The sequence below is a fragment of the Polynucleobacter sp. MWH-Jannik1A5 genome (genome assembly GCF_018881795.1).
Taxonomy (GTDB): Bacteria; Pseudomonadota; Gammaproteobacteria; order Burkholderiales; family Burkholderiaceae; genus Polynucleobacter.
In genome coordinates, this window is the sequence record NZ_JACVPQ010000001.1 from 1,332,005 (window position 1) to 1,389,675 (window position 57,671).

Sequence of the window (57,671 nt, forward strand, 5' to 3'; positions counted from 1 at the left end):
TGGTATGCCATGTTTGTTCCTGCTAAAACACCACAGCCAATTATCGATATCTTGTACAAAGCAACAGTCAAGGTCTTGGCTGAGCCAGCTGTAAAAGATAAGCTCATTGCTCAAGGCGCTGAGGCAGTGGGTAGTACACCTGCTCAATTGGGAGCGATCGTCAAAACTGAATTGGTGAAGTGGAAAAAAGTAACTAAGGATGCAGCGATTAAAGCTGAGTAAGAGTTCGCCCTAAAGATGTACAGTAAATAAAAAAGATAAGAATATTAATGATGACGCCAGTAGAAGTAATTGTTGAACGTGGACGTGTAGCCCAGAAGATATATGAGGGCTACACGCAAGCCCAGGTGAACTTGGTAGTTGAGGCGGTAGCCTGGGCGATTCTTGAGCCAAAGCGTAATCAAGAGTTGGCGGAGCTTGCTGTTCAGGATACTGGCTTAGGGGATGTGGCTGATAAGTTCAAAAAGAACTTCAGAAAAACTTTAGGTTTAGTACGTGACCTAAGTTATGCAAAAACAGTTGGGATTATTTCAGAGGATTTAAAGACAGGGCTGACTGAATATGCTCGCCCGGTGGGTGTGGTCGCAGCGATTACGCCATCAACCAATCCTGGTGCAACCCCTATTAATAAGATCTTAAATGCTTTGAAGTGTCGCAATGCGGTTGTAGTAGCGCCATCACCAAAAGGCTACTCGACTTGCGCTCGTTTGCTAGAGTTTGTGCATCAACAATTGGATCTCGTTAAAGCGCCGAGAGATTTAGTGCAGATGTTGCCATCTCCGATTACCAAAGATTCCACCAATGAATTAATGCGTTTGGCGGATTTAGTTGTGGCAACCGGTTCACAGGCTAATATTCGCGCTGCGTATACCTGTGGCACTCCTGCATTTGGTGTTGGGGCTGGAAATGTTCTGGTCATTATTGATGAACATGCCGATCTTACGGGTGCTGCTAATAAAATACTGCAGTCCAAAACATTTGATAACGCCACAAGTTGTTCCAGTGAGAATGGAGCGGTAATTTGTTCTCAGGTTTATGACAAAGCTATTGGTGCGCTTGAGGCTGCAGGTGGATTGATGTTGGATGCTGCTGATAAAAAGCGTCTTGAGGATGTCATGTTTCAGAATGGCAAACTTACTTCAACACTGACTGCGCAAAATCCAGCAGTGATTGCTGAGCGTGCGCAATTGCAAAATCCAAAAGCAAAAGCTGCCAAATTCTTTATGGTGGAAGAGCAGGGATATGGACCGTCAGTTCCGTTTTCTGGTGAAAAATTAAGCCCAGTCTTGACAGTTTGGAAGGCTGCCAATTTTGAAGCAGCTAAAGAGTTGATTTCCAATGTATATGCTTACCAAGGAGCTGGACATTCTGTTGGTTTGCATACTGCACAAAGCGGAGAAACTTTGGAGTCTCGGGCTGCAGCGCTTGCACAGCAATTGCCGGTAGCTAGAATCATTGTTAACCAGGCTCATGCGATTGCTACTGGCGGTAGCTTTGAGAATGGCCTACCGTTCTCTTTATCCATGGGTTGCGGAACATGGGGTAAGAATAATTTCTCAGAGAATATGAACTATCGCCACTATCTCAATATTACGAGAGTGGTGAGACCTATTCCTGAGCATGTGCCTAAGGTTGAAGATTTGCTGAAAGAGTATTTCAGTCGCTATCCTCAGGCTTAACTCCATGATGACTGCTTTATGCAAGAGTTTAGGTGAGGTACTGTCGCATTGGGAGGCGGCACAGCCTGAAAAACCATTTCTATTTGCCCCTGAAATTAATGCTGCTCTGACTTATGGGCAGCTCGCCAAAGAAGCACGTCATTTTGCAACCTGGTTGGAGCAAGAGGGCATTAGTGCGCAAGGCCATGTTGGTCTCTTTATGCAAAATGGACGCCAAACTAGTACGATTTTTTTGGCAACCATGGCCTGTGGGCGAGTCATTACCCCCTTAAATCTATTGGCGCCCACTGATCAACTAGCCTGGGTGTTAGATCACAGTGATATTGAAGTTTTGTTTTACTCGCCTGATAAGAAACAGGGACTATTTTTAGCTCTTGAGAAGACTAAAAGAAAATTCAAGGCCATTGAGCTTGATCCAGATGCGGCTGAGGGACCCTTCATGCAGTGCGCGCTCGGGACATTGCCTTCAGTTGAGTCTTCGCAACCAGCGCTCTTGATGTATACCTCAGGCACAACAGGAACGCCTAAAGGGGTGTTGCTTACGCATGCCAATTTATTACATGCTGCGCGCTCTATGGCAGCATGGCACTCATTAACACAGTCAGATATTGTGCTGAGCTCACTACCGATTTACCACATCAATGGACAAGTTATCTCAACAATTACACCATTTGTATCTGGTGGGTCTGTAGTTGCGCCACATGCTTTTTCTGTTTCAAGTTGGTGGAGCTTGGCGATTCAATATCGCTGCACCTGGATCAATATGGTTCCAACCATCATTGCGTATTTGATTAATGCCGCCAAGAGTGGTGGTGCATTACCCGGTCGCGAGGACTTGAAGTCGATTCGATTTGGTCGCTCTGCCTCTGCCCCTCTGCCGCCCGAGCATCATCGTGAATTTGAAGCACTCTTTGGGATCACCGTCATTGAAGGCATGGGAATGACTGAGTCGGCCTCAATGGTCTTTTGCAATCCGCATGATGAAAGCAGGCGCTATGGTAGTCCGGGTCAACCTTGTGGTGTAGAAGCCAAAGTGATTGATCCTGAAGGTAATCCTCTTGGTAATAACACTGTAGGTGAAATTTGTTTACGTGGTGGGAATGTTCTCAATGCTTATTACAAAGCGGAGACAGAGACGGCTAAAGCCTTTGATGGCGAGGGATGGTTAAAGACTGGCGATCTGGGTATGCGTGATGATGACGGTTTTTATTTCATCACCGGGCGCTTGAAAGAGTTGATCATCAAGGGTGGTGAAAATATTGCCCCGCGTGAAATCGATGAAGCAGTCTTAAAGCATCCCGCAGTATTAGATGCGGCTGCAGTCGGTATTCCAGATAGCAACTACGGGCAAGAAATTATGGTGTGTATCGTTCTTAAGCCAGATACCACATGTTCTGAAGATGAAATGCGCGCATTTTGCTTAAAAGAATTGGGGAAATTTCGAACACCCAAAATCATTCTTTTCATGGATGATCTGCCGCGTGGACCGTCTGGCAAAGTGCAGCGCTTGAAGCTGTTGGATCTACAAAAAGCCCACTAATTCCTCTCGGTCTTTGCGGTAAAGCGTCTGATCATTACTGAGCTGATGATTCCAGAAAGTATTGCCCACTCTAGTGGAATAGTAATGGTACCAATGCCGGTAATTAACATTGGAATCCACTCTCTCGCTCCCATATTAAATTCATGGCGAATCTGCTTTAGATCAATTAAGTTCCAGGCAACCACCAGTAATAGTGAAGCGATGACTACGTAGGGGATATGTTTTGCTAGTGGTGAGACAAAGGCAAGTAGGATAAAAAGAAAAACCGCAGCGCATATTGCTGCGAGAGGCGTTTTTGCTCCAGAGGCAAGGTTGACGCCAGTCCGATTAAATGAGCCACTGGCTGGGTAGGCAGAGAAGAATGATCCGCATACATTGGCTAACCCTTGCCCAATAAACTCTTGGTTGGCATTGAACTGATCTTTTGTCTTTAATGCAATCGCACGTGCAATAGCCATTGCTTCGGTAGATGCCAACAGCGTCATGATGAGGGCAGCACTAAATAACTTTTGCAAAGTGCCACCAGTTAAATCTGGGCTAGAAATTGGCGGAAATGCCCCTGGTATTTCTTGAACTTTTCTGAAAGCAGCAACACCAGGTATCAATGTTTCTAATAAAGCCGCTGCAATACTGCCCAGTACAACAGCCACCAGCATGGCGGGTAGATAGCGATTAAGCGGCTTCCAAAGTCGAATAGCGATTAAGGTGAAGAGTACTAGTGCGGGAGCTGCCATTTGCCATTGATTGCTAATGAGTGCTGATGCTACAGCGCTGATTGTTTCTGGTACTCCTGTACCTCTTGGGATACTGATACCAAGTAGGGTACCAAGCTGACTATTGATAATCAAGATCGCAGCGCCGACGGTGAAACCAACAATCACAGAGTGTGGAATCTGCTCTACCCATTTGCCTGCTTTAGCAAAACCCAGTACAAGCTGCAGTGCACCCACTAGAAAGCTGAGCGTTAAAACATAAGCAACATACTGGCTAGATTCCGGGAGTGCCAGTGGAGAAATTAAAGCCATCGTGGTTAGGGAAATAGCATTAGCGGGACCGGTAACCATTAAGCGGCTTGAGCCAAATAGCGCTGCTATCAAGCAGGGGATCATCGCTGCGTATAGGCCATAGTGTGGCGGCATACCCGCTAGTAATGCAAATGCAATACCCTGAGGCATAACAACAATAGCGCCAGTTAGACCAGCAAAAACATCTGCGCGTATCGTGCCTGGTGTTCGATATTCAGGAAGCCACTTACTAAAAGGTAATTGCCAGCGCATTACGACTAAATTCGCCCTAAGATCAAATCAGCGGCCCTCTCTGCAAGCATTACCGCAGGCCAGTTGGTGTTGCCGGAAGGTAAGGTTGGCATGGCTGAACAATCAACAACTCTGAGGCCTTGTACGCCCCTCACTTTTAATGAAGCATCAAGCACTGCCATCGGATCACTGTCTGGACCCATTTGGCAGGTTCCAGTTGGATGAAAGATCGTTGCGCCATTATTTCGGCAAAACTCTAAAATTTCTTCATCGGATTGTGGGTTATTCGGCTTTACCTCTCTGGTAATCAGAGAGCGAAGCGGTTCAGTTTGCGCAATTTTCCTGGCGTACTTAACGGCGGCAATGCTGATGTCGCGATCATAAGGTGTCGACATATAGTTCGCAAACATTTTGGGGGGTACAAGTGGGTCTACTGACTGAATGCGCACATGACCTCGAGACTCGGGTCTGAGTTGGCAAACCGACATGGTAAATCCAGAGAAGGGATGAACCTTGCCACCAGCCATCTCTGCAGAAAGTGTTGCTAAGTGAAACTGAATGTCAGGTGTTTTGGAGTCTTTCATTACACGAGTAAAAAGACCTCCTTGATTAATGCCGATCGATAGTGGTCCACCGCGGAATAGTAGCCAATCTAAGCCCATCTTTAGTTGACCAAACCAGGATGAGAGTTGGTCATTAGTTGAGATAGGTTGGTTTAATTCATAAATCAGGCGGTGCTGTAAATGGTCTTGCAGATTTTCTCCAACCCCTGGCAAATCCTGCACTACAGGGATATTGAATTCTTGCAACAGTTTTGCTGGGCCAACCCCTGAGAGTTGCAAAATTTGCGGACTCTGAATCGCACCCGCACTCAGAATGACTTCTTTATTAGCGCGTACTATGCTTTTTTTGCCGTTACGGAATATTTCAATACCTACAGCTTTTTTGTTCTCAAAAATAACCCTGCAAGCCTGACTATCTGTCAGAATTTCTAGATTCTTACGATTCTTGATGGGCTTTAAATATGCAACAGCCGTACTGCAACGAAAACCTTTGTGGGTGGTGAGTTGGTAGTAGCCAACTCCTTCTTGCGTTAGATTGTTGAAGTCGTCTGTTTCAGGAACACCCAGCGTATTAGCAGTCTTTTTAAATGCTTCAACTAAGGGATGTTTTTTTGGAATCGATGATGCCTTTAAGGGACCTGTTTGTGAATGCAGTGGTTCGCTTAAACGATCATTGCCTTCTGCCTTTTTGAAGTAGGGTAATACATCATCCCAGCCCCAACCAGGGTTTCCGAGATCACGCCAAGTGTCGTAATCCTCTTTTTGTCCGCGAATAAAAATGAGACCATTAATTGAGCTGGAGCCGCCTAGCGTCTTGCCTCTGGGCCAATAAATCTGTCGATTGTTTACACCAGGGTCAGGCTCGGTCTGAAATTTCCAGTTGAGCTTAGGGTCCCACATCGTTTTTGCATAACCAATCGGCAGATGAATCCAAGGAGAACGATCCTTGGGCCCGGCTTCAATCAGGCAAACAGAATTCTTGGGATCCGCTGAGAGGCGGTTGGCCAAAACGCAACCAGATGAACCTCCTCCTACGACGATGTAATCGAACGATGTATTTGCCATACTGATTAGTGTTTTCTCAATCCCAAAATTTCTCGCGCTTGAGCTGGGGTCGCTACTGTTCGGTTGTAAGCAGGCGCCATCTGCGCAAGACGCGCCACTAATTCAGCATTATCTTTGGCAGCCCGAGTTTTATCAAAACGCGTATTGTCTTCAAGACCAGTTCTAACGTGACCACCCAATTCAAGAGTCCATTCATTTACTGGTAATTGATGACGTGCAATACCGGCAGCAGTCCATGTTGCATCAGGCATTACCGCCTTTAACTCTGAAATGAGGAATTCAAGAATCGTGCGCCTTGCTGGCATGGCATTGGGGATACCCATAACAAATTGGACATGGGCTGGTGCTTTAAGAAGGCCACGCTCAATCAAATTAGCTGCGTTATAAAGCATAGCAAGATCAAAAATCTCAATTTCTGGCTTGATTTCAAACTTTAGCATCTCGCTTGCAAGGCCATCGACAAATTCAGGAGGATTTTCATAAATGCCTGTTGGGAAATTCACTGAGCCAGTGGCTAGAGAGGCCATATCAGGTTTATGAAACAACATTCCACCGCGAGCTGCTTGATCACGTCCGCGGCCACCAGTGGAAAATTGAATAATCATTCCTGGGCAATGTTTCTGTATTCCTTCTTGAACAGCTGCATATAAGTCAGGATTTGAGCTTGGAGTCTCATCTGCATTTCGAACATGTATGTGCGCAAGCGTCGCTCCCGCTTCAAACGCTTTATGTGTTTCTTCAATCTGCTCGCTGGTAGTCACTGGTAAACCTGGGCAATCTTTTTTACGGGGTATTGCTCCAGTCATTGCAACTGTAATGATTACGGGAGTGGTCATATTCTTTCCAAGAAATTAATTGCTGGTATCAGACAGGCTAGTTTGAATATCATTTGCAGCACGCTTTAAAGGCTTAACATAAAAATCGATCGATTTTTCTTGCATGCGAGGTGCAGGACCATGCGCAGTAATCGTGGCAAAAGTTTTATATTTTGAGTTGATGACTGGTACGGCGATCCCAATAAATCCCTCCAGGAAGGCTGATTCATCAAGGGCGTAGCCATCATTGCGAATTTTTTCAAGCTCGTCAAATAGCTTGTTGTAGGTGGTAATTGTTCTAGGTGTATATGTTTCAAATGGTTCATTGCCTAACGAACGTCGAACCTGCAACTCAGTCATGCCCGAGAGAAATAATTTTCCGCTGGCGGTGCAATGCAGAGGTACGCGCATGCCGAGATCTACGTGCAGCCGAATAGGTGCACTTGTCTCGACTCGATCGAGATACATCACTTTATTGCCATCCAAGATATTGAAGTTGCAGGTTTCGCCAATTTCTTCAACAAGACGTTTCATCACTGCTACGCGCTGTGATCGGATAGAGTCGACGGAAAGAATATTCATTCCCATGATTCTGAGTTTTGCGCTTGGTTGAAAACGTCTGCCATTGGGGTCGCGCTCAATAAATCCTTGGGCAACCAATGTATTGAGTAATCTAAATGCCGTAGGTTTTGCTAAGCCAGTTCCCGTAGAAATGGTCTCTAGAGTGAGAGGAAATTCCGATTGGGCAATCGTCTCCAGAATGAGCAGTACCTTTTCCGCCATGCTGGATTTGGCGGATTCTTCCAATATTTCCGCTGGAGGGGTGATGCGGGAGAGCTTTTGTGGCATTTATTGAGGATTTTTTGAAGATATTTGCGTTTTTAAGTGTTTACCCTTAAAGCATTTCACCTGATGATACTTTAAATTTCATTAGAGAAAATATTAACTAAAAAAACGAGACAGTGCAAACAAAAAAGAAAGTCGCCCCAAAAGCGAAAGTAAAGACTAAGCCTTCTAAAAAAGTTCCAGTTAAAAAAGCTGCAGCTAAGGTGAAGGTGCCACCTGAATTCACGATGAAGCAGGTGAAGGAAATTGTTGCCCTCATTAAAGATGCGGGCACGTTCACTACGTTCGGTTACAAGACAGAAGAATTTGAGATCGAGATTTCAGTGGGAGCACAAACCACATTCGCTCAAAGCGCTTCTATTGCTCCACAGGTAGTGGCGCCTACGTCCGCTATTGCTTCAGCTTCGGCTGCGCCCATATCCTCATTAACACTCTCATCATCAGAACGTGCCATTACAAGCCCGATGATTGGTACCTTTTATCGCAAGCCAAGCCCTAACTCTGATCCATTCGTTGAAGTGGGGGATAGGGTTACACCGACCACAGATGTATGCATCGTCGAGGTAATGAAGTTGCTGAATACCATTCCAGCTGAATGTACTGGTAAGGTGTCCCGTATCTTGGTGGAAGATGGCGCAACAATTGAGGTAGGGCAGCCCCTTATGGTGATTGAGCTTGCTTAATGGCTACTAAAAAACCATTCGAAATGATCGACGTCACTCTGCGCGATGCGCATCAGTGCCTTTGGTCTACTCGTATGACTACTCCCCATATGTATCCAGCACTAGCTGATATAGATCAAGCCGGCTATGGCTATATCAATATTTTAGGTGGCGCTGTATTTGATGTGATGGTGCGCTTTTTGCGAGAGGATCCTTGGAAGCGCATGGCATTTTTAAGTGAGCAACTCAGCACCCCAACAGACGCATTAACGCGTGGTCAAAGTATTTATACATTTGAATTATTTCCAGACGATGTTGTGGAACTCAATGTAGAGTTGTTGGCTCAATCCGGCGTCAGAGTATTGACTGTTTATGATGCTCTGAACGATAACCGCAATATCGAATCTTCTGTAAAAGCAGGCAAGAAACACGGTATGCTAATTAATGCCATGTTGACTTATGCTTTGAGTCCTGTTCATGACGATGCTTACTTTATTGCCCGTACACGCGAGTTGGTGAAGTTAGGGGCTGACTTTATTTCTGTAAAAGATCCAACTGGCCTGCTTACCCCAGAGCGAGCCGCCACTCTTTTCCCTGCTGTAGTTTCTGCAGCAGCAGGTATCCCCATTAAACTGCATTCGCATTGCCAATCTGGTTTAGCGCCATTGGTTTACGAAGAAGCCATCAAGGCAGGGTTTGCTTATGGCTACGTAGCAACAGATTGTCTGGCTAATGGCGCATCGCTACCATCCGTCTTAGATGTCTATGCGAGCGCCCAAAAATATGGCCGCGCTCCTAAGATGAATCATTCTGCTTTGCAAAAGGTTGATGAATACTTTGACTGGATTTGCGCCCGAGATAATTTTGCTCGTGGAGAAAAGGCGAATTATGACCCAGCTCTATATGAGCACCAAATCCCTGGTGGAATGATTTCTAATCTACGTGCTCAATTAGCTACGATGGGCATCTCTCATAGAGAAGCAGAGATTCTGGAAGAGACCGCAAGAGTTCGCGAAGACTTAGGTTATCCCATATTAGTAAGCCCATTTGCACAGTACATCGTTACTCAAGCAGTGCTGAATGTGATGCAAGGCGAGCGCTATAAGACTATCCCAGATGAGATCAAGCTGTATCTCAAGGGGCATTATGGAAAATTGGCTGGCACACCTAGTGCTCAAGTTATGGAACGTGCGAACGTAGACTATGACGCATCTCGTCGGCCTGGTGAGTTAATTGAGCCAGCGTTACCAGGCTTAAGAAAAAAATGGGGCCGCTCAATTAGCAGGGAGGAATTGAGTCTTCATGCTTTCTATCCAGAGCATCTTGCCTTGGGTTTGAAGGACGGCGCCCAAGAGGCTGTAAAGCAGGGACCTGCTTTACAGCCCTTTACTGAGTTGGTGAAGTATTTAGTTATGAAAAAAGAATATAGAAAAATTAGAACCAGATTGGGCGGTATAGAGTTAAGCTTCAGCAGTTAGTTTTTTTGGCCTTTGCTTTTTGTATTTGGTGCAAGAAATTTCAATTTTAAGGAGATCGTAATGAAACAATTTAGCGCATCACGCCGTATCTTTTCAGTGCTCGCTGTCGCCATGTTATCGGGTGCTCCAATGCTGTCAATGGCGCAAAACGCCACAAAGTTTAATGATTATGGGTGGCCGGAAGGTGCTGAGGAGAAAGTATCAGCCAAGTCCGTAGCCTGGCTTAAGGAAAAAGGCTGGTGGCCAGTGCAAATTGCATTTCAACCACCATGGTCTGGTCAAAATACGGTCAACTTAGTAATGGACAAGAAGGGTCTTTTATCTAAGCGCGGTATTGAAGCTAAATTACAAGCATTCCCATCGGGACCAGCGATTAATGAAGTTATCATCTCCGGTCGATTCCAGTTCGGTAATGGTGGTAACTTCCCATTCACCTCTTTGATCGATAAAAACATTCCCGTGAAGACGATCGCGGTGATTAATACCAACTTGATGCATGCTGTTTTAGTGCCATTGGATTCCAAGATTAAATCCTTTAAGGACTTCAAGGGCTCAAATCCACCGGCAACTATTGGTATCGTGACTGGCTCCTCTGCTGAGTTCTATATCCAAGCTGCAGCTAAAGCCAATGGCATTGAGATTGGTAAAGACATCATTCTGAAAAATATGCCTCCAGGTGAGCAAATGGCTATGCCAAAGGGTATTGATGCGGTAGTTCCTTGGGATCCAACTCCAACCATCATGTCCAAAGAGCGTAAGAACGCCAGAATTATCAGCGATAGCTATCCGTACAACATTTATGCTGGTACTTTCTACGTGCGTCAAGAAGTTATTGATAATGCACCGGACGTAGTACAAGCATTCACAGATGCGATTGCTGAGGCAACACTTTGGATTAGAAAGAATCCAGATGCTGCAGTTGATGTCATGCAAGAAGATCCAAACTTGAAGAACTACTCAAAAGAAATCTTGCGTCAGCAAATCACTGCTTACAACTTGCTCTATAAGCCTAATTACATTTACCCAATTCCAGTATTCTGGGGTCGTGCAAATGAGCCTATTTACACATGGCTTTACGAGAACAAGCGTATTCAGAATAAGTTAACCGGTATCGACTTTGCTCGTGCGGTGGATACACGCTTTATGGATAAAACGTTCGAGAAGTTGGGTTGGGCAACCACTACAAGACCACCATTTTTACCAGCAAGCTGGTCTGCGCCAATGGATAAAACACCGTATCCAACTTATATGAATCCATTGAATACCACTACACCACAGCCTTTCCCAGAAAAGGGCGATCTCGTTAGAGACTGGTCCTTCGATGGTAAGACTTATAAGAAATAAGAGATATGCCAATAATTAACTTTTTCAAGCAATTTCGTCGTTTAGCCTTATTGATTATTTTGCTTGCCGCCTGGGAATATGCCAGTCGGTTTATTCTGGATAAAACAGAATCTACCTTGTTGCCACCTCCCTCGGGAGTGGCACAAGGCGGTTTTGAGTTAATGCAGTCTGGAGAAATCTGGAAGCATTTATTCGATAGCTTATCTAGAGAATTTGTAGCGTTTTGTTATGCCTCTGTCGCTATTCCCTTGGGAATAGTGATGGGGTGTTTTAAATGGGTGAATGAGCAGGTGGATCCAATCGTAGAAATATTGCGACCTATTCCTCCAATTGCCTGGATCCCGCTCAGTATTTTGTGGTTTGGTGTGGGTAATACCCAAAACCAATTCATTATTTTCTTGGGAATCTTCTTCCCAATTTTATTGAACACGATTGATGCTGTAAAAAATGTGGAGCCGAACTTGATTCGTGCAGCTCGCTGTTTGGGCGCTGGTTCTTGGGGTGTGATTACTCGTGTAGTTCTGCGTGCAGCCCTTCCTCAGATAGTGACCGGTATTCGTATTGGTTTGGGAGTGGGTTGGATGGCTTTGGTGGCAGCTGAATTAGTTGGCGCTAACTCTGGTCTAGGATTCCTAATTAATGACGCACGTACTGTTCTACGTACAGATTACATTTTGGTTGGTATGTTGGCCATTGGCGTAATTGGATTATGTCTCGATAGGCTTATTAGATACACGGCTCAGAAACTCATGCCGTGGTCAAGAGCGCTTAATGCTTAAACAGTTTGTTAATCGACTAATCATTTAAATGAATAATTCAATGCCAGCACTTAAAGTAGAACACGTAAGAAAAATTTATCCTTCAATGCATGCCAAGGGTCAAGAAGTCTTGGCAATTGAGGATATTTCGTTAGAGGTTCGTAAGAATGAGTTTTGCTCAATCTTGGGTCATAGCGGCTGTGGAAAGACAACACTTCTCAACTTGATTGCTGGATTTGAGACGCCAACTGCTGGTCATATTGAATGTGCTGGCAAGGTAGTGAACGGCCCTGGTGCAGATCGCTCAATGGTGTTTCAGGACTATGCATTATTTCCCTGGTTAACTGTGTACGACAACATTGCTTTTGGTTTAAAAATCAAAGGTATTAATGCGGGCGAGATTAAACAGATCGTGACGCGCTTTGCTGCGCTGGTAGGCTTAAGTCAATTTACTAATCACTATCCTCACCAGCTCTCAGGCGGCATGCGTCAACGAGTATCCATTGCTAGGGCCCTGGTTGTAGATCCCACTGTTCTGTTAATGGACGAGCCATTTGCTGCTTTGGATGCACAAAATCGCGCCATGATGCAGGCTGAAATGATTCGAATTTTGAATGAAGAAAGCAAAACGGTTGTGTTGGTAACGCACAGCATTGAAGAGGCGATTAATCTATCGGATGTCATCGTCGTGATGACGCGTCGTCCTGGAAGGGTAAAGGAGATTATTCGAGTTCCAGAGCCACGCAGAATGGTTGAAGATACCCCTGCGTATCTGGAAATCCGTCGCCAAATCCGCGATCTCATCGCCGGCGAGCACGATGTTAGCGAGGCTGTTTGACTTTTGAAAACCTAGCCGTAATTTGTTTATTAACATTTGCGGCAATTTTTGGTGGTTTTATTCGAAGGTTAAGTGGTTTTGGCGGGGCGCTCATCATGACGCCCATCCTCATGTGGATATTTCCAATCCCATTTTTGATTCCGATTGTGATGTGCTCTGAAGTGTTTGGCGGAGCTTTGCTTTCCCGTCATTGGAAGTTACATCAGGAGGATCGATCTAGACTTTGGTCGATGTTGTTCTTTTCGGTGATCTTTCTTCCGCTGGGCATTTGGCTTGGCGGACTAATACCACTCACGATATTGAAAACGGCTACTAGCGTAGTCATTCTATTTTTTGCTAGCTACCTACTTCTCAAGCCGCATGTTCGATTAGCAAGCTCAAATCTTTTAGATAGTTTGGCGGGAAGTCTTTCAGGGTTATTGTTGGGTTCTTGCGGAATAGGTGGACCACCTGCTGCCTTGTATCTCAACTCCACCAATCAAGCATTTGATAGAACGCGGGCTCTGTTGTCTCAATTTGTTTCTGGCATTTCATTATTTGCGATTGTTGCAGCAAGCCTGATGGGTGGCGGAATTGATTGGCTCGTCTATCTTCTTCTTGCCATTCCAGCCTATTGGGTGGGAATGAGGGCTGCTAAAGGGGTTTTAGAGGCTCACGCAGTATCGGATGGTGCATTGAAAAGACTTTGTCTATTGCTGCTGATTGTGAATGCAGGCTTTAATCTATTGTTTTTGGTTATATTTAAATAGATATAAGTAAATGAAATATATATTCTTCTCAGATATATAAAAAAACTCTATTCTCTAAGCTCATTAGATGCATATGCCAGCTTAGATTAAGAGAAGGAGTTCAAAATGGGTTACACAACAGATAATAAGCAAGATGCTGTGGTTGAATCAGTTTTGCTAACTACAGAACAAACATTTATCGCCTCAAAGGGTATTGACCGCTCTGATAGCAGTCAAGCCAGCGAAGTGGTTTACTTTCAAATAGAAGATTAATCTTTTTAAAAAATATACACTCTTCTTGGGTGTAGGCCACAAAAAATAAAAACCGCCACTGAGGCGGTTTTTTTATATCTACTTTTAAATCAAGACATCATGAGAAAGAGGTTTCAAATTCCTCAGTTTTAATGGCGTTCATTAAAAAGAGAATTTGTCTTTGAAAGCTTTTTCTCTCATCAACCTTGTCGTGAGGCAGGCGATCATGCTCGCGTAGCAAGCTAATAATAGCTGGGTTGTAATGCTCTCTGACCGGGGACATCTTGGCTCCTTGAAACCGTATTCGTTAGAAACACTGTAACAAGGACGCTATATATTGACAAGTAATATATAGCGATAACTAAACTACTTTTGTGTATATAAAGCCTAGCGCTTACTTTTCTACGAAGGCGCGTTCAAATACGTAGTCACCAAGCTGGCCAAGACTTGGGGAGACCTTAAAGCCTTTGCCATCGAGCATTTCAGCGGTTTCTTTCAGCATGGAAGGGCTACCGCAGATCATGGCTCTATCTACTGCTGGGTCTAATGGAGGAAGGCCAATATCTTTAAATAACTGCCCAGATTCAATGGCGGTAGTGAGGCGGCCAGTATGTTTAAAAGCTTCTCTAGTTACTGTTGGGTAGTAGATCAGTTTTTCGCGAATGATTTCACCAATATATTCATCTTGAGTGAGTTCATTCTTGATGTAATCGCCATAAGCCAGTTCGCTGACAAGACGTACACCATGGATCAAAACTACCTTCTCAAACTTCTCATAGGTGTCGGGGTCGCGAATGATGCTCATGAATGGCGCAAGACCAGTGCCTGTGCTGAAGAGGTATAGATGTTTACCTGGGTTTAAATCGTCGATAACCAATGTGCCAACCGATTTTTCGCTGACGAGAATGGGATCTCCCACTTGTATCTTTTGTAGGCGTGAGGTGAGCGGCCCGTCTTGAACCTTGATGCTTAAAAATTCTAGGTGCTCTTCATAGTTTGGGCTAGCAACACTGTAGGCTCTCACCAAAGGTTTGCCTTCTACCTCGAGGCCGATCATCAAAAAATGACCGCTCCGAAAGCGCAGACCTTTATTGCGGGTAGTGGTAAAGCTAAAGAGTGTGTCGTTCCAGTGGTGAACGGTCAGAACGGTTTCAGTGTTGTAGGCTGCCATAAAAGCTTAATTTTGATTGTCTAAAACCTTAATTATCCTCAATCTTGAAGTGATTCAGGGAGTATCGCGGCTCTAAAGTCCAATTAACTTCTCATAAGTTATCTACTTTTGCTTATAAGAGCCCTGGTTTGGGCCTTTGGGAGGGGTAACTCGCTATCATCTAGGGGCAAGCAGCGCCAATACCGGTCGACCTTTAATCACACTATATTTTCTTATGGCAATACTGACTGTTAACGCAGGTTCTTCATCTCTCAAGTTTTCAATCTATCCGACTAAGCAAGGATCGGTGCTGCCATCCATCCTCTCTGGTAGTTTTGAGGGGCTAGAGCCGGGTGGGAAAACAGAACTTCGCTACGCCTATCAGGGGGTAGAGCATGCCGAGCATTTTGAGGATGTGGGTCAGGATCCATTTATTGCAGCATTAATGCACCTCAAAGAGTTATTACTTGAAATCAAAGGGTTGCCACCAATTAGAGCAGTCTCCCATCGAATTGTTCATGGAGGCTCAGAGTTTTTTCGACCGACTGTCTCTACTGATGCGATTCTGGAAAAATTATCCGCCATGAGTGCGCTGGCGCCATTGCATCAACCACACAGCTTAGATGGTGTGAAAGCTTTTTCTCAAGTATTTCCTGGCATCCCTCAAGTGCTTTGTTTTGATACTGCCTTTCACAAAACCATGAGTCACCTGGAAACATCATTGGCTTTGCCTAAAGAGATTACCGATCAAGGTGTGCGACGCTATGGTTTTCATGGCATTTCTTATCAGTACATTATTGGTGAGTTAAATGAGAACTCCAATAGAGCAAAAGATAAAGTGCTCATGGCTCATCTAGGTAACGGTGCTAGCTTATGTGCTGCGATTGATGGAAAAAGTGTTGCTACAACCATGGGCTTCTCCGCCCTAGACGGTCTCATGATGGGTACTCGTAGCGGCTCTCTGGATGCAGGTGTGCTGATGTATTTGGTAGAGCGTGGTTATACCCATGATCAGTTGCAAGACCTGCTCTACAGAAAGAGCGGCCTGCTCGGGGTGTCCACTATTTCTGCGGATATGCGCAAACTGAGGAATGACCCCAGCCCCTTAGCTAAAGAGGCGATTGAACTTTTTATCTACAAAATTATGCGTGAGGGCGGGGCTATGATTGCTTGCCTTGGCGGTCTCGATCTAATTTCTTTTAGTGGCGGTATTGGTGAGCATGATCCTATTCTTAGGTCTGCAGTCTGTAAAAAATTCTCTTGGCTAGGCATCGAGTTAGATGAAAAGTTGAATCAAGAGGCCATCAAAGGACTAACTTTAAAAATTAGCACACCGCAAAGTCGTGTCGAGATTTGGGTTGTTCCAACTGACGAAGGGGTAATGACTGCGCAAGAGGCTCTTAACTTACTGCGTTCTTAGAGTTGGGATTCAGCTCATCAGCAATCGGAGATTGTGAATTGGTCAATAAAAAAGCGGGGTAAAAACCCCGCTTTTTCTTTGCGGAAGAGCTTACTCTTCTTCGCGACGCAAATGTGGGAACAGAATCACATCGCGAATATTTGGTGCATCAGTTAGCAACATCACTAGGCGATCAATGCCGATACCGCAACCGCCAGTTGGAGGCATACCGTACTCGAGTGCGCGTATGAAGTCATGATCAAAGTACATAGCTTCTTCGTCGCCAGCTTCTTTTTGCTCTACTTGTTTGCGGAAGCGATTTGCTTGATCTTCGGCATCGTTTAACTCAGAGAAGCCATTGGCAATTTCACGACCAGTGATAAAGAGCTCGAAACGCTCCGTAATGCCTGGGCGAGTATCGGATTCTCTGGCGAGAGGGCTTACTTCAATTGGGTAATCAATGATGTAAGTTGGCTCCCAAAGATGCTCTTCGGCAACCAATTCGAAAAGAGCTAATTGAAGGGCGCCTATTCCGGCATTCTTGAGGGTGGGGGCATCTGGATTCTCGCCACCTTTTTTCAATTCAGTGCGAATGAAATTGATGTCTTCAAGTTGGGCTGCTTCATAGCTCTTGCCGGATTGACCGCAGTACTTAAGGATTGCTTCAGTAATGGTTAGACGTTGGAATGGCTTGCTCAGATCAAGCTCGCGACCTTGATGTGTCAATACGGCAGTGCCTTGGGCATCAATTGCGGCAGCACGAATTAATCCTTCGGTGAAGTCCATGAGCCAACGGTAATCTGTGTAGGCTGCATAGAATTCCATCATGGTGAATTCTGGGTTATGACGTGGGCTGACACCTTCGTTGCGGAAGTTGCGGTTGATTTCAAAGACGCGCTCAAAGCCACCAACCACTAGACGCTTGAGGTAAAGTTCAGGCGCAATACGCAAGAACATTTGCATGTCGAGCGCGTTATGGTGGGTAATAAAAGGCTTTGCTGCTGCACCACCAGGAATAGGGTGGAGCATCGGAGTTTCAACTTCCATGAAGTCGGCATCTAGCATATGGCGACGTAATGAAGCGATCGCGTTACTACGTGCTTTAAATGTATTACGGCTCTCAGGATTAACAATCAAGTCTACATAGCGTTGACGATATTTAGTCTCCAGATCTGATAAGCCATGGAACTTATCTGGCAATGGGCGCAAGGATTTGCTGAGAAGACGTAAGTTGCTGCACTCAACTGATAGTTCGCCCTTATTGGTCTTAAAGAGGTTGCCTTCAGCAGAAATAAAGTCGCCCATGTCCCAATGCTTGAAGGCGCCATGAACATCAGCCCCGCTGAGCTCATCATTGATATAGAACTGAATTTGACCGCTGCGATCTTGGATGGTTGCAAAACTCGCTTTACCCATCACACGCTTTAGAACCATACGTCCAGCAACTTTGACATGAACCTTCTTCGCTGCTAACTCTTCTTTAGTGAGGCTGTCATAGTGCGCATGTAAGTCAGACGCCAAATGCGTAGGAACAAAGTCATTTGGGAAAGCAACGCCACCTGCGCGAAGTTTGGCGAGTTTTTCACGACGCTCCGCAATGATGTGATTCTCATCAACTACTTCAGTAGCTGCGGCATTGTCTAAGTTGGTTTTATCGTTCATGTTTATCGCGGTGCAGTAATGGGTATGAGGTTATTACACGCCTTGTTTCAGGCTGGCTTCAATAAAGGCATCGAGATCGCCATCCAATACCTTCTGGGTATTCGAAATCTCAACGTTAGTGCGTAAATCTTTTATGCGGCTTTGATCCAAAACATAGGAGCGGATTTGGTGACCCCAACCTACATCGGTTTTGCTAGCTTCTAATTTATCTTGTTCGGCGCGACGCTTTTGCATCTCATGCTCATAAAGGCGAGACTTCAGCATCGTCATAGCCTCAGCACGATTGCGGTGTTGGCTGCGGTCATTCTGACACTGCACCACAATCCCAGTCGGAATATGAGTTAAACGTACTGCGGAGTCAGTTTTATTAATGTGTTGTCCACCAGCACCAGAGGCGCGGTAGGTGTCTGTACGAATATCAGCAGGGTTTACATCAATCTCAATAGAGTCATCAATTTCTGGATAGACATAGATGGAGGCAAACGAGGTGTGACGACCATTGGATGAGTCAAATGGTGACTTACGCACTAAGCGATGTACACCAGTTTCAGAGCGCAGATGGCCATAAGCATATTCGCCGTCGACTTTAATTGTTGCGCTCTTAATGCCAGCAACATCGCCATCAGATTCTTCGAGGATTTCAGTTTTATAGCCTTTGCGTTCGCAATACTTGAGGTATTGGCGGTAGAGCATGCTAGCCCAGTCACAGGCTTCTGTGCCACCTGCACCTGCTTGAATATCGATAAAGCAATTGCAAGAATCCATCTCATTGTGGAACATGCGACGGAACTCAAGATCGCCAATAATCTTGCTGTAGCCTTCAACATCTTGCTCAATGGCGGCGATCGTTTCAAAATCGCTTTCCTCTTTAGCCATGTCAAATAGCTCAAGAGCGCTAGTAATATTGGTATTGAGATCGGTAAGAGTGGCAACTACGCCGTCGAGCAATTTCTTTTCTTTGCCCAGCGCTTGCGCTTTCTTTTGATCATCCCAAATCGTGGGATCTTCCAGTATTGAATTAACTTCGGTAAGGCGACGTGACTTTACGTCGAAGTCAAAGATACCCCCGAAGAGCTTGCTCACGGGTGAGCAGATCGGACAAGGTATTCGAAATAATATTTAGTTGTTCAGCTTCCATCCCCTAATTATAAGGGGGTTATTGCTGCAGACCCTCAGGTGCTAGGGGCCTCATCATGGGCTTCAATCATCAGCTGAATACGGGCTTGACCTTGATAGCGGTCAGTGACCAATCGATAGGCTAGTCTGGCTTTGGCCGGCAGGCTTTGCGTGCGGTTAAACCAAACTGCTGTTAATGGTTTGGAGCTTGCTCCAGCCCCCAGGGGCTTCACCATTAAGCGAAGATGTTTTTCTTTCATGAGGCTTTGCTGGGTAATCTCAAATTCTCCATAGAAAACAGGCTGAGGGAAGCCTTGACCCCAGATTTCTTCCGCTAAAAGGTCGCCAATTTCGGGGGTAAATTCAGAAGGCTCCAAGCCACCATCATGTGCATGGCGGCGCTCTAGCAATTCATCTGTGAGCAGTTCTGATGCAACTTGCTGAAAGCAAGTATCGAATTTCTCAAAATCTTCTTTGCGAATAGTTAATCCGGCAGCCATTGCATGACCACCAAATTTCAAAATCAGTCCAGGTTCGCGTTTAGAAACTAAATCTAACGCATCTCTTAAATGAAAGCCTGTCAGCGAACGACCTGATCCACGCAATTCTTCTCCGGTATTGCCATCCGCTGGTGCAAACACAATTGCAGGACGATTAAAACGTTCTTTCAGGCGTGAAGCAACAATACCTACAACGCCTTGATGCCATTCTGGATTCCACAAGCAAATACTATTGCGCTCAGACATAGTTCCAGAAAGCTGATCTTCAGCCAGATGGGAGAGTGCGGTTTCTTGCATGCCTGATTCAATCACGCGGCGTTCGCGATTGATGCGATCAAGCTCGTGTGCTAGCGTCATTGCTTCATCGGCGTTATCGGTGAGAAGTAAGCGGATACCTAAGGTCATATCCGCCAGACGACCAGCCGCATTGAGTCTGGGGCCGATGGCAAAGCCTAAGTCAAAGGTATTGGCCTTGCGTGGATCACGTGTAGCCGCCTGAAATAGCGCTTGAATTCCTGGCTGTGATATTCCTGCGCGTATGCGCTTTAAGCCGTTCGAAACCAAGACTCGATTATTGCGATCGAGCTGCGCAACGTCAGCAACGGTTCCTAAAGCAACTAGATCTAAAAGATTCTCTACCTTGGGCTGAGTTTCGTTTGTAAATTTACCGCGTTTGCGCAGTTCGGCGCGCAACGCAACCAGTAAATAAAACATGACACCAACACCGGCGAGTGCTTTACTGGGAAAAGTGCAGCCTGGTTGATTCGGATTGACGATTGCCAGCGCTTTTGGCAAACGATCTCCGGGGAGGTGGTGGTCAGTCACAATTACTTCCATGCCAAGTTCGCGAGCGCGATCAACACCTGCTTCGCTAGCGATGCCGTTATCTACAGTGATGAGATATTTGGGTTTAGGTTCTTGTTGCGCGGCTAACTCTACTACCTCGGGCGTCAGACCGTAACCCATCGTAAAGCGATTGGGTACTAGAAATTGAATTGGAGTGTGTGGTCCGCCCAGCATCCGTAGACCTCTAAGACCAACCGCACAAGCCGTGGCCCCGTCGCAGTCATAGTCGGCGACGATGAGCATAGACTCCCTTTTTTCAAGGATGTCTGCAAGCAAGGAAGCAGTGTTAATGCAATTCTTGAGTTCAACTGGTGAAATCAACTGCTTTAAGTCCAGCGAGAGTTCTTCAGGAGACTGTAGGCCGCGTGCAGCATAGAGCCTGGCTAGCAAAGGATGCAAGCCACTCTGTGCTAACCAAGTAGCAGTACGTTCTGAAAATGGGCGTTGAGAAAATAGACTCATACGAAACTCATGCGTTAATCATCACTGAGTGATTTCTTTCCAAGTCAGAGGTTCTGACTTTTTCCAGAAGGCCCAAGATTTTTTATAAAGATCTTTGACTGTAAGAATGCGCTCACGAACTTTTCCTTTTGGAAAATCAATAATTGCGACTTCATCAATTTGTTTATTTATTAGTGCCGCACTGAGTTGTGGCCATGCCAATTGAGGTTGTTCGAGCCACGCAAAGGCGCCGGCTAGATTATTTGTATTCAAAGTCGCTTCATAGGGAAGGCCTAGAAGCCTTGCTAAGCCAGCCATCATGGGATGCTGACCAATCAAACATCGTGATTGTTTTAGGGCTTCAGGCACTCGAACATCATTGAGTTTGCCAATGCCGCTAATCCAAATTGAGTTAATGCTGGGCATGCCGCGTTGTTCGCGTTCTTCATTTACTGGACCAATATGCCAGAGCATCTGAATTTCATTTTGGAGTTTACGCCAACGCTTAGCGATACCTTCTTCGTGACTATCACGTGGCATCCACCAATCAATATTGCGGCCATGCGCTTGATCTACGCTATAACTTTGAAGACTTGAAAAAGGCCCGGCAGGAATAAACCAGTAGTGTTGATTTTGGAAAAGGACTGAGTTCTGAAAATCCTCTTCTATAAAGGGAAGGACTGCTGTTAATAGTTGGGCAGATTCTTCAGTCGTGAGATCAATCTGGTTTTGTCCCATCAAAATAAGATGGTCTCGTGTGGCATGCAGATGAACTGGCTGTAGGCAGGCAATCACTTCAGATGGATTAACTGCTTGGCTGGATTGCCCAAGTAGCAATACCGGGGCAAGAGGCATCGCTTCCCCAAGCAAAAAGCGCTCATGGGGCAGCCCTTGTATAGGGGCATCCTTGCTTTCAAGCTCATCTAAGACATCTTCCCCTGAAAGCATCAGGGTAAAGCGGCGAAGTTGGCCTGGGGTAGGGGTGGAATTAGCAGTCATTCCCCTGATTTTAGGTGGCATTTGAGTATTCCATCAGTTTGCCCGCGCGATTCACTAAACTGTGGATATGTTGAGACTTCCTATTGAGCTAGAAATTGGCCTGCGCTATACCCGATCTAAGCGTCGCAAGACGGTTGGGAAACGTGATGGCTTCCTTTCATTTATCTCCGGAATTTCTACCGCCGGCATCGCTTTAGGGGTTGCTTCACTGATCGTAGTTCTTTCTGTCATGAATGGCTTTCAGAAGGAAGTGCGCGATCGCATGTTATCGGTTCTATCCCACGTAGAAATTACTGCACCTGAAGGCTTGGCAAATTGGGAGCCTCTGGCGCTCAAAGTGGCAGCGCAACCTCATGTTATTGGTGTGGCGCCTATGGTGAGTTCACAGGGCTTACTAAGTCGCGAGAGCATGATGCGCGGTGTAGCGATTCGCGGCATCTTACCAAGCGAAGAGGGCAAAGTATCTGACTTACCAAAACAATTTGTTGCAGGCAGCATTGATGATTTAAAGCCAGGAAGTTTTGGCGTTGCCTTGGGTGCTCAGCTGGCAGCGATTGTGGGTGCTCGCGTAGGCGATCGTATTAATTTAATTGTTCCTGAGAGTGATTTAACGCCAGCGGGTGCTATGCCTCGCATGCGCACTCTTCAAGTAGTGGGTATTGTGGATAGCGGTCATTATGAATACGACAGCTCCTTAGCTATCATGCATTGGAGGGATGCTGCTGCTCTATTGCGTTTACGTGATCCTTCTGGTTTGCGCGTTAAGGTAGATGATATGCAGCGTGCTCCAGCAATTGCGAATGAGTTGGCAGCTATCGTGCCCCAAGCGCTGTGGGTGACTGATTGGTCAAGATCTAATCGCAATTGGTTCGCTGCGGTTCAAACAGAAAAGAAAATGATGTTCATCATCCTGACTTTAATTATTGCTGTTGCTGCATTTAATTTGGTATCTACCTTGGTGATGACGGTAAATGAGAAGCAGGCAGACATTGCCATTCTGAGAACAATGGGTGCTAGCCCTGGACTGATTCAGAGAATATTTTTAATTCAGGGATTATCAATTGGTCTACTAGGCTCTTTAGCAGGGGTTGGTTTAGGTTTATTAATTGCACTCAATATTGATGTCATTGTTCCGGTTATTGAAGCAATCTTCCGTGTGCAATTCTTGCCGCGTGAGGTGTATTTCATTAGTGAGCTACCTTCTGATGTCAGAGCCAGCGATGTATTAACGGTTGGTTTGATGGCTTTTGGCCTGTCTGTATTGGCGACGCTATATCCAAGCCGTAGAGCAGCTAAGGTTCAGCCAGCGGAGGCTTTGCGTTATGAGTAATTTAGAAAGTCTCGTTCTCAAAGCCAGGGACTTAGCTAAGACTTACGGTCAAGGACCTACTGCAGTTGAGGTTCTCAAGGCGATTGATTTAGATGTGGCCCCCTCGGAAAAGGTTGCCATTGTTGGCTCCTCGGGTTCTGGCAAGAGTACTTTGCTGCATCTCTTGGGTGGCTTAGATAGCCCAAGTTCGGGCTCAGTCATGTTGGCTGGCTCCAATTTAAATAATCTGTCTGTTAAGAGATTGGATCAGCTGCGCAATCATAGTTTGGGATTCATTTACCAGTTCCATCATCTCTTAGATGAATTTAGTGCTGCGGAGAACGTGGCTTTACCTCTGCGCATCCGCGGCTTCGGCAATGATGAGTCTATGGATCGCGCCAGTAAGATGCTTAAAGCAGTTGGTTTAGCGGCTCGTGAGTTACATACTCCAGGGGAGTTGTCTGGTGGAGAGCGTCAGCGTGTTGCTGTTGCTCGTGCCTTAGTTGGTAATCCTGCTTGTGTATTGGCGGACGAGCCGACGGGTAACCTAGATACCGAGACCGCTGATGGTGTATTTGATTTGATGCTAAATATTGCTCGCGACCAAGGCACTGCCTTTGTAATCGTGACTCATGATCCAATACGCGCTAAACGTTGTGATCGGATTTTGCATTTAGAGCGTGGAGTATTAAAGCCATTCTCAGTGTGAGTAGATATCCCATGTGGATCGATACCCATTGCCATTTGGATGCCCCTGAATTTGCGGGTACATTACCTGCGGTGATTCAGAGTGCTCAAGAAAAAAGCGTTAAAGCAATTCTTCTGCCGGCTGTAAAGGTTTCTGACTGCGCTCATGTAAAAGAATTAGCTCACCAATACAGCCAAGAGATACCTGGTTTGGTTTACACGCTAGGGGTTCATCCCTTGTATACCAATCAAGCACAAGAGGGCGATATCGAAATTCTAGAAAAAAGAATAATTGAATCACTTTCTGACCCGCGCTTTGTGGGTGTGGGTGAGATTGGTTTGGATTATTTTGTTGAGGGCTTGGATCCCTATAAACAAGAGTTCTTTTTCAATGCACAGTTGGATTTAGCGCAAAAGTATCAACTGCCTGTCATTCTGCATGTGCGTCGCTCTCAAGATGCGATTCTGAAATCCCTGCGTCGTCGCAATATATCTGGTGGCATAGCCCACGCCTTTAATGGCAGTTTTCAACAAGCCGAACAATTTATTGAACTTGGGTTTAAGTTGGGCTTCGGTGGTGCGGCAACTTATGAACGAGCGTTGCAAATTCGCAGGCTCCTAAAAGATCTCCCATTGAATACCATTGTTACTGAAACAGATTCTCCTGACATTCCACCTGCATGGCTCAGAGAAGAAGGTATTGCCTTTAATGAACCTGCTTTTGTAGGGAGAATTGCAAAAGCATTAGCATCCATTCGAGGAGTAGGCGATGCTGAGTTTTCTTCTGTGGTTTGGAATAGTGCTATGCAAGTGTTGCCACGTTGGGCCACCCTCTGCGCTGGCATCCCCAGCCTCCATTTAGCTTCCTAATTATTTGCGTTTAGTTATTACGGCGTTTATCGCCGGGGGATCGCTCCTTTTCTTTTTGCCGCAAGTACCGAAATATTGGTTGCATACAAGCATTGCTGCGGGTATTACAAGTTTGCTTGTGAGTATTTTGGCATCACAAAATTCTCATCTAAAGAAAATAGCAGTGATTAGTTTGTTATTTACGATGGGCTTTGCCTGGAATGCTCAATATGCTGAAAGCCGCTTAAAGAATATTCTTGCAATAGAGTTTGAGGGTAAGGAATTAAACCTTCAGGGTAGGGTAGCAGCCTTGCCGCAAAGTAATTCATCGGGAGCTAAGTTTACTTTTGAAGTTAATGAAGTAAGTTTAGGCAAAGAGAAGCTAGAGCGCTTTCCAAAACGCATTTATTTGAGTTGGCAACCTGCATGGAGAAATCCCCAAGCAGTTCCAGAAATTATTCCAGGACAACGTTGGATGTTTAAGGCTAAGCTCAAGCGTCCCTATGGCTCGCTTAATCCCTATACCTTTGATTTTGAACGCTGGTCCTTTCATCAAGACTTTGGGGCGAGTGGCTCCATAAGGCTGGGAAAGTTATTGGTTGATCAAGATATTTCCTGGGCTGAAATTGAGTTGCGTATGGAGCTGATGCGTTGGAATCTACGTCAAAAAATACGGCCTATGTTGCCAAGTGATGCTAGATACGTTGGAGTATTGATTGCTTTGGTGATGGGTGATCAAAATGCAATTAACCAAGACGACTGGCAAGTTTTTAATGCAACTGGAATTGGGCATCTCATTTCGATATCAGGGTTACATGTCACTATGTTGGCTGGTGTTGGCGCTTCATTTGCTGCCTTCATTTGGCGTCGACGTACTTGGCCTTTGATTGCACCAGTCAGCAAGGTTGCAGCAGTCTCTGGATTTATCACGGCATTTGTTTATGCATGGTTAGCAGGCTTTCAGATTCCGGCACAAAGAACGATGTATATGGTTGGCGTAGTGGCATTTGCGTTATGGACCGGTAGAAATCCTCGATCGTTTGATATCTGGTGGTGGGCCCTCGCCTTTGTATTACTGGTTGATCCTATGGCGCCTTATACCCCTGGGTTCTGGTTGTCTTTTGGTGCGGTGGCTGCCATCTTGTATGCGATGGGTGATTCATCTGGTTTGCTGGGGGTTCCAACCGGCAAAGAATTGGAGGTGCATTGGCAACAACGTATGTTGCAAGCCCTAAAGGAAGCGTGTCGCGTGCAGGCTGTTGTCACTCTTTCGCTTCTACCATTTACTTTGTATTGGTTTTATCAAGTCTCTATTGTTTCGCCATTAGCAAATGCATTTGCTATTCCATTGGTCAGTTATATCGTTACGCCACTAGCAATTCTCGGAGCCATGCTCCCAGAATTGATTGGGCGTTGGTTGATATGGCCCGCCCATGCTGCTATGGAATATTTGGCAGTTGTGCTTGAATGGATGGCGGGCTGGAGTTGGTCTGTGGTCTGGTCAAAGCAGCCGGAATGGTGGGCGCTATTGATCTCTGGATTAGGAATTGTTTATGCGATCCGTCCAGGTGATATTTTGGATGCATGGAAGTGGAGGGTGCTGGGCATTGCCTTTTGCATCCCGTTATTTGCTCCAGCGATCCAGCCATTAAGTTCATTTCTCCTTGGTCATGGAGAATTTAGAGCAAGTGTTCTGGATATCGGTCAAGGTACTGCAGTGCTTATTGAGACTAAAAACAGAAGACTACTTTATGACACTGGACCCATTCAGGGTAAGAAAGATGATGCTGGGCAGAGAATTATTTTGCCCTATTTGCGTGGCACAGGAATCGATCATATAGATCGCATGGTAATTAGTCATAGTGATAGCGATCATGTGGGAGGGGCTGCAACATTACTCAAGCACATTCATTTTGATTCGATGATCGGCTCCTTACCCAGCAACAACCCTTTATTGCAAAATTTGCAAGCCAGAAAAGTCCCTAGTATTCCCTGTAGATTTGGGCAACGCTGGGAATGGGATGGCGTCGAGTTTGTCATTTGGCATCCTCATGAGGCAACGATATTTTCTAATCAACATCCTGAAAAGCCCAATGAGATGAGTTGCGTGCTGGAGGTCCGTAACAAACAGAGTTCTCTTTGGTTGACGGGCGATGTTGAAAAACAAGGTGAAGCTGAGATTACTGAGCGATTAGACGATGCAATGCTGCAAGAAATTGGTGATAGAGAGTTGATTTTTATGGCACCCCATCATGGCAGCAAAACATCTTCTTCGTTGGCGCTTCTAAGACGATTAAATCCTGATCAAGCATTTGCACAAAATGGTTACCGCAATCGTTATGGGCACCCTCATGCGGATATAACGGCGCGTTACCGATATTTAGATATCCCCTTTTATCAAACGCCTGAAACAGGAGCGCAAAGTTGGTTATTTAAAAGTAATACCAAGTCTTCGACACAATTTTGGCGGCATGATATAAAACGTCTATGGCATCGATAGATGTGAAATGAATCAAAAGGATTTGCAGATGAATAAATTACTAGCCCTATGCTCCTTAGTTATTGTCGTTACAGTTGGTTGTGCTGGTGCGAATGTGCGCCCCTTGGTAGATATGAAGGGTGTAAATGAAAATACATACGAAAAAGATCTAAGTGAATGCCAGGCTTATGCACAGCAACAATCTGGCATGGGTGAGACTGCTGCTAAAGGGGCTGGCGCTGGCGCAGTTGTTGGTGGCTTGTTAGGTCTTGTTACCGGTGGCAATAAAACAGGTATTGCTCAAGCAGCTGGCGCTGGTGCGGTCGTTGGTGCTGCTGGAGGGGCCTTTACAGGCAACCAAGCTCAGGAGGCGGTTGTGAAGAGGTGTCTGAGTGGGCGCGGTTACAAGGTTTTGAATTAAAGCTGAACTAAAACACCCAAAAAGCCCGAGCAACCGGGCTTTTTTAATGTCCAGAAAAGCAAAAAGCCCTTAAATATTAAGGGCTTAGTACGTAATTCTTGGTTGCGGGGGCAGGATTTGAACCTACGACCTTCGGGTTATGAGCCCGACGAGCTGCCAGACTGCTCCACCCCGCGTCTGAAGCTGAAATTCTACCATTTTTTGGGGGTCTCTGTCGAGGTATTCCTGTAAATAACGCATAAATAAGCGGTTTTTCATTAGAAATTCTGGATTTGATGCCCCCTTAGAAGGAGTAACATATTGCCACGCAACATCACCTTAAGGTTATGAGATGTCAATTAGTAATCCAGAGTTCTCAAGCTCAACGCTTCTAAATCCAGTAGAGGTGAGTGGACCTGAGGGCGAGCATAAAAAAAGTCTTGGCGTAATGATGCTTGCGGCTATCGGCGTTGTCTTTGGAGACATCGGTACCAGCCCCTTATACGCACTTAAAGAGTGTTTTGATCCTCATCATGGCATTGCTTACACACCAGAAGCGCTATTTGGCGTGATCTCCATGATGATCTGGGCCCTGATCTTGGTTGTAACCGTTAAATATGTCTTGTTTGTCATGCGTGCGGATAACAAGGGTGAGGGCGGTGTTCTTTCTCTCATGGCTCTTGCTTTGCGCTCATTTGATAGCAAATCCAAAAGCTATTTCTTTTTCATGATTATGGGCATGTTGGGCGCTTGCATGCTTCTTGGTGAGTCTGTAATTACTCCAGCCATTTCTGTTTTATCAGCAGTTGAGGGTATTGAGATTGCAACACCAGGCTTGCATAAATTCATCATTCCCATCTCATTGATTATTTTGGTGGCCTTGTTCCTGATTCAAAAATATGGAACCGCTGCAGTAGGTAAATTATTTGGCCCAATCACCTTAGCTTGGTTTCTGACATTGGCTGCTTTGGGCGCCTGGAACATTGGTGATGCGCCACAAATCATTGCGGCCGTTAATCCTTTATACGCTGTTAATTTTGTGATGTTGCACCCTACGACTGCTTACATCGTGATGGGCGCAGTGGTACTGGTTGTGACGGGTGTTGAAGCCCTCTACTTAGATATGGGTCACTTCGGACGCTCACCCGTTAGATATGCGTGGCTATTAGTTGTTTTACCAAGCTTGCTGATTAATTATCTTGGGCAGGGAGCATTGGTTCTTTCCGATCCTGAGGCAATTAAAAATCCGTTTTACTTAATGGTTCCTGAGTGGGCTCTTTGGCCTGTAGTTGGTTTGGCCACTGCAGCTACTGTGATTGCATCGCAGGCCGTGATTTCTGGGGCATATTCATTGGTGAGCCAAGCTATTTTGTTGGGCTTTATGCCACGCATGAATATTCTTCATACTTCTGATTCCGAACAAGGGCAGATCTATATTCCGCTTGTGAACTGGGCGCTCTTATTTATGGTAGTTGTCACCATTATTGAATTTAGAGAGTCGGTAAATTTGGCAGCTGCCTACGGTATTTCTGTGACATCTACGATGTTGATCACCACGATATTGTTAGCTGTAGTGATGTTCCGCGAATGGAAAATGAATTTTATTTTGGTGGCCTTCATCACTGCTTCATTCTTCTTTGTTGACTTTGCTTTCTGGACCGCTAATCTTATTAAGCTAAAGGATGGTGGTTGGTATCCGCTCGCGTTGGGATTGCTCTGCTTTACCTGTTTAATTACTTGGTATCGAGGACGTCAAATATTGCGTAAGCGCGCTATGGAGGAGGGTATCCAGTTAAGTAGCTTTATCGGGGCTTTGTTGCAGCATCCCCCGCACCGTGTTGAAGGTACAGCAGTCTTCTTGACTGCCCACGTAGACTATTTACCAGTTTCTTTCTTACATAACTTGAAGCACAACCATGTCTTACATGAGAGAGTATTTTTCCTCAAAGTGAGTATTTGGGATGTGCCTTACGTAAACGACAAGGATCGCATTACCTTGAAGGATCTCGGTGGAAATATCTTTGTTGTGCGAGCTATTTACGGTTTTAAAGAAACGCCAGATATGGGAACTATTATTCAGCTGATTGAAACCCATTTCGATATGAAATTTGACATGATGAACACCTCATTCTTCTTGTCTCGCGATACTATCGTTCCATCAGCAATACCGGGTATGGCGATGTGGCGCGAAAAGTTGTTCTGCTGGATGTATCAAAATGCAGGACGCCAATCGAACTTCTTTAAGATTCCTGCGAATCGTTTAGTTGAGCTAGGCGCAAAGGTCGAGATTTGAGAAAAAATCTTTTGCTTCAAACAAAGATATTTATTTCAATATTTTTGTTATCGACTGCATTGAGTGGCGTTGTGTTGGCAACTCCTGCAGAAGAGGCTGAGCTCGAGCAGTTGGATAAAATTGAGCAGGAGTTGGAGCTCCAGCGTGAGTGGGCGAAGTATCGCTGGGGTAAAGCTTCCTCTGATTGTTACCAAAATTATTGGGTGAATAGCTGCCTTAAGGATGCTCGCGCTACTTATCGTAAAGAAATTGATCCGATACGTGATCAAGAAGTGGCAGTACATGAAGTGCAACGTAAGTTACGCGAAAGCCTCAAGAATCAAGAAGATATCAAGCGCGCCGCCGAGAGGGCATCACCAGAAAAAGCAGCTGAGCGTGCAGCAAATCAGCGTGAATTCGAGCAGAAGCAAAAAGATGCTGCTGCTAGAGCTGCTGATTTAGAGCAACGTCGTAAAGATGCCCCTAAGCGTGCGCAAGAAAATAAAGCGGGCACTCAGCTCGATTAATGTTTTACTAAATTTAATTTCATTAGGTAACTCTTGGCTAAAGTCAAAACGGTTTATATCTGCCAGTCTTGTGGCGGTACCTCTGCAAAGTGGCAGGGACAGTGCCCATCTTGTCAGGCCTGGAATACTATGGAAGAAGGTCTTCCTGAAACAACTTCCAATTCCCGTTTTCAGGGGTTGGCGCAATCGTTGCCACGGCAAAAGCTTTCTGCCATTACTGCTGAAGATTTACCAAGATTTAGTACTGGAGTAGAAGAGTTTGATCGTGTACTGGGCGGAGGTTTAGTGCCTGGTGGCGTAGTGCTCTTGGGTGGCGATCCTGGAATTGGTAAATCTACTTTGTTATTGCAGGCGCTTGCCGAGATGAGTGCTGCCGGTATGAATGTCCTCTATAGCAGTGGCGAAGAATCGGCTGCTCAGATTGCATTACGTGCAAAACGTATTGCATTGGACGCTCCTCAATTAGAAGTCTTAGCAGAGATTCAGTTGGAGAAACTGATTTCCATTATGGATACCGTCAAGCCACAAGTATTGGTTGTGGATTCCATTCAGACTTTGTACTCCGAAGTATTGAGTTCAGCTCCTGGTTCTGTGGCCCAAGTACGCGAGTGTGCGGCGCAACTCACTCGAGCAGCAAAGTCTAGTGGTATTTGTGTATTGATGGTAGGTCACGTGACTAAGGATGGTCACCTCGCTGGCCCTAGAGTTTTAGAGCACATTGTTGATACTGTTTTGTATTTTGAAGGTGACACCCATTCTTCTTTTCGTTTAGTACGCTCCATTAAGAACCGTTTCGGCGCTGTCAACGAGTTGGGTGTATTTGCCATGACAGAAAAAGGCTTGCGGGGCGTCACTAATCCATCAGCTATTTTCTTGTCACAACATGAGCAAATGGTTCCAGGCGCTTGCGTACTAGTGACACAAGAAGGGAGCAGACCTTTGTTGGTAGAGATTCAGGCCCTAGTTGATACAGCGCATGTGCCCAATCCTCGCCGCTTAGCTGTTGGCCTGGAGCAGGCTCGCTTAGCCATGCTCTTAGCGGTATTGCATCGTCATGCTGGCGTGGCTTGCTTTGATCAGGACGTTTTCTTAAATGCGGTAGGTGGCGTCAAGATTTCTGAGCCAGCTGCCGACTTAGCCGTCTTGCTAGCAATCCAATCATCGATTCGTAACCGCGCATTACCAAAAGAGTTAATTGTATTTGGTGAGGTTGGTTTGGCTGGAGAGATTCGCCCTTGTCCCCGTGGTCAGGAGCGTTTGAAGGAGGCTGCTAAATTGGGCTTCACTGTAGCCATCATTCCAAAAGCAAACATGCCTAAGACAAAGATTCCAGGATTGAAGGTAATTCCAGTTGAACGGATTGATCAGGCAATCGCAGCAGCAGAACTGAGTTAACTCTGCTGTCTTAACGTAAGTCTTCTGCTTGAATCAGTAAGATTTGCTCTTCCCCAGCGGATACTTCCATCCAGATTGCCGGAATTTGCGGGAAAGCCGTTTTAAAGTTTTCATACTCATTGCCAATCTCGAGCAAGATAGCGCCGCGCTCTGATAAGTAATCAGGCGCTTGAGCAAGAATACGTCTGATTAAATCCATGCCATCATCGCCACCAGCTAATGCAAGCTCTGGCTCTGCATGATATTCAGCGGGAAGAGTACTCATAGAAGCAGCATTTACATAAGGCGGGTTGCAAATAATGAGATCAAAGAGGTTATCTTCATTTGGCTCAGGTAGTGCATCCCATAAGTCCCCATTCAATAACTCCACTTGGGAGCTCAGACCGTGACGATCAACGTTACGCGCTGCAACTGAGAGTGCAGGCATGCTGATATCGCAGGCGCTCACATGAATATCAGGGCAAGAAAGCGCCAAGAGGATTGCGAGTGAGCCATTACCGGTGCAAAGGTCTAGCGCTTTGCCATCAGCTGGTAACCAAGGCTCTAGTGAGCCATCAACGATGAGCTCAGCAATCCAGGAGCGCGGCACAATACTTTGCTCACTGCAAAAGAATGGCACACCCATTAGCCATGCTTCGCCCAAGATATAGGCTAGTGGCTTGCGAGTAGAGATCCTGGTATCGGCAACGGCAGATGCTTTTTGCTGCTGCTCTGCAGTGATTGCATCGTCTAAATGATCTAGTGCTTCTGTTGGGCTGAGGTCTAGTTGTTTGCTAACAATCCACAGGGCTTCGCTTTGTGGATCGATTGCCCCATGGCCGTAGTGCAAATTTGCTGCTTCAAGCTTTTGTGCAATCTGATCGATACACTGGTTCACGCTAAGGTATTGCTGAGACTCAGGGTCCATGATGGGAAGGTTCTTTAGAAAAAAGTGAGCGCTGAGTTAATCGATTAAGCGATTAACTGCTCGAGGGTCTTGCGATAGATATTTTTGAGTGGCACCACGTCATCTACAATGACACACTCATCGATCTTGTGACTGGTGGCATTCAGAGGTCCGAATTCCACAACTTCTTTACAGATCTTGGCAATGAAGCGTCCATCGCTTGTTCCACCAGTGGTGGAGAGCTCTGTATCGATATTGGTTTCTGCTTTGATGGCCTTGCGTAATGCGCCGGCCAAGTCGCCATCACCAGTAATAAATGGGCTGCCACCCAGGACCCAATCGATTTCATAATCAAGACCAGCATCCTGCAGGATCTTCTCTAGACGCTCACGTAATTGCTCTGGCTTGCTTTCAGTAGAGAAGCGGAAATTAAAGTCGATAACGAGTTCACCAGGAATAACGTTGTTTGCGCCAGTGCCAGCGTGCACGTTAGAAATTTGGAAGCTAGTAGGCTGAAAGTATTGATTGCCTTTATCCCACTCGGTCTCTACTAATGCAGAAATCGCTGGTGCAGAAAGATGAATGGGGTTCTTGCCTAAGTGAGGGTAGGCGATATGCGCCTGAATACCTTTTACTCTGAGCTTGCCCGATAGAGAGCCACGACGACCGTTCTTAATCATGTCGCCAAGCTGATCTACTGATGTGGGCTCACCGATGACGCAATAGTCCAAACGTTGACCGTGCTTTTGTAAACGTTCACACATGATGACTGTGCCATCATTCGCAGGACCTTCCTCATCGCTGGTGATTAAAAAGGCAATAGAGCCTCGATGATCTGGGTGCGCAGTGACAAATTCTTCCGTAGCCACTACAAAACCAGCGAGGGAGGTTTTCATATCCGCCGCGCCACGTCCAAAGAGCATGCCGTCACGAATCGTTGGTGTAAATGGGTCGTTCGTCCATTTTTCTAATGGGCCTGTTGGCACTACATCGGTGTGTCCTGCAAACACTAAGACTTTGCCTTGATCACCAGCTTTACCTTTTTTAATCGCCCACAAGTTTGTTACCTGAAAATTTTCAGGACCACTCACCACGCTCTCAGTATGAAAACCAAGTGCTTGAAGACGTTTTGCAATTAAATCTTGGCAGCCACCATCAGCCGGTGTTACGGAATGGCAGGCGATGAGAGCTTCGGTGAGCTCAAGGGTGGCGCTCATAGACTTAAATTAATCGCGAAGTAATTCGTTAATGGCAGTCTTTGCTCGTGTTTGGGCATCAACCTTCTTCACGATGATTGCCGCATACAAGCTGTATTTGCCACATGCAGATGGAAGGGATCCTGGAACTACGACAGAACCTGCTGGTACGCGACCGTAGTGCACTTCACCAGTTTCACGATCATAAATCTTGGTGCTTTGACCAATATAGACGCCCATAGATAAAACAGCGTTTTCTTCGATAACTACACCTTCAACTACTTCTGAGCGGGCGCCGATGAAGCAGTTATCTTCAATAATGACTGGGCCAGCTTGGATAGGCTCAAGAACACCGCCAATACCAACGCCACCAGAAAGGTGAACGTTTTTACCAATTTGAGCGCAAGAACCTACAGTTGCCCAGGTATCAACCATGGTGCCTTCACCTACATAGGCGCCAATATTGACGTATGAGGGCATTAAAACGGCATTTTTGCCGATAAATGAGCCGCGGCGCGCTACGGCAGGCGGTACTACCCGGAAGCCACCAGCAGCAAAGTCGGCCGCTGTGTAGTTTTCAAACTTGCTTGGAACCTTGTCATAGAACTGGGTATATCCACCAGCGCTCATGGGTTTATTGTCTTCAAGACGAAAAGAGAGCAAAACAGCCTTCTTGACCCACTGATTAACCTCCCACTTGCCTACGTCGCGGCGCTCAGCCACGCGGATAGTGCCGGCATTCAGACCTTCTAGGACCGCATTTACGGCATTACGGACATCCCCAGGGGCGCTATCTGGGGAGAGGTTTGCGCGGTTTTCCCAGGCTTGTTCAATGATGTTTTGTGGTGATTGGCTCATGCTTTTTAGTTAACTATCAGATTGTTAAGGGATTTTGTCCCTGGGGGTAGATTTATCATTATATAGATGGGGCAAAAACACGTCTAAGCACCCTCAAGCTTGCTATCATCTTCCCACTTTAGCTTTAATTTTTACCCCTTTATTTGAACCTCTTTTTTCCCTGCAAAGTACGCCGTGCAACTGAAATCCATCAAACTTTCCGGCTTTAAGTCTTTCGTAGACCCAACCCATTTTGAAATGCCTGGCCAATTGATTGGCGTTGTGGGTCCTAACGGTTGCGGAAAGTCGAACATTATTGACGCCGTTCGCTGGGTTTTAGGCGAATCCCGCGCTAGTGAATTGCGCGGTGAATCCATGCAAGACGTAATTTTTAATGGCTCAGGTTTACGCAAGCCATCTGGTCGCGCCAGTGTGGAACTCATTTTTGACAACACTGAAGGGCGTGCTCAAGGTCAGTGGAGTGCTTTTACTGAATTAGGTATTAAACGCGTTTTAACTCGTGATGGAAATTCTAGTTACTACGTGAATAACCAAGTGGTGCGTCGTAAAGATATTCAAGATATTTTCTTGGGCACCGGTATGGGTCCAAGAGGTTATGCGATTATTGGTCAAGGTACGATCAACCGCATTTTGGAAGCGAAGCCAGAAGAGTTGCGCGTGTTCTTGGAAGAAGCTGCTGGTGTTTCTAAATATAAAGAGCGTCGCAAAGAAACCGCATCACGTTTAGAAGATACCGTAGAAAATTTAACTCGCGTTGAAGACATCTTGCGCGAACTTGATCAGCAGTTAACTCGCCTGGAAAAACAAGCGACTGTTGCCGAGCGTCATGCAGAACTTTCTACGCAGATGAAATCACAGCAACAACTGTTGTGGTTTGTACGTCAGACCGAGGCAGGTAAGGAACAAGAGCGTCATGCCAATGGCATTCGCGATACCCAAGTGGGTTTGGAAGAGCAGACCGCTAAGCTCCGTCACGCTGAGGCTGAGCTCGAGACAATGCGTACTCAGCAGTACGCATTACAAGATAAAGTTTCACAAGCACAAGGTGATTTGTACCAAACCAATTCTGATGTAAGTCAGGTTGAAGCGCAGATTCATTATGTGCAAGAAGCGCGTCAGCGTTTGCAGCAACAAACCCAAGATTTACAAGCTCAGTTACAACGTTGGACCGTGCAAGAGACTGATGCAGCGCAAGCGCAGCGTACTACTGAGCATGAGCTGTCTTTAGCTGCCGAAAAAGAGCAAACACTATTAGCAGATTTAAATGGCTTGCAAGAGCAGATGCCAGGCCGTGAAGAGGCGTATCAAAATGCTTCACGCGAACTCAATAGTGCGCGAGATGCATTGGCTTCAATTGAGCAGCGCCTTGCAAGTTTGGGTGAGCGTATTCGTTCTATGTCCGCTCAGTCTGATGAGTTGAAGGGGCGCGAAACTCGCCTCGTTGGTGAGTTTGATGGCTTACGTCGTCCTGATGCTGAAGCTTTGCAAATGGCAATTGATCGTCAAGCGATGGCTGTGCGCAAAGTCGAAGAAGCTAAAAATCGTGCTGTTGAAACTCAGCAACGCGTTCCTGCTGCAGATGAGGCACGTAATGCCGCTCAACAAAAAATTCAGGAAGCCAATCAGGATTTGGCTCAAACTGAAGCTAAATTAACCGCATTGACTGCCTTGCAGGCTAGCGTTCAGGCGCAAGGCAAAATTGGACCTTGGCTAGAGAGCAAGGGCCTTAAGGAAAGTAAGCGTCTTTGGCAAGAGCTCAAAGTTGAGAGTGGTTGGGAGGCTGCGCTTGAGTCTGTATTGCGCGAGCGTTTGGCTGCGGTTACCGCAAAGAGCGTTCAAGAAACATTGGCTTTAGCCAATGACGCGCCTCCAAGTCGTTTGGCGATCTTACTCACCGAAGAAATTACTCCAGCACATACATCTGCTCCAGCGGACTTCACTCCATTGTTAAGTCGCGTTCAAAGCGCGGGTGCAGCAAGACTCACTTCAGTATTGCAAGAGTGGTTAGACAATATCTATATTGCTAGTAGTCTCGAGGATGCTTTGCATCGTCGTGAAAAATTGCCTGCTGGCGGTGCATTTGTTACCCAACAAGGTCATTTAGTTAGCCGTGTTGGCGTGCAACTTTACGCTGCTGACTCTGAGCAGGCTGGTATGTTGGCGCGTGCGCAAGAGATGGAAAGTCTTGAGAAGCAGTTGCGTGCGCAGCAGCTCATGCAAAGCGAGCTGAAGGGTGAGTTAGACCAATGTGTTGCTAACTACCAAGCAGCGCATCAGGCTGCAGAACAAGCTCGTGAGAATGCAGAGCATGCTGTTCAAGAAGCGCATGGCTTTGAAGTAGAAAGAATGCAGTTGACTCAGGCTGAAGAGCAATACAGTCAACGTGCGGCGCAGATTCAGGGCGAGTTAGGTGAATTGCGTCAGCAAATGGAGCAATTAGCCCAGACTCAAGAGCAGTCGGCTGCTGAGTTACTTGAGTCAGAAGAATCAAAACAGGGCTTACAAGAAGCCTTGCAGGTTGCACAAGAGAAGTTGGAGCGTTCTACCGAAGAACGCGATCGTTTACGTGAATCTTTGCGTGCCGCTGAAATGGCCGCACAAGAAGCAGCTTTTGCTACACGCTCTTTGCAGCAACGTATTGCTGATTTGCAACGTGATCAAAGTACTGCGCGTACTCAGATCATGGAGATCCAAGATAAGCATGATGCCGCTGCTCAAGAACTCGAAACTTTGAGTGATGAAGAGGCGCAAGATAAATTACAGGGCTTATTGCTAGCGCGCAGTGCACGCGAAGCGGCTTTAGCGAATGCTCGCACCGAACAAGATGCTTTACTCCATCAATTGCGGGAAGCGGATGAGTCTCGCATGCAAGTGGAGCGTAGTTTGCAACCAATGCGTGACAAAGTGGTGGATCTGCAATTGCGTGAACAAGCTGCACGTTTGAACTTTGAGCAATTTGCTACTTTGTTGTCTGATGCTGAGGCTGACCTAACTGCACTTGAGGCAAGTTTTAGCCCTGATTTGAAGGTAGGCGCATTGCAAAGTGAAGTAAATCGTCTAAATACTGAGATTCAGTCTTTAGGCCCAGTCAATATGGCCGCCTTAGATGAGCTGTCTAGTTCTCGTGAGCGTAAACAGTTCTTAGATGCACAATCTGCCGACTTAAATGAAGCGATGCAGACTTTGACGGATGCGATTGCCAAGATTGATGCAGAGACCCGTGATTTATTGCAAGGCACCTTCGATCAAGTTAACGGCCATTTTGGAAAACTGTTCCCTGAATTGTTCGGTGGCGGTCATGCTGAATTAGTGATGACAGGTGAAGAGATTTTGGATTCCGGTGTTCAGGTGATGGCGCAGCCTCCTGGCAAGAAAAACAGCTCTATTTACCTCCTGTCTGGTGGTGAAAAGGCGTTGACTGCAATTGCTTTAGTGTTCTCACTCTTCCTCTTGAACCCAGCTCCATTCTGTTTGCTAGATGAGGTAGATGCACCGTTGGATGATGCAAATACCTTGCGTTATGCAAATCTAGTGGCCAAAATGTCAGATAAGACACAGTTTTTGTTTATCTCACACAATAAGATCACTATGGAAATCGCTCATCAGTTAATTGGTGTCACGATGCAAGAGCAGGGTGTATCCCGCATTGTTGCGGTGGATATTTCTTCTGCGGTATCAATGGTAGAGGCTGCTTAAATGTATGTAGAACAAATCATGACGATGTTGGGCTTGTCTGATTTGCAATTGGCATTGGCTGTTATTGGTTTATTAATACTGATAGCTGTCGCTATTCTGAACATTAAGTACGCTCGTGCACGTCGCAAAGCTAAAGAAAATGAATATGCTTTGGATGATCGTTTTTCGCGTGAGCCTAGCTTTACCCAAGGTTTTGCAGACGCCGATATCTCTGGTAGAGCAGAGCCAAGTTTTGGTGAGGCCTTAACCACAATCTCCGCCCCAGAAAAGTTCGCAATTGATCCGCGTATCGATTGCGTGATTACATTGCGTTTTGATGAGGCTATTAGTGGCTCTGAAATACTGGCAGAAATTAATGCCTGGACTGATCTTGAAGCTCAATCTACTGCGCGTTGGATGTGCGAAGGTTTAAATGCTGATATTGATGCAGCGGAAGATTGGGAAGAGTTAAGTCCCGAAGGGTCGTATTCAGAATTGCAGTTAGCTATACAGTTAGCTAGTCGCAAAGGTCCGATTGGTGTTTTGGAATTATCTGATTTCTGTTCTCGTACTCAAGCACTCGCTGAGACTTTGGGTTCGCAAATTGATATGCCTAGCGTTAGCACCATGCTGGAAAGCGCTAAAGAATTAGATGTGATGGCTGCGGAGAGTGATATTCAATTGAGTATCAATGTACTGTTTGATGAGCCATGCCCTTGGGGTAACTTCGATGCGCTCATGCGCCAACGGGGTTTCAAGCTATCGCGTAATGGACGTCAATATGAATATCTCAGTAAAGGCGTAGTACTTTTCAATAGCGCCGATTTGGACCCGAATAAATCAGTGACCCAAGTCACTCTTCTGCTAGAGGTTCCTTTAGTTTCTCAAGAAGAGCGCGCCTTTGAAAGAATGCTCTCTGAAGGTATTGAACTTGCACAGGCCGCTCATGGCCGCTTAGTAGATGACAATGGCATTAACTTGAGTGAAGCTGCGGTGATTAGTATCCGCCAGCACCTTGATATCCTCTATGCCAATCTTGAGAAATCCGGCATTTCTGCTGGATCTTCTGCTGCCAGCAGACTCTTTAGCTAGGAAAGCACTTTGTCGTCCAATAGTCCGACAAATTTAGCGGAGCGTTACGCATTCTTGCAAGCAGAGCTTGCACGCCTTGAGCATGCATACTACGTTTTAGATAATCCACTCCTGCCTGATATTGAGTATGACCGCCTCTATCGCGAGTTATTGGATATTGAAGCCGCTTATCCAGAGTGGATTACCCCGGAGTCCTTATCTCAGCGTGTAGGTGGTGCCGCTTTAAAGGAGTTTGATTCAGTCACTCATGCAGTTCCGATGCTCTCTTTGAATAATGCCTTTGAAGATGCTGAATTGATTGCCTTTGACCGTCGCTGTCGCGAGGCGCTCCACTCAGATCATGTCGCTTATGCTGGTGAACTCAAGTTCGATGGTCTTGCAATCTCACTTCGCTATGAGAATGGCTCATTAGTAACCGCTGCCACTCGTGGTGATGGAGCTAGCGGTGAAGATGTCACGGCCAACATCAAAACAATTCGCGCTATTCCGCTCAAACTCACTGGAAAAAACATTCCTCAAGTCTTAGAGGTTCGTGGTGAGGTGTTTATGTACCTCAAATACTTTGAGAAGATGAATCGACAAGCAGCGGAGCTGGGTGAAAAAGAATTTGCCAACCCACGCAATGCTGCGGCCGGCAGCCTTCGTCAATTAGATTCGAAGATCACCGCTAAAAGGCCATTGTCTTTCTTTGCCTATGGCTTAGGTGCCCTAGAGCCGCAGTCTTGGCTACCCAAAACTCATGAAGAGTTGCTAAATACCTATGTAGATTTGGGTTTACCAGTGTGTTCTGAGCGCAAAGTGTTGCACTCAGTAGAAGAGATCTTGGCCTTCTATAACGAGATAGGCGCTAAAAGAGATTCATTACCATATGACATTGATGGCGTTGTCTATAAAGTGAACTCATTCGCCGAGCAAGGTAAGTTGGGATTTGTCTCGCGCGCTCCTAGATTTGCGTTGGCTCATAAGTACCCAGCGCAAGAGGCTCTCACTACCGTTTTAGGTATTGATGTACAAGTAGGTCGCACGGGGGCTATCACTCCAGTAGCAAGACTTGCTCCTGTAGAAGTGGGTGGCGTCACAGTCACTAATGCAACCTTACACAATGAAGATGAAGTTAAGCGCAAAGATGTCCGAATTGGCGATACCGTTTCAGTACGCAGAGCAGGTGATGTAATTCCTGAGGTGGTTTCGGTAATTAAAGAGCGCCGTCCAGTAGATGCAAAAGAATTTGTAATGCCAATAAATTGCCCGGTATGTGACTCTCATATCGAGCGTTTAGCAGATGAGGCTGTAGCACGCTGTAGTGGCGGACTCTTCTGTGGGGCTCAGCGCAAACAGGCTTTAATTCACTTTGCTCATAGAAGAGCACTTGATATCGAAGGCCTAGGCGAGAAGATTGTGGATCAGTTGGTAGATCACAACCTTGTTAGAACTCCTGCAGATCTGTATCGCCTGGGATTTACGGCCCTCGCAAACTTAGAGCGTATGGGTGAGAAGTCAGCAGACAATCTCATTCAGGCAATCAACCAATCCAGAAATACCACCTTAGCCCGATTTATCTTTGCTTTAGGTATTCGTCACGTGGGTGAGACCACTGCCAAGGATTTAGCCAATCACTATCAGTCGATGCATGCATTAATGGATGCAAATCTCGAAGACCTACTAACAGTAAAAGATGTTGGCCCTGTAGTTGCTGACTCCATCACGAGTTTTATGCAAGAAGCCCACAATCGTGAGGTAATTGAGCAACTGCTAGCCTCTGGAATGCAGCTTGCAGTTGAGGAAAAAGTGATTAGCGCTGCCGTTGCAGGTAAAACGTTTGTTCTGACGGGTACATTCCCAACAATGACCAGAGATGAAGCAAAAGATCTGCTTGAAAAAGCAGGTGCTAAGGTAGCGGGATCAGTCTCCAAGAAAACTGACTATGTCGTTGCCGGTGCAGATGCTGGTAGCAAGCTCACGAAAGCTGAAGAATTTGGAATTCCAGTAATTGATGAGGCAGCATTGTTGGAGTTGCTTTCATCTTGATAACTCCTTAACCAAAGTTTCGAGAGAGATGGAGATATTTTTTATATCCACGTATCCCTAAAATTAAATGATAGTGGTTGGGTAACTCTTTATATGTATTATAGTTATAGTAATAAAATCAATTATCTAAAATGATATGAATTCATCCAGCAAAGCGATAGACTGTTTATTACCGATTACATTGGATGATGGAATCAAACTCTCAGCTACGGTTGCGAGAGAGATTGGCGAAGAGCTAGCTGGGACTTACTGTTTTGCTGAGCCCTATCCTCACATAGTTATCGATAATTTTTTACCAAATGATTTTGCGGAAAAAATATTAGCCAATTTCCCTGTTCATCCTCTAGATAGCGATGTAATGCATGAGGGTCACTATGCTGGGCACCATAAGAGGCAAATTTTTCCTAATGATTGCAATGAATTTGTAAGGAGGGCTTTTGACTTTTTTAATTCAGCACCATTCCTACAATTCTTGGAGGGTATAACTACCATTAGTGGAATTATTCCTGACCCCTATTTTGCTGGTGGTGGCTTTCATGAAACCTCTAGAGGTGGTCAGCTTGGGATTCATGCTGATTTTCGCGTAAATGAGCAACTGCATTTAAATAGAAGATTAAATGTACTCATTTATCTTAATAAGGACTGGGACGAGGAATATGGTGGCCAGTTAGAGATTTGGGATAGGAGCATGAAGAACAAAGTTAATTCAGTCTCTCCTATTTTCAACCGATGTGTGATATTTAATACAGATGCGGATTCCTACCACGGCCATCCAGATCCGCTTACCACCCCAGACCATATTAAACGTAGGTCTATTGCACTTTACTATTACACTGCCTCTAAAAAAGTTTATGAAGAGTTGCCTACTCATTCAACCATGTATGCCGCTAGACCTTCTGATGGGCCCGAGATCAGAAAGCAAGTTTTTGCTTTTAATGCACAAAACTACAAAAAAGATTGGGTTCCGCCAGTAGTTTTGCATCCCAAATTATTATTGCCACCATTTATTTATAGGCATATAAAGTTGGCTTTAAATTATCTAAAGGGCAAGCGATAATTCTTAGGGTTGATGATATTAATTCTCTATACCCCACTAGCGCTATTGATCTTTGTTTGAGATAAAAAACCCACTTCGGTGGGTTTTTTATCCATAGATAATTAATTAGAGTTATTTATTCAAGCCCCTAAAGCCTCAAGTAACTCTGTCTCTAATTGAATCTGTAACTTAGGGTTCTTACCCAAGTTAGCAGCATCAAGAAGCAGTACGTCTTCCACTCGCTCTCCTAGAGTATTAATTCTGGCGGTATGAATCGATACCTGATGCTTCGCTAACACTCTGGAGATGGTATAGAGCAAACCAGTGCGGTCACTAGCAGATAGCGCCAGTGTGTAATATCGACCGCGGTCATCTGGAACCATATGCACGCGCGGCTGAATAGGGAAGGTACGTGATTGTCTTGAAAGACGACCCATACTGGGCGCTGGCAGAGGTTCACTATTAGTTAGTGCTGCCGTAAGCTCAAACTCCACCAACTGAATAATGTCGCGATAACTACCGCCTTCATCTACTAAGTTGCTACCGGAGATTTGGAAGCTATCTAATGCATAGCCATGACGTGTAGTGTGAATACGCGCATCCCAAATAGAGAAACCATGTCTCTCAAAGTAGGCGCAGATTCTGGCAAAGAGATCTTCTTGGTCCTTTACATAGACTGCTACTTGCAGTCCTTCACCAATGGGAGAAAGTCTAGCTCTGACAATTGACTGCTCGCTATTTACTTTATTAAACAAGTGTCTTGTAAGCCAAGCAATATCAGAAGAGTCTTGCCTTAAGAAGAAGGCTACATCCAATTGCTTCCAGAATTCCTCATAAGCATCATCGTTAATGCCGTAGAGACGAAGCTTTGCTTTGGATTCTTCTTGATGTTGGGCTAACTCTGAGGAGGCATCTGGTTTTGCACCGCCCAATACCCTGAGTGTTGCGCGATACAGATCTTCTAGGAGTTTGCCCTTCCAGGCATTCCATACTTTAGGACTGGTGCCGCGGACATCGGCGACCGTCAGTAGATAAAGTGCAGTCAGGTGACGCTCATCCCCCATCTTCTTGGCAAAGGCTTTGACTACATCAGGATCCGTAATATCTTGCTTTTGCGCAACTTGACTCATGTAGAGATGCTCTGCCACCAACCAAACGAGTAACTCAGTATCTTTTTTATCCAAGCCGTGGTCTTTGGCAAACTTACGCATATCTGCTTTACCTAGCTGCGAGTGATCGCCACCACGACCTTTGGCAATGTCATGAAATAGGGCTGCAATTACCAATAACCAAGGTTTCTCAAAGTGAGCAATGAGGCTGCTACAGAAAGGGAACTCATGTGTATGTTCAATCACCATGAAGCGACGCACATTACGTAGCACCATGAGGATGTGTTGGTCAACCGTATACACATGAAATAAGTCATGCTGCATCTGCCCAACAATCTTTCTGAAGGCTGGAAGGTAACGTCCTAGTACGCTGCTGCGATTCATCAGGTGGAAAGCACGGCTTACACCTTCAGGCTGCTTCAAGATCTCCATAAAAAGCGCGCGATTAATTGGGTCCTTGCGCCATTTGCTATCCATCTTGGTTCGAGCGTTGTAGAGTGCCCTGAAGATAGTCGCAGACAAGCTCTTTACATTAGATGTTTGAGCAAACACTAAGAAAGTTCTCAGTATCTGTTCTGGGTGTTTCTGATAGAGCTGAGGATCGGTGATGTCTAATACCCCTTGGCGCTCAATAAAGTATTCATTACCTTCGCCGGGAATCGGATGCGTGGTTTTGGACTCTTGCGGAAAGAGTAGGGCCTCAATGTTTTGTAGCAGAACATCATTTAATTGGGTTACTGCTTTAGCAGCCCAATAGTAGCGGCGCATGATTGCTTCACTTGCTCGTCTTGACGTATCTTCTCTAATTCCCATGGATGCTGCAAGCGCTGCTTGCAAGTCAAAAGCGAGGACCTCTTGTCTACGCCCTGCCAGCAAATGTAAATTAGCGCGCAGAGTTTCTAGGAAGCGTTGATTACGGTTGAGTTCAGTCAGCTCGCGTTGTGTAACAAGGCCAGCTTCATTGAGATCCTTGAAGGTCTTGCCTAATAGCGCCGCCTTACTTACCCAAGAAATGACATGTAAGTCACGCAAACCGCCAGGACTTTCTTTGCAGTTAGGCTCCAAAGAGTAAGGAGTGTTTTGATATTTGTAATGACGCTGAATCTGCTCTGCTTGCTTGGCCTGAAAGAATGCCTTTGGATCCATGGCTGCTTCAAAGGCTTTTGCAAAGTCTTTGTATAGTTGTTTATTGCCACACAGGAATCGCGATTCTAAAAGTGATGTGCGCACAGTGACATCTTGCTCAGATTCAGACATGCATTCCGCAGTGTTCCGTACTGAAGAGCCTATCTCAAGCCCCATATCCCAGCAGCTGGCAATAAATTGCTCAACCTGCTTGGATAAAGCAAGAGCTTGTTTTTCTTCAGCGGGGAGCAGAATGAGAATATCAATATCGGAGTGGGGAAATAAGGCATTTCTTCCATAACCGCCAACGGCAATTAAGGCGGCTTCATTTTTTAAGCCACAGCCATTCCAGAGATGGGCGAGTATTTGATCGCTCATCTTAGTAAGTTGTTTGGTTAACTTACCTACTGACTGTGTTTTTCTAAACTCGTCGTAAGCAACTTCGCGAGCTGCGCGCAGGCTAGCTGCATCAGTAATATTGCTAGCCAGCTGCTGCTTGCTCATAACTTAGGCGCTTGCTAATGAAGGTCTGTAAGACAGGCCTTTTACGCAATCGGGCGGAGGGTTGCTACCTTCCGACCATGTCAGCACTTCAACACCGTTCTGAGTCACCAGTAATGTGTGCTCCCATTGAGCTGACAAGCTGCGATCTTTCGTTTTCACTGTCCATTGATCAGGCATGGTGCGAATATCGCGTTTGCCGGCGTTAATCATTGGTTCAATTGTGAAGGTCATACCAGCTTCAAGTTTTTCACCAGTACCGGGTTTGCCGTAGTGAAGAATTTGTGGATCTTGATGGAATACTTTTCCAATGCCGTGGCCGCAGTATTCACGTACGACTGAGTAGCCTGCTTTTTCTGCATGAGTCTGAATGACATAACCAATGTCACCTAAAGAAGCACCAGGCTTCACCTGTGCAATTCCAAGCCACATGCATTCAAAAGTAATTTGGGTGAGACGTTTTGCCATGACGGAAACTTCGCCCACCATGAACATGCGACTAGTATCGCCGTAATAACCATCAGGAGTGATGACAGTGATATCTAGATTCACTACGTCACCAGTCTTCAACACTTTTTCGCCAGGGATGCCGTGGCAGATCACATCATTTACTGAGGTGCAAATTGAAGCTGGAAAGGGGGGATAGCCAGGCGGCTGATAGTTCAATGGTGCAGGGATCGTTTTTTGGACATCGCGCATGTATTCATGGCAAATGCGATCCAGCTCTCCAGTACTCACCCCAGCTTTGACATGGGGAGCTACATGGTCCAAAACTTCGCTGGCTAAGCGGCCAGCTTCGCGCATCCCTTGGATGTCTTTTTCTGCGGTAAATACACTATTCATGCCTTGATTATCAACGACTTGGAGAGTTTTGGCTTGCTCTAATTGCCTAAAAATTAGGCAATTACCCTATTTTTAGGGCATCTGGAGGCTATTTTGAGGGCAAGCCTCAAAGTCTGCCTAGGGGCAAAGGGGGCTAGAGCATTGATATTTAAGCTATAATTGTGGTCTCAGGTCTATTTTGGACTTGAAATCGCGAGTTGAGCCTTCCAGGGTGGCGTTTTTTAGCGCAGCTAGGACTCAACTTTAGAACCAACCCTTAGGAGAAGTTATGTCAGTAACTATGCGTCAAATGCTGGAAGCCGGTTGCCATTTTGGTCACCAAACTCGCTTCTGGTCCCCAAAGATGGCCCCATTCATTTTCGGTCATCGCAACAAAATCCACATCATCAACTTGGAAAAAACATTGCCAATGTTTCAGGACGCCCTGAAATTTGCAAAACAAGTTGCTGCTAATCGTGGCACGATTTTATTTGTTGGTACTAAGCGTCAATCACGCGAGATCATTGCTGAAGAAGCTGCTCGTGCTGGTATGCCTTACATCGACAGCCGTTGGTTGGGCGGTACGCTCACTAACTTCAAAACTGTTAAAGGTTCCCTCAAGCGTTTGAAAGATATGGAAGTTGCTAAAGAAGCTGGCGACTGGGAAAAGCTTTCTAAGAAAGAAGCTTTGACTAATGACCGTGATCTCGACAAATTGCAAAAAGCTCTTGGCGGTATTAAAGATTTGAACGGTGTTCCTGATGCGATTTTCGTAGTGGACGTTGGTTATCACAAGATTGCTATTACTGAAGCTAACAAGCTTGGCATTCCAGTAATCGCTGTTGTAGATACCAACCACTCACCAGAAGGTGTTGATTACATCATTCCTGGTAACGATGACTCAAGCAAAGCAGTAACCCTCTATGCACGTGGTATTGCTGACGCAATCCTCGAAGGCAAAGCTAACTCTGTTCAGGAAATCCTGACAGCGGTTAAAGAAGGTGAAGAAGAGTTTGTTGAAGAAGGGAAAGCTGAATAATGGCCGCTATTACCGCTGCAATGGTTGGCGAGTTACGCGCCAAAACTGATGCTCCGATGATGGAGTGCAAAAAAGCTTTGACTGAGGCTGATGGTGATATGGCTCGTGCGGAAGAGATTCTGCGCGTTAAGCTTGGTAGCAAAGCTGGTAAAGCAGCTTCTCGTGTGACTGCTGAAGGTATCGTTGCTGCTTCTATCAATGGCACTACTGGTGCATTGTTGGAAGTGAACTGCGAAACCGATTTCGTTTCTAAAAACGATGACTTCTTGGCATTTACAGATGCGTGCGTGAAGTTGGTTGCTGAAAAGAATCCGGCTGACGTTGCTGCTTTGTTGGCATTGCCAATGAATGGTCAAACTGTTGATGAAGTTCGTAGCGCATTGATCGGTAAGATTGGTGAAAACATCATGCCACGTCGCTTCAAGCGTTTTGCTGGAAGCAGCAAGTTGGTTTCTTACCTCCACGGTACGCGTATTGGTGTAGTGGTTGAGTTCGAAGGTGACGACACTGCAGCTAAAGACGTAGCGATGCATATTGCTGCAATGAAGCCAGTGGCTTTATCTATGGCTGATGTTCCTGCTGAAGCGATCGCTGTTGAGCGTAGCGTTGCTGTTCAAAAAGCTGCTGAATCTGGCAAACCACCAGAAATCGTTGAAAAGATGGTTGAAGGTTCTATTCAGAAGTACCTCAAAGAGGTTTCTTTGTTGAACCAGACTTTCGTTAAAAACGACAAGCAAACTGTTGAGCAAATGCTCAAGGCTGCAAATACAACAATCAAGGGTTTCACCATGTTTGTTGTAGGCGAGGGCATTGAGAAGCGTCAAGACGACTTTGCAGCTGAAGTTGCTGCACAGGTAGCTGCCGCCTCTAAAGCAACTGCTTAATTAGCTAGTTTGGGGCTTGCCCCAGCTAGTCGGCATTACCCAAATGGGCATAGAAACCTTAGTTTCTGTGCCCTTTTCTTTGGTCCCTCCCAAGCCCTTTATAATTTGGCTGAGATATTAAAAAGCGCTTAAAGATCAATAAGCTAAGTAATTTAATTGCTTAGCAAATTACGGAAAATAAAAAACATGCCAGCCTACAAACGAGTCCTCCTAAAATTATCTGGTGAAGCCCTTATGGGTGACGATGCTTTCGGCATCAATCCGGTCACCATTGATTCCATGGTCAAGGAAATCGCCGAGGTAGTAAATAGCGGGGTAGAGCTAGCGATTGTGATCGGTGGCGGAAATATTTTCCGTGGTGTTGCAGGTGGTGCTGCCGGCATGGATCGAGCCACTGCTGATTACATGGGTATGTTGGCGACCATGATGAATTCTTTAGCATTACAAGATGCTCTGCGTCAAAAAGGTGTTGAGGCGCGCGTGCAATCTGCTCTGCGTATGGATCAAGTTGTTGAGCCTTATATTCGCCCACGCGCAATTCGCGCAATGGGTGAGGGTAAAGTTGTGATCTTTGCTGCTGGTACTGGCAATCCATTCTTTACTACCGACACAGCTGCTGCTCTGCGTGGTGCGGAGATGGGTGTTGAGGTGATGCTTAAGGCAACGAAGGTAGACGGTATCTACAGCGCAGATCCAGTGAAAGACCCAACCGCTACCTTATATAAAACCATTACGTTTGATGAAGCGTTAATCAAGAATCTACAAGTCATGGATGCAACTGCATTTGCGTTGTGCCGTGATCGCAAATTACCAATCAAAGTATTTTCAATTCTCAAGCCAGGCGCATTAATGCGTGTAGTGCAGGGTGAACCTGAAGGTACTTTGGTGCACGTTTAATAGGAGGCCTGATGTCTGCAGCAGAAATTAAAACCAATACCAATCAAAAGATGGAAAAGTCTCTTGAGGCTTTGAAAACCAATTTAGCTAAGATTCGCTCTGGCCGTGCTAACCCAGGAATTCTGGAACACATTCATGTGGATTACTACGGCAACCCAACACCATTAAGTCAGGTTGCCAGTTTGGGCTTGGCTGATGCCCGTACTATCAATGTGCAACCCTTTGAAAAAACGATGGTTGCTGCAATTGAAAAAGCAATTCGCGATTCTGATCTGGGTTTAAATCCAGCATCCCAGGGCACTGTGATTCGAGTACCAATGCCTGCTTTGACGGAAGAGCGTCGTCGTGAACTCACCAAGGTTGTGAAGAGCGAAGGCGAAGATACGAAGATTGCTGTGCGTAATTTACGTCGTGATGCCAATGAGCACCTCAAGCGCTTAACGAAAGATAAAGAAATTTCTGAGGATGATGAGCGTCGTGCTACTGACGATATTCAAAAGATGACTGATAAAGCTGTGGTCGATATCGACAAGATCATCGCTGAAAAAGAAAAAGAGATCATGACGGTTTAAGTGCCGGATTGAACCTTCGTTTCTAATGACTCAACATTCCAGCTCAACCCTAGCCATTCCAGAGGTCAGTGCCGTACCTCGCCATGTAGCAATCATCATGGATGGTAATGGGCGCTGGGCTAGTAAGCGCATGATGCCGCGTGTTGCAGGGCACTCAGAAGGCTTGGGCGCTGTTCGTAAAATTGTTCAAGAATGTCGCAAACTTGGCGTTGAGTATTTGACGGTCTTTGCATTTAGCTCTGAGAACTGGCGCCGCCCTCCTGAAGAAGTAGGCTTCTTAATGAAGCTGTTTTTGAAATCTTTGAAGGGCGAAGTATCTCGTCTTGCTGAAAATGATATTGCCTTGCGATTAATTGGCGACTTGAGTCGTTTTGATTCCGCTATTCAAGAGATGGTTGAGTTTTCTGAGAAAAAGACTGCTGGCTGTAAAAGTCTCACGTTTACCATTGCTGCAAACTACGGCGGTCGCTGGGATATTTTGCAGGCCATGCGTCAATGTATTGCGGCTAATCCCAATTTAAAACCAGAGCAGGTGACTGAAGAGTTGCTTCAACCACATCTCTCGATGGCTTATGCACCGGAGCCAGATTTATTTATTCGCACTGGCGGCGAACAACGTGTCAGTAATTTCTTGTTGTGGCAACTAGCCTATACCGAGTTGTATTTCACGGATATCTTGTGGCCTGATTTTGATGAGAAAGAATTACATAAAGCGTTTGACTGGTTTAGTCAGCGCGAGCGCCGTTTTGGCCGCACAAGTGCTCAGCTTGCATCGCAAGCAATGAGCGATGCAGTTTGATGTAGTCCATTGCTAAGCTCATTCCCATGCTAAAAACCAGAGTTATTACCGCCCTTATTCTGATGGCGGTACTGTTGCCAACTTTATTTTTACTTCCTCCAATTTATATTGGCGGCCTTTTCTTATTGGTTTTATTGGCTGCTGCTTGGGAGTGGAGTCGTTTGCTAGCCCCAGAGGCTAGTCCTTCTGCCTGGATATATGCCGTATTTTGCCTTGTCATTATTTTGTTTTTACTGGGCATGCAAAATGCCTCCTGGCAGTTTGCTTTATTACTACTAGCAGTTCTATTCTGGTTCTTTGTTGCGCCATTTATATTGGCCAAAGGCATGAATCTTTCTTTGCAAAAGCTGCGACCTTTTTATGTAGTGCTTGGTTTAATTTTGTTACCAGCGACTTGGTTTGCATTAGTGTTCTTGCGCGAACTCGGCCTTATATTTTTGTTAAGCATGATGGCTTTGGTATGGGTTGCTGATATTGGTGCCTACTTTGTGGGCAAGGCTTTTGGTAAGCGCAAGCTTGCTGTGCAAATTAGTCCAGGTAAGTCTGTTGAAGGTGCTATTGGCGGTTTATTACTTTGCTATGTTTACGCGTTTGCATGTGTGTATTTCTTTTCCTTTGAGTCCACTCTGTTTGGTGCATGGGCAATTCGATTTGGTTGGATACCCATGTTCTTGATGGTGACGGTGTTAACAGCCTTTAGTATTTTTGGCGACCTATTTGAGTCTCAACTTAAGCGTTTGGCTGGAGTAAAAGATTCCAGTCACTTGTTGCCAGGGCATGGTGGTGTATTGGATCGAGTAGATGCGTTGATTCCAACCATGCCAATTGCTGCACTTTTGGCAGGATTTGTTTGATGTCGATGAAGCACGTTGCGATTCTGGGTTCAACTGGATCTATCGGTGTTAATACGCTAGATGTGATTCGCGCACATCCAGATCGCTTCAAAGTGGCTGCACTTACCGCTGCCAAGCAGGTCGATTTGCTAGCGCAACAGTGCTCTGAATTTAAGCCCGCTATTGCTGTTGTGGCTGATGCCGATGGCGCGGCACGCTTAAGCAAGCTTCTGCTTGAGAAAAATATTCATACTCAAGTTTTGTATGGACCACAAGCTTTAGTGAATGCTGTTACTGATTCCAATTGCGATACTGTCATGGCTGCAATTGTGGGCGCTGCTGGCTTGGTTCCTGCATTGGCTGCAGCAAAAGCGGGGAAGAGAGTCTTACTCGCGAATAAAGAAGCCTTGGTAATGTCTGGCGATTTATTTATGCAGGCGATGAGGGAGGGCGGTGGTGAGCTTCTGCCGATTGATAGCGAGCACAATGCCATCTTTCAATGCTTACCTGAGCAATTTTCTAAAGAACCAAATCCTCGTCACGGGGTTGAAGAGCTCTGGTTAACCGCCTCTGGAGGACCATTCAGAAATACACCTCTTGAGCAGTTAGCAAATATCACTCCTGAACAAGCTTGTGCCCACCCGAACTGGGTAATGGGTAGAAAAATTTCTGTTGACTCTGCAACGATGATGAATAAAGGTCTCGAAGTGATTGAGGCATTTTGGCTATTTGGTTTGCCTTTGGAACAAATCAAGGTATTGATTCATCCGCAAAGTGTTGTGCATTCGATGGTTCGTTATCGTGATGGCTCCGTGTTGGCGCAATTAGGTCAGCCAGATATGCGCACCCCTATTGCCTATGGATTGGCGTGGCCAGAGCGGATTGATGCAGGCGTGGCACCACTGAGTTTGACGCAGTTGTCAGCCCTAAATTTTGCCGAGCCAGATTTGAAGCGCTTCCCCTGTCTCTCGCTGGCATTTGCTGCTGCCAAAGAGGGTGGCACAGCACCGGCGGTACTCAATGCTGCAAATGAAATTGCAGTGGCAGCTTTCTTGGATGAGGGCTTGCCGTATTTGCAGATCCCGGTTGTGGTGGAGGAAATATTAAGCGCTATTCCGACAGTGAATGCCGATTCTCTTGAGTTAATCTTAGGTATTGATGCGAGCGCGCGTCAAGCGGCGCAAGCGGTAGTGAAGAACATTCTTTGTAAGCAATGATTACTCTCGCGGCTTTTTTATTGACCCTGGGGGTATTGGTTAGCTTTCATGAGTTTGGTCATTTTTTAGCAGCTCGCTGTTGTGGTGTTCGAGTGCTTCGCTTTGCGATTGGTTTTGGCAAGCCCCTCTACACATACCATGCGAAAAATAAAACAGAATGGGTGTTAGCTTCAATTCCACTGGGTGGGTATGTGAAATTACTTGACGGAAGAGATCGTCAGCAAAGTATTTCACCTGAAGAAGAACATCAAGCATTTGACAAAAAGCCGCTTTGGCAGCGCTCTTTAATAGTGGCGGCCGGCCCTATTGCTAATTTCTTGCTGGCAGTTGTCTTCTTTGGTCTTATCTACCTGACAGGTGCCCCTCAGTTACCTGCTGTTTTGCAAAATCCTCCCGAAAACTCCGTAGCTGCAAATTTGGGGGTTGCAGAAGGGGATCGAGTGATCGGTTGGCAGGATTTGGGATCTCAGGCTGATACTGTGCCCCTTTTTGGTGATTTTGAGCCTGTTGCCAGTTGGAACGCTCTACGCTGGAGTCTGATGGATGCCATTACTGGGGAGGATGGTTTTGCGCTAGAACTTCAAAGTCCAGCTGGAAGTCGATACATCAAGGCTTTTTATGCCAAAGATTTACCCAAAATTAGCCCGGATAAGGATCCTATGATGTCTTTGGGCTTGCTACCCGTAGCTACCCCTTTAGAAAAGTGGCAAGAGTTGAAATTAGGGCCAATTGATGCTGTCGTATTTGCCTCGCAAAGGGTGTGGGTGATCACCAAGGTCTCTACAAGGCTAATGATCGGTTTATTTACAGGAAATACCTCCTTAAAGCAGTTGGGTGGACCACTCAGTATTGCCGATATGGCAGGCAAGACTGTTCAGGTGGGGTGGCAGCCATTTTTAGCTTTTTTGGCACTTATGAGCATTAGTATTGGTTTGCTAAATTTGCTCCCTTTTCCAATGCTTGATGGGGGTCAGCTACTGTATGATGCATGGGAGTTGGTCGCCGGTAAGCGGATTTCGACATCAATGCAGGAACAGCTCCAAAAACTGGGCTTTATTTTGCTGATTTCTATGTCATTACTGGCATTGTTTAACGATTTACAACGCTATATTTCGCCTTGAATTCTCTGACATCATCTTTCCGTATTTTTGCCCGTTTCATCACCCATATCTTGGTATTTTTTGCACTAGGGTTGAGCTTGAATGTTTCGGCAGCCGAATCTTTTGTGGTGAAAGATATTCGTGTTGAGGGTCTTCAGCGTGTAGAGCCGGGTACGGTATTTAGTTATTTACCTGTTCAAGTTGGCGACACTTTTACAGAAGAGAAGGGTACTGAGGCGATTAAGGCGCTTTATAGCACTGGCTTTTTTAGAGACGTGCAGATCCAAGCTCAAGGCAATGTTCTTATTGTGATCGTTGAAGAGCGCCCCACGATTTCTCGTATTGAATTTACGGGCATGAAAGAGTTTGATCCTGAGAACGTACGCAAATCACTGAAAACAGTTGGCGTAGCTGAAGCCCGCTTTTACGACAAAGCCTTAATTGATAAAGCTGAGCAAGAGCTTAAGCGTCAATATGTTGGCAAGGGCATGTACGCAGCAGAAGTCGTTGCTACAGTAACGCCGATTGAGCGCAACCAAGTTGCAGTGTATTTCAACGTTGACGAAGGTCCTGTTGCCAAAATCCAAGAAATTAACATCATCGGACATGAAGTATTTAGTGAAAGCACTTTAAAAAGTGAGATGCAGCTAAAAACAGGTGGTTGGTTATCCTGGTACAGCAAAGATAACCTTTATTCCAAGCAAAAGCTCACTGCTGACTTAGAGACGATTCGCTCTTACTACTTAAATCGTGGTTACCTAGAATTTGTAATTGAGTCAACCCAGGTCTCCATTACGCCAGATAAAAAAGGTATCTATCTCACAATCAGTATTCGTGAGGGTAAAAAATTCACCGTTAAAGATGTACGTTTAGCAGGCGATACCTTGGGTAAGGATGCTGAGTTAATGCAGTTGGTCTCTTTAAAGCCTGGAGATACTTATTCCTCTGCGCGTCTAACGGAGAGTACCAAAGCGGTTGCTGAGATTTTGGGCTCCTATGGCTATGCCTTTGCAACTATTAATCCACAGCCTGATATACGTCGCGAGGTTGCTGAGGTTGACCTCACTTTAGTTATCGATCCGGGTCGTCGCATCTATGTGCGTCAAGTGGCTATTTCAGGCAATGCAAAAACTCGCGATGTGGTCATTCGTCGCGAAATGCGTCAGTTTGAAAGCTCATGGTTTGACAGTGACAAGATCGAGTTATCCAAAAAACGTTTAGGGCGTTTAGGGTACTTCACCGAAACAGATATCACCACCGAGGATGTGCCTGGCTCTCCCGACCAAGTTGATGTGAATGTGAAGGTGACTGAAAAGCCGACTGGTGCGATTACTCTGGGCGCGGGTTTTTCCTCAACTGAAAAATTGATTTTATCTGCTGGTGTTAATCAAGATAATGCGTTCGGTACTGGCACATCCGTTGGATTGAATTTCTCTCTGGGCAAGATTAATCAAAGCTTGGCCTTATCTAACTATGATCCTTACTTTACTGAGGATGGAATTAGTCGATATACAGATTTGTTTTATCGATCATCAAAACCTTTGTACTACGTGGGTGATCCCAACTATCAAATTAAGACTGTTGGATCGAATATTAAATTCGGTGTTCCTTACACTGAAGTAGATAGAGTCTTTTTTGGTACTGGTATCGAGGCATATCAAATTCAGACAACCAACAATACGCCTCAACCCTATTTAAACTATGCCCAGAACTATGGCATAGCAGCGCCTGGCTACCCTGCTACGCTAACAACTTACAACGTGCCAATCACAGTTGGTTGGGCGCGTGATGGACGAGATAGTGCGCTCATCCCGTCAACGGGCTCGCTGGAGCAATTGTCAGCAGAGGCTGGCACGCCGATTGGCAATATGACTTTCTATCGAATTTTTGGCCAATATCAGAAATACCACTCTTTCTCGAAGGGCAATATTCTGTCCTTTAATGGTGAGGTGGGTTACGGAGAGCAGTACGGCAATAATCCATTCCCAATTACTAAGAACTACTTCGTTGGTGGTATCGGATCGGTTCGCGGCTACTCACCTGGTTCATTAGGCCCACAGTATTACAACACGGCAATCGGGGCCTATCAGCCTACCGGTGGCCAATCCAAGATTGTTAGTAATGTGGAGTACACCTTCCCGGTCCCGGGTTCAGGGGTAGATAAGACATTGCGCCTATTTACCTTCGTCGACGGTGGTAATGCCTTCGGAGAGAATATCAATTTAGTTCTGAGATACTCATATGGAATGGGTTTATCATGGATATCACCGCTCGGGCCTTTGAAGTTCAGCTACGGTATTCCGTATAAGTCACAACCAACGGATAATATCCAGCGTTTACAGTTCCAAGTGGGCACTGCGTTTTAATTGTTTAAGGAAAGTTTTATGAAGTTTTATCAATCTTCCAAATGGATTCAAGTTGGCATTGTTGCTGCAGTAGCGGCTCTTTCGTTTACTCAGGCATTTGCTCAAGACGCAGGCACAAGAATTGGTGCGGTTAACGTCGAGAAGGTTTTTAATGAATCTAATCTTGCTAAACAAAGCCAGGCTAGATTAGAAAAAGATTTTGCAAAGCGACAAGCAGATATCAGAGACGGAGCCGAAAAAATTAGAGCTGCAGCAGAAAAGCTGGATCGTGATTCTGCTGTGATGAGCGAGGCGGATCGCATTCGTCGTCAACGCGAGTTGTCTGACCAAGATCGTGAGTTACAACGCAAGCAACGTGAATTTACAGAAGATCTCAATCAGAGAAACTTTGAGGAGCGCGCCAAGATTGCTGAGAAAGCAAATATTGCACTCAAGCAAGTTGCTGAACAGAAGAAGCTAGACATCATTGTCCAAGATCCTCCGTACGCTAATTCTAAAATTGATGTTACTGATGACATCATCAAGGTTTTAAATAGTCTTAAGTAAGTTTATGCCTATTGCCATCGAGCTGGCCGAACAGTTTCAAGCAAGCTTGGTGGGGGAGGCCTCCCACAAATTTACCGGCCTCGCTCCATTGGAGCGAGCTCAGCCGGACCAAATCTCCTTCTTATCAAATCCGCTTTACCGACAGCAGGCTAGTGAGAGTGCTGCAGGTGCCTTGATTGTTAATCAATCAGATCTGGAATTTTTGCAGGCTAATCCCAGTGTCAATTCGGCAAAGCGCGTTTATTTTGTTTCTAAAAATCCTTACGCTACTTTTGCAAGAATGGCTCAACATTTTGCAAAAGCTAGTTGCCCGAAATATGCGCCTGGAATTCATCCGAGTGCAGTAGTCGATGCTACTGCGATCGTTCCATCCTCATGTCATATTGGCCCATTTGTACAAATTGGTGCCGGTGTAAAGCTTGGTGAGCGTGTTTCTATTTTGGGGAATACCAGCATTGCTAAAGATAGTGTGATTGCAAGCGATACCTTGATCTATCCATCTGTTTCGATTTATCACAATAGTCAAATTGGCGAGCGCTGCATTATTCATAGTGGTGCAGTCATTGGGGCTGATGGCTTTGGTTTTGCCCCTGATTTTTCTGCTACTGGTGGAGAGTGGGTCAAGATTCCACAAACAGGACGAGTAGTTATTGGTAATGATGTGGAGATTGGAGCATCAACGACAATTGATCGTGGTGCAATGAGCGATACCGTTATTGGCGCTGGCACTAAGATTGATAATCAAGTTCAAATAGCTCATAACGTGATTGTTGGTAGCTGCTGTGTAATCGCTGGATGTGCGGCAATCTCCGGCAGTACCAAGATTGGTAACTTCTGCATCATTGGGGGTGCCGCAAACTTTGCTGGCCATTTAACGATTGCGGATAGAACCACTGTTTCAGGCAACACCTCGATCATTCGCTCTATCGTAGAGCCAGGACAGCATTTCACCGGTGTTTATCCGTCTATGTTGCACGGTGCTTGGGAGAAAAATGCCGCTATTTTGCGGGGTCTCGATAAAATACGTCAACGCTTGCGTTTGCTGGATAAAAACAAAACCACAGACTCATAAGATTCTGTGAATCTAAGATTAATATTTACTTTTTAGCGGGTTATATATGAGCACACCAATTGCAATCGATATCAATAAGATTCTGAAATTGCTACCCCATCGCTACCCATTTTTATTGGTAGACCGCGTACTAGAAATCTCCCCGCGTGAAAGTATTACTGCA

At 45.7% G+C, this 57,671-nt stretch carries 50 protein-coding genes and 1 tRNA gene (2 of these 51 running past the window's edge); 35 read left to right on the forward strand and 16 right to left on the reverse strand.

Annotation, left to right across the window (positions count from 1 at the left end):
- The 3 genes in view from ICN23_RS06825 to ICN23_RS06835 are tightly spaced (at most 47 nt apart) and all read left to right on the forward strand, a layout consistent with a single transcriptional unit that may run on beyond the window.
- On the forward strand, nt 1-222 hold the 3' portion of the coding sequence (locus ICN23_RS06825) for a tripartite tricarboxylate transporter substrate binding protein (RefSeq protein WP_216231447.1). It extends 765 nt beyond the left edge of the window; the window shows 222 of its 987 coding nt (coding positions 766-987); its start codon lies beyond the left edge, outside the window; it ends in the stop codon at nt 220-222.
- Nucleotides 223-269: 47 nt separating this feature from the next.
- Nucleotides 270-1,679, forward strand: a complete 1,410-nt coding sequence (locus ICN23_RS06830) for an aldehyde dehydrogenase family protein (protein WP_216231448.1) — start codon at nt 270-272, stop codon at nt 1,677-1,679.
- Nucleotides 1,680-1,683: 4 nt separating this feature from the next.
- Complete coding sequence (locus ICN23_RS06835; RefSeq protein ID WP_216231449.1) at nt 1,684-3,219, forward strand: AMP-binding protein; 1,536 nt, start codon at nt 1,684-1,686, stop codon at nt 3,217-3,219.
- Here ICN23_RS06835 and ICN23_RS06840 read toward each other — a convergent pair.
- Genes ICN23_RS06840 through ICN23_RS06855 form a run of 4 tightly spaced genes read right to left on the reverse strand, consistent with a single transcriptional unit; the run spans nt 3,216 to nt 7,767 of the window.
- Nucleotides 3,216-4,496, reverse strand: a complete 1,281-nt coding sequence (locus tag ICN23_RS06840; RefSeq protein ID WP_216231450.1) for a SulP family inorganic anion transporter — start codon at nt 4,494-4,496, stop codon at nt 3,216-3,218. The two genes, ICN23_RS06835 and ICN23_RS06840, sit on opposite strands and share 4 nt — an antisense overlap.
- 5 nt (nt 4,497-4,501) lie before the next feature.
- Nucleotides 4,502-6,103 (reverse strand): GMC family oxidoreductase, encoded by a 1,602-nt coding sequence (locus ICN23_RS06845; RefSeq protein WP_216231451.1) that lies wholly within the window; start codon nt 6,101-6,103, stop codon nt 4,502-4,504.
- A 5-nt stretch (nt 6,104-6,108) separates the two neighbouring features.
- Nucleotides 6,109-6,939 carry a 3-keto-5-aminohexanoate cleavage protein gene (locus ICN23_RS06850; protein WP_216231452.1) on the reverse strand — a complete coding sequence of 277 codons (831 nt, stop codon included), beginning with the start codon at nt 6,937-6,939 and terminating at the stop codon, nt 6,109-6,111.
- A gap of 15 nt (nt 6,940-6,954) precedes the next feature.
- Nucleotides 6,955-7,767 (reverse strand): IclR family transcriptional regulator, encoded by an 813-nt coding sequence (locus tag ICN23_RS06855; protein WP_216231453.1) that lies wholly within the window; start codon nt 7,765-7,767, stop codon nt 6,955-6,957.
- Between the two features lie 113 nt (nt 7,768-7,880).
- On the opposite strand from ICN23_RS06855, the gene accB reads away from it, so the two are divergent.
- The 7 genes from accB to ICN23_RS06890 all read left to right on the forward strand — a co-directional run bounded on the left by accB (nt 7,881) and on the right by ICN23_RS06890 (nt 13,845).
- Entirely contained in the window at nt 7,881-8,447 is a 567-nt protein-coding gene (accB, locus tag ICN23_RS06860; RefSeq protein ID WP_216231454.1) for an acetyl-CoA carboxylase biotin carboxyl carrier protein, read from the forward strand.
- Nucleotides 8,447-9,904, forward strand: coding sequence for a pyruvate carboxylase subunit B (locus tag ICN23_RS06865; RefSeq protein ID WP_216231455.1), 1,458 nt, complete (start codon nt 8,447-8,449; stop codon nt 9,902-9,904). Before accB ends, ICN23_RS06865 begins: the two co-directional genes overlap by 1 nt.
- A 60-nt stretch (nt 9,905-9,964) precedes the next feature.
- Nucleotides 9,965-11,248, forward strand: a complete 1,284-nt coding sequence (locus tag ICN23_RS06870; protein ID WP_216231456.1) for an ABC transporter substrate-binding protein — start codon at nt 9,965-9,967, stop codon at nt 11,246-11,248.
- Nucleotides 11,249-11,253: 5 nt separating this feature from the next.
- Complete coding sequence (locus ICN23_RS06875; protein ID WP_216231457.1) at nt 11,254-12,027, forward strand: ABC transporter permease; 774 nt, start codon at nt 11,254-11,256, stop codon at nt 12,025-12,027.
- A gap of 28 nt (nt 12,028-12,055) precedes the next feature.
- Nucleotides 12,056-12,844: an ABC transporter ATP-binding protein gene (locus ICN23_RS06880; RefSeq protein WP_216231458.1), complete on the forward strand. Its 789-nt coding sequence runs from the start codon at nt 12,056-12,058 to the stop codon at nt 12,842-12,844.
- Entirely contained in the window at nt 12,841-13,593 is a 753-nt protein-coding gene (locus tag ICN23_RS06885; protein ID WP_216231459.1) for a sulfite exporter TauE/SafE family protein, read from the forward strand. The genes ICN23_RS06880 and ICN23_RS06885 overlap by 4 nt, the downstream gene beginning before the upstream one ends.
- Nucleotides 13,594-13,698: 105 nt before the next feature.
- Nucleotides 13,699-13,845, forward strand: coding sequence for a hypothetical protein (locus ICN23_RS06890; protein WP_216231460.1), 147 nt, complete (start codon nt 13,699-13,701; stop codon nt 13,843-13,845).
- 97 nt (nt 13,846-13,942) lie between these two features.
- Here ICN23_RS06890 and ICN23_RS06895 read toward each other — a convergent pair whose 3' ends face one another.
- Together ICN23_RS06895 and ICN23_RS06900 are read right to left on the reverse strand one after the other, a co-directional pair.
- Entirely contained in the window at nt 13,943-14,107 is a 165-nt protein-coding gene (locus ICN23_RS06895; protein WP_216231461.1) for a hypothetical protein, read from the reverse strand.
- A 111-nt stretch (nt 14,108-14,218) separates the two neighbouring features.
- Nucleotides 14,219-14,995 (reverse strand): ferredoxin--NADP reductase, encoded by a 777-nt coding sequence (locus tag ICN23_RS06900; RefSeq protein ID WP_216231462.1) that lies wholly within the window; start codon nt 14,993-14,995, stop codon nt 14,219-14,221.
- A gap of 214 nt (nt 14,996-15,209) precedes the next feature.
- Here ICN23_RS06900 and ICN23_RS06905 point away from each other — a divergent pair, with 214 nt between their 5' ends.
- Nucleotides 15,210-16,394, forward strand: coding sequence for an acetate/propionate family kinase (locus ICN23_RS06905; RefSeq protein ID WP_216231463.1), 1,185 nt, complete (start codon nt 15,210-15,212; stop codon nt 16,392-16,394).
- Nucleotides 16,395-16,484: 90 nt separating this feature from the next.
- Here ICN23_RS06905 and lysS read toward each other — a convergent pair whose 3' ends face one another.
- From lysS to ICN23_RS06925, 4 genes are all read right to left on the reverse strand, one after another.
- Nucleotides 16,485-18,035, reverse strand: a complete 1,551-nt coding sequence (gene lysS / locus ICN23_RS06910; RefSeq protein ID WP_216231464.1) for a lysine--tRNA ligase — start codon at nt 18,033-18,035, stop codon at nt 16,485-16,487.
- A gap of 33 nt (nt 18,036-18,068) precedes the next feature.
- A protein-coding gene (gene prfB, locus ICN23_RS06915; protein ID WP_216231465.1) for a peptide chain release factor 2 occupies nt 18,069-19,173 on the reverse strand; the annotation gives its coding sequence in 2 pieces (ribosomal slippage) (nt 18,069-19,091 and nt 19,093-19,173; 1,104 coding nt in all).
- Nucleotides 19,174-19,207: 34 nt separating this feature from the next.
- On the reverse strand, nt 19,208-20,959 hold the full coding sequence (gene recJ / locus ICN23_RS06920) for a single-stranded-DNA-specific exonuclease RecJ (RefSeq protein ID WP_216231466.1): 1,752 nt from the start codon (nt 20,957-20,959) through the stop codon (nt 19,208-19,210).
- A 21-nt stretch (nt 20,960-20,980) separates the two neighbouring features.
- Nucleotides 20,981-21,937, reverse strand: coding sequence for a hypothetical protein (locus tag ICN23_RS06925; RefSeq protein ID WP_255532727.1), 957 nt, complete (start codon nt 21,935-21,937; stop codon nt 20,981-20,983).
- Nucleotides 21,938-22,004: 67 nt separating this feature from the next.
- On the opposite strand from ICN23_RS06925, the gene ICN23_RS06930 reads away from it, so the two are divergent.
- The 5 genes from ICN23_RS06930 (at nt 22,005) to ICN23_RS06950 (ending at nt 27,682) form a co-directional block, all read left to right on the forward strand.
- Nucleotides 22,005-23,267, forward strand: a complete 1,263-nt coding sequence (locus tag ICN23_RS06930; protein ID WP_216231468.1) for a lipoprotein-releasing ABC transporter permease subunit — start codon at nt 22,005-22,007, stop codon at nt 23,265-23,267.
- A complete protein-coding gene (locus tag ICN23_RS06935; RefSeq protein WP_216231469.1) occupies nt 23,260-23,955 on the forward strand; it encodes an ABC transporter ATP-binding protein in 696 nt (231 codons plus the stop codon). Before ICN23_RS06930 ends, ICN23_RS06935 begins: the two co-directional genes overlap by 8 nt.
- Before the next feature lie 11 nt (nt 23,956-23,966).
- Nucleotides 23,967-24,803 (forward strand): TatD family hydrolase, encoded by an 837-nt coding sequence (locus tag ICN23_RS06940; protein WP_216231957.1) that lies wholly within the window; start codon nt 23,967-23,969, stop codon nt 24,801-24,803.
- Between the two features lie 79 nt (nt 24,804-24,882).
- The gene (locus tag ICN23_RS06945) at nt 24,883-27,282 is read left to right on the forward strand and encodes a DNA internalization-related competence protein ComEC/Rec2 (RefSeq protein ID WP_216231470.1); all 2,400 of its coding nucleotides are present in this window, start codon (nt 24,883-24,885) and stop codon (nt 27,280-27,282) included.
- Between the two features lie 28 nt (nt 27,283-27,310).
- A complete protein-coding gene (locus tag ICN23_RS06950) occupies nt 27,311-27,682 on the forward strand; it encodes a glycine zipper family protein (RefSeq protein WP_216231471.1) in 372 nt (123 codons plus the stop codon).
- A 99-nt stretch (nt 27,683-27,781) separates the two neighbouring features.
- On the opposite strand, the gene ICN23_RS06955 is transcribed toward ICN23_RS06950, so the two are convergent.
- Nucleotides 27,782-27,858, reverse strand: a tRNA-Met gene (locus ICN23_RS06955).
- Between the two features lie 254 nt (nt 27,859-28,112).
- On the opposite strand from ICN23_RS06955, the gene ICN23_RS06960 reads away from it, so the two are divergent.
- Genes ICN23_RS06960 through radA form a run of 3 tightly spaced genes read left to right on the forward strand, consistent with a single transcriptional unit; the run spans nt 28,113 to nt 31,855 of the window.
- Entirely contained in the window at nt 28,113-29,954 is a 1,842-nt protein-coding gene (locus ICN23_RS06960; RefSeq protein ID WP_255532779.1) for a potassium transporter Kup, read from the forward strand.
- An 11-nt stretch (nt 29,955-29,965) separates the two neighbouring features.
- Nucleotides 29,966-30,460, forward strand: a complete 495-nt coding sequence (locus ICN23_RS06965) for a hypothetical protein (protein ID WP_255532728.1) — start codon at nt 29,966-29,968, stop codon at nt 30,458-30,460.
- Between the two features lie 33 nt (nt 30,461-30,493).
- Nucleotides 30,494-31,855, forward strand: coding sequence for a DNA repair protein RadA (radA, locus tag ICN23_RS06970; protein ID WP_216231474.1), 1,362 nt, complete (start codon nt 30,494-30,496; stop codon nt 31,853-31,855).
- A 10-nt stretch (nt 31,856-31,865) separates the two neighbouring features.
- Here radA and prmB read toward each other — a convergent pair whose 3' ends face one another.
- From prmB to dapD, 3 genes are read right to left on the reverse strand one after another with little or no spacing between them, the layout of a single operon-like run.
- Nucleotides 31,866-32,762, reverse strand: a complete 897-nt coding sequence (gene prmB, locus ICN23_RS06975) for a 50S ribosomal protein L3 N(5)-glutamine methyltransferase (protein ID WP_216231475.1) — start codon at nt 32,760-32,762, stop codon at nt 31,866-31,868.
- A gap of 44 nt (nt 32,763-32,806) precedes the next feature.
- On the reverse strand, nt 32,807-33,958 hold the full coding sequence (gene dapE / locus ICN23_RS06980; protein ID WP_216231476.1) for a succinyl-diaminopimelate desuccinylase: 1,152 nt from the start codon (nt 33,956-33,958) through the stop codon (nt 32,807-32,809).
- A gap of 9 nt (nt 33,959-33,967) precedes the next feature.
- Nucleotides 33,968-34,795 (reverse strand): 2,3,4,5-tetrahydropyridine-2,6-dicarboxylate N-succinyltransferase, encoded by an 828-nt coding sequence (gene dapD, locus ICN23_RS06985; RefSeq protein ID WP_216231477.1) that lies wholly within the window; start codon nt 34,793-34,795, stop codon nt 33,968-33,970.
- 174 nt (nt 34,796-34,969) lie between these two features.
- Here dapD and smc point away from each other — a divergent pair, with 174 nt between their 5' ends.
- The 4 genes from smc (at nt 34,970) to ICN23_RS07005 (ending at nt 42,647) form a co-directional block, all read left to right on the forward strand.
- The gene (gene smc / locus ICN23_RS06990; RefSeq protein WP_216231478.1) at nt 34,970-38,491 is read left to right on the forward strand and encodes a chromosome segregation protein SMC; all 3,522 of its coding nucleotides are present in this window, start codon (nt 34,970-34,972) and stop codon (nt 38,489-38,491) included.
- On the forward strand, nt 38,492-39,562 hold the full coding sequence (locus ICN23_RS06995) for a cell division protein ZipA C-terminal FtsZ-binding domain-containing protein (RefSeq protein ID WP_255532729.1): 1,071 nt from the start codon (nt 38,492-38,494) through the stop codon (nt 39,560-39,562).
- A 9-nt stretch (nt 39,563-39,571) separates the two neighbouring features.
- Nucleotides 39,572-41,590, forward strand: coding sequence for an NAD-dependent DNA ligase LigA (ligA, locus tag ICN23_RS07000; protein WP_216231479.1), 2,019 nt, complete (start codon nt 39,572-39,574; stop codon nt 41,588-41,590).
- A gap of 136 nt (nt 41,591-41,726) precedes the next feature.
- Nucleotides 41,727-42,647, forward strand: a complete 921-nt coding sequence (locus ICN23_RS07005) for a 2OG-Fe(II) oxygenase (RefSeq protein ID WP_216231480.1) — start codon at nt 41,727-41,729, stop codon at nt 42,645-42,647.
- A gap of 119 nt (nt 42,648-42,766) precedes the next feature.
- Here the strand turns inward: ICN23_RS07005 and ICN23_RS07010 are convergent, their stop codons facing one another.
- Together ICN23_RS07010 and map are read right to left on the reverse strand one after the other, a co-directional pair.
- Nucleotides 42,767-45,364, reverse strand: a complete 2,598-nt coding sequence (locus ICN23_RS07010) for a [protein-PII] uridylyltransferase (protein WP_216231481.1) — start codon at nt 45,362-45,364, stop codon at nt 42,767-42,769.
- Nucleotides 45,365-45,367: 3 nt separating this feature from the next.
- Nucleotides 45,368-46,204 carry a type I methionyl aminopeptidase gene (gene map / locus ICN23_RS07015; RefSeq protein ID WP_216231482.1) on the reverse strand — a complete coding sequence of 279 codons (837 nt, stop codon included), beginning with the start codon at nt 46,202-46,204 and terminating at the stop codon, nt 45,368-45,370.
- A 268-nt stretch (nt 46,205-46,472) separates the two neighbouring features.
- Here map and rpsB point away from each other — a divergent pair, with 268 nt between their 5' ends.
- From rpsB to fabZ, 12 genes are all read left to right on the forward strand, one after another.
- A complete protein-coding gene (gene rpsB / locus ICN23_RS07020) occupies nt 46,473-47,222 on the forward strand; it encodes a 30S ribosomal protein S2 (protein ID WP_071467757.1) in 750 nt (249 codons plus the stop codon).
- Nucleotides 47,222-48,106: a translation elongation factor Ts gene (gene tsf, locus ICN23_RS07025; protein WP_216231483.1), complete on the forward strand. Its 885-nt coding sequence runs from the start codon at nt 47,222-47,224 to the stop codon at nt 48,104-48,106. Before rpsB ends, tsf begins: the two co-directional genes overlap by 1 nt.
- A 186-nt stretch (nt 48,107-48,292) precedes the next feature.
- Nucleotides 48,293-49,003 carry a UMP kinase gene (gene pyrH, locus ICN23_RS07030; RefSeq protein ID WP_216231484.1) on the forward strand — a complete coding sequence of 237 codons (711 nt, stop codon included), beginning with the start codon at nt 48,293-48,295 and terminating at the stop codon, nt 49,001-49,003.
- Nucleotides 49,004-49,014: 11 nt separating this feature from the next.
- Complete coding sequence (gene frr / locus ICN23_RS07035; protein ID WP_216231485.1) at nt 49,015-49,575, forward strand: ribosome recycling factor; 561 nt, start codon at nt 49,015-49,017, stop codon at nt 49,573-49,575.
- Nucleotides 49,576-49,600: 25 nt separating this feature from the next.
- Nucleotides 49,601-50,374, forward strand: coding sequence for a polyprenyl diphosphate synthase (gene uppS / locus ICN23_RS07040; RefSeq protein ID WP_216231486.1), 774 nt, complete (start codon nt 49,601-49,603; stop codon nt 50,372-50,374).
- 26 nt (nt 50,375-50,400) lie between these two features.
- The gene (locus tag ICN23_RS07045; RefSeq protein WP_216231487.1) at nt 50,401-51,228 is read left to right on the forward strand and encodes a phosphatidate cytidylyltransferase; all 828 of its coding nucleotides are present in this window, start codon (nt 50,401-50,403) and stop codon (nt 51,226-51,228) included.
- 5 nt (nt 51,229-51,233) lie between these two features.
- Nucleotides 51,234-52,424 (forward strand): 1-deoxy-D-xylulose-5-phosphate reductoisomerase, encoded by a 1,191-nt coding sequence (ispC, locus tag ICN23_RS07050; RefSeq protein WP_216231959.1) that lies wholly within the window; start codon nt 51,234-51,236, stop codon nt 52,422-52,424.
- Nucleotides 52,421-53,545 (forward strand): RIP metalloprotease, encoded by a 1,125-nt coding sequence (locus tag ICN23_RS07055; RefSeq protein WP_216231488.1) that lies wholly within the window; start codon nt 52,421-52,423, stop codon nt 53,543-53,545. Before ispC ends, ICN23_RS07055 begins: the two co-directional genes overlap by 4 nt.
- A gap of 38 nt (nt 53,546-53,583) precedes the next feature.
- A complete protein-coding gene (gene bamA, locus ICN23_RS07060; RefSeq protein ID WP_370624778.1) occupies nt 53,584-55,890 on the forward strand; it encodes an outer membrane protein assembly factor BamA in 2,307 nt (768 codons plus the stop codon).
- Nucleotides 55,891-55,908: 18 nt separating this feature from the next.
- Nucleotides 55,909-56,436: an OmpH family outer membrane protein gene (locus ICN23_RS07065; RefSeq protein WP_216231490.1), complete on the forward strand. Its 528-nt coding sequence runs from the start codon at nt 55,909-55,911 to the stop codon at nt 56,434-56,436.
- Nucleotides 56,437-56,440: 4 nt separating this feature from the next.
- A complete protein-coding gene (gene lpxD / locus ICN23_RS07070; RefSeq protein WP_216231491.1) occupies nt 56,441-57,508 on the forward strand; it encodes a UDP-3-O-(3-hydroxymyristoyl)glucosamine N-acyltransferase in 1,068 nt (355 codons plus the stop codon).
- A gap of 46 nt (nt 57,509-57,554) precedes the next feature.
- A protein-coding gene (fabZ, locus tag ICN23_RS07075; RefSeq protein WP_068322521.1) for a 3-hydroxyacyl-ACP dehydratase FabZ crosses the window boundary here: on the forward strand, nt 57,555-57,671 show its 5' portion. Its footprint extends 333 nt past the window's final position; 117 of the gene's 450 nt are visible here — the first part of the coding sequence; its start codon is at nt 57,555-57,557; its stop codon lies beyond the right edge, outside the window.

Coding starts and splice junctions, on each gene's coding strand:
- ICN23_RS06830 (WP_216231448.1), top strand. CDS start 270: ATGATGACGCCAGTAGAAGTAATTGTTGAACGTGGACGTGTAGCCCAG.
- ICN23_RS06835 (WP_216231449.1), top strand. CDS start 1,684: ATGATGACTGCTTTATGCAAGAGTTTAGGTGAGGTACTGTCGCATTGG.
- ICN23_RS06840 (WP_216231450.1), bottom strand. CDS start 4,496: ATGCGCTGGCAATTACCTTTTAGTAAGTGGCTTCCTGAATATCGAACA.
- ICN23_RS06845 (WP_216231451.1), bottom strand. CDS start 6,103: ATGGCAAATACATCGTTCGATTACATCGTCGTAGGAGGAGGTTCATCT.
- ICN23_RS06850 (WP_216231452.1), bottom strand. CDS start 6,939: ATGACCACTCCCGTAATCATTACAGTTGCAATGACTGGAGCAATACCC.
- ICN23_RS06855 (WP_216231453.1), bottom strand. CDS start 7,767: ATGCCACAAAAGCTCTCCCGCATCACCCCTCCAGCGGAAATATTGGAA.
- ICN23_RS06865 (WP_216231455.1), top strand. CDS start 8,447: ATGGCTACTAAAAAACCATTCGAAATGATCGACGTCACTCTGCGCGAT.
- ICN23_RS06870 (WP_216231456.1), top strand. CDS start 9,965: ATGAAACAATTTAGCGCATCACGCCGTATCTTTTCAGTGCTCGCTGTC.
- ICN23_RS06875 (WP_216231457.1), top strand. CDS start 11,254: ATGCCAATAATTAACTTTTTCAAGCAATTTCGTCGTTTAGCCTTATTG.
- ICN23_RS06880 (WP_216231458.1), top strand. CDS start 12,056: ATGAATAATTCAATGCCAGCACTTAAAGTAGAACACGTAAGAAAAATT.
- ICN23_RS06890 (WP_216231460.1), top strand. CDS start 13,699: ATGGGTTACACAACAGATAATAAGCAAGATGCTGTGGTTGAATCAGTT.
- ICN23_RS06895 (WP_216231461.1), bottom strand. CDS start 14,107: ATGTCCCCGGTCAGAGAGCATTACAACCCAGCTATTATTAGCTTGCTA.
- ICN23_RS06900 (WP_216231462.1), bottom strand. CDS start 14,995: ATGGCAGCCTACAACACTGAAACCGTTCTGACCGTTCACCACTGGAAC.
- ICN23_RS06905 (WP_216231463.1), top strand. CDS start 15,210: ATGGCAATACTGACTGTTAACGCAGGTTCTTCATCTCTCAAGTTTTCA.
- lysS (WP_216231464.1), bottom strand. CDS start 18,035: ATGAACGATAAAACCAACTTAGACAATGCCGCAGCTACTGAAGTAGTT.
- recJ (WP_216231466.1), bottom strand. CDS start 20,959: ATGAGTCTATTTTCTCAACGCCCATTTTCAGAACGTACTGCTACTTGG.
- ICN23_RS06925 (WP_255532727.1), bottom strand. CDS start 21,937: ATGACTGCTAATTCCACCCCTACCCCAGGCCAACTTCGCCGCTTTACC.
- ICN23_RS06930 (WP_216231468.1), top strand. CDS start 22,005: ATGTTGAGACTTCCTATTGAGCTAGAAATTGGCCTGCGCTATACCCGA.
- ICN23_RS06935 (WP_216231469.1), top strand. CDS start 23,260: ATGAGTAATTTAGAAAGTCTCGTTCTCAAAGCCAGGGACTTAGCTAAG.
- ICN23_RS06940 (WP_216231957.1), top strand. CDS start 23,967: ATGTGGATCGATACCCATTGCCATTTGGATGCCCCTGAATTTGCGGGT.
- ICN23_RS06950 (WP_216231471.1), top strand. CDS start 27,311: ATGAATAAATTACTAGCCCTATGCTCCTTAGTTATTGTCGTTACAGTT.
- ICN23_RS06960 (WP_255532779.1), top strand. CDS start 28,113: ATGCTTGCGGCTATCGGCGTTGTCTTTGGAGACATCGGTACCAGCCCC.
- prmB (WP_216231475.1), bottom strand. CDS start 32,762: ATGGACCCTGAGTCTCAGCAATACCTTAGCGTGAACCAGTGTATCGAT.
- dapE (WP_216231476.1), bottom strand. CDS start 33,958: ATGAGCGCCACCCTTGAGCTCACCGAAGCTCTCATCGCCTGCCATTCC.
- dapD (WP_216231477.1), bottom strand. CDS start 34,795: ATGAGCCAATCACCACAAAACATCATTGAACAAGCCTGGGAAAACCGC.
- ICN23_RS06995 (WP_255532729.1), top strand. CDS start 38,492: ATGTATGTAGAACAAATCATGACGATGTTGGGCTTGTCTGATTTGCAA.
- ICN23_RS07005 (WP_216231480.1), top strand. CDS start 41,727: ATGAATTCATCCAGCAAAGCGATAGACTGTTTATTACCGATTACATTG.
- ICN23_RS07010 (WP_216231481.1), bottom strand. CDS start 45,364: ATGAGCAAGCAGCAGCTGGCTAGCAATATTACTGATGCAGCTAGCCTG.
- map (WP_216231482.1), bottom strand. CDS start 46,204: ATGAATAGTGTATTTACCGCAGAAAAAGACATCCAAGGGATGCGCGAA.
- rpsB (WP_071467757.1), top strand. CDS start 46,473: ATGTCAGTAACTATGCGTCAAATGCTGGAAGCCGGTTGCCATTTTGGT.
- tsf (WP_216231483.1), top strand. CDS start 47,222: ATGGCCGCTATTACCGCTGCAATGGTTGGCGAGTTACGCGCCAAAACT.
- pyrH (WP_216231484.1), top strand. CDS start 48,293: ATGCCAGCCTACAAACGAGTCCTCCTAAAATTATCTGGTGAAGCCCTT.
- frr (WP_216231485.1), top strand. CDS start 49,015: ATGTCTGCAGCAGAAATTAAAACCAATACCAATCAAAAGATGGAAAAG.
- uppS (WP_216231486.1), top strand. CDS start 49,601: ATGACTCAACATTCCAGCTCAACCCTAGCCATTCCAGAGGTCAGTGCC.
- ICN23_RS07045 (WP_216231487.1), top strand. CDS start 50,401: ATGCTAAAAACCAGAGTTATTACCGCCCTTATTCTGATGGCGGTACTG.
- ispC (WP_216231959.1), top strand. CDS start 51,234: ATGAAGCACGTTGCGATTCTGGGTTCAACTGGATCTATCGGTGTTAAT.
- ICN23_RS07055 (WP_216231488.1), top strand. CDS start 52,421: ATGATTACTCTCGCGGCTTTTTTATTGACCCTGGGGGTATTGGTTAGC.
- ICN23_RS07065 (WP_216231490.1), top strand. CDS start 55,909: ATGAAGTTTTATCAATCTTCCAAATGGATTCAAGTTGGCATTGTTGCT.
- lpxD (WP_216231491.1), top strand. CDS start 56,441: ATGCCTATTGCCATCGAGCTGGCCGAACAGTTTCAAGCAAGCTTGGTG.